Annotated in this window: 32 protein-coding genes, 1 rRNA gene and 2 pseudogenes; 25 read left to right on the forward strand and 10 right to left on the reverse strand. The window is 62.1% G+C overall.

Annotated elements, in window-relative coordinates:
• Nucleotides 1-89 precede the first annotated feature (89 nt).
• From rrf to nrdF, 7 genes are all read left to right on the forward strand, one after another.
• A 5S ribosomal RNA gene (gene rrf / locus BREU_RS10585) occupies nt 90-206 on the forward strand.
• A 625-nt stretch (nt 207-831) separates the two neighbouring features.
• Nucleotides 832-3,387 carry a glycoside hydrolase family 3 C-terminal domain-containing protein gene (locus BREU_RS10590; RefSeq protein WP_044090308.1) on the forward strand — a complete coding sequence of 852 codons (2,556 nt, stop codon included), beginning with the start codon at nt 832-834 and terminating at the stop codon, nt 3,385-3,387.
• Nucleotides 3,380-3,940 carry a GtrA family protein gene (locus tag BREU_RS10595; protein WP_044090307.1) on the forward strand — a complete coding sequence of 187 codons (561 nt, stop codon included), beginning with the start codon at nt 3,380-3,382 and terminating at the stop codon, nt 3,938-3,940. The genes BREU_RS10590 and BREU_RS10595 overlap by 8 nt, the downstream gene beginning before the upstream one ends.
• A gap of 571 nt (nt 3,941-4,511) precedes the next feature.
• Nucleotides 4,512-4,772, forward strand: a complete 261-nt coding sequence (locus BREU_RS10600) for a glutaredoxin family protein (RefSeq protein WP_044090306.1) — start codon at nt 4,512-4,514, stop codon at nt 4,770-4,772.
• 101 nt (nt 4,773-4,873) lie between these two features.
• Nucleotides 4,874-5,410 (forward strand): class Ib ribonucleoside-diphosphate reductase assembly flavoprotein NrdI, encoded by a 537-nt coding sequence (nrdI, locus tag BREU_RS10605; protein ID WP_223847965.1) that lies wholly within the window; start codon nt 4,874-4,876, stop codon nt 5,408-5,410.
• A 214-nt stretch (nt 5,411-5,624) separates the two neighbouring features.
• Nucleotides 5,625-7,817, forward strand: coding sequence for a class 1b ribonucleoside-diphosphate reductase subunit alpha (gene nrdE, locus BREU_RS10610; protein WP_044090305.1), 2,193 nt, complete (start codon nt 5,625-5,627; stop codon nt 7,815-7,817).
• An 11-nt stretch (nt 7,818-7,828) separates the two neighbouring features.
• Nucleotides 7,829-8,821 carry a class 1b ribonucleoside-diphosphate reductase subunit beta gene (gene nrdF, locus BREU_RS10615; RefSeq protein ID WP_044090302.1) on the forward strand — a complete coding sequence of 331 codons (993 nt, stop codon included), beginning with the start codon at nt 7,829-7,831 and terminating at the stop codon, nt 8,819-8,821.
• Nucleotides 8,822-9,196: 375 nt separating this feature from the next.
• Here the strand turns inward: nrdF and BREU_RS10620 are convergent, their stop codons facing one another.
• The 3 genes from BREU_RS10620 to BREU_RS10630 all read right to left on the reverse strand — a co-directional run bounded on the left by BREU_RS10620 (nt 9,197) and on the right by BREU_RS10630 (nt 13,087).
• Complete coding sequence (locus tag BREU_RS10620; RefSeq protein WP_044090301.1) at nt 9,197-10,522, reverse strand: ATP-binding protein; 1,326 nt, start codon at nt 10,520-10,522, stop codon at nt 9,197-9,199.
• Between the two features lie 3 nt (nt 10,523-10,525).
• On the reverse strand, nt 10,526-11,419 hold the full coding sequence (locus BREU_RS10625; protein ID WP_081886695.1) for a LytR/AlgR family response regulator transcription factor: 894 nt from the start codon (nt 11,417-11,419) through the stop codon (nt 10,526-10,528).
• Nucleotides 11,420-11,797: 378 nt separating this feature from the next.
• Nucleotides 11,798-13,087 (reverse strand): glycosyltransferase family 2 protein, encoded by a 1,290-nt coding sequence (locus tag BREU_RS10630; protein WP_044090300.1) that lies wholly within the window; start codon nt 13,085-13,087, stop codon nt 11,798-11,800.
• A gap of 287 nt (nt 13,088-13,374) precedes the next feature.
• Between BREU_RS10630 and BREU_RS10635 the strand changes: the two genes are divergently transcribed.
• Both BREU_RS10635 and BREU_RS10640 read left to right on the forward strand, forming a co-directional pair.
• Nucleotides 13,375-14,502: an ABC transporter ATP-binding protein gene (locus tag BREU_RS10635; protein WP_044090298.1), complete on the forward strand. Its 1,128-nt coding sequence runs from the start codon at nt 13,375-13,377 to the stop codon at nt 14,500-14,502.
• Between the two features lie 316 nt (nt 14,503-14,818).
• Nucleotides 14,819-16,227 (forward strand): annotated as a pseudogene (locus tag BREU_RS10640) (DUF4032 domain-containing protein).
• Between the two features lie 167 nt (nt 16,228-16,394).
• Here BREU_RS10640 and rlmB read toward each other — a convergent pair.
• Nucleotides 16,395-17,384: a 23S rRNA (guanosine(2251)-2'-O)-methyltransferase RlmB gene (rlmB, locus tag BREU_RS10645; RefSeq protein WP_044090295.1), complete on the reverse strand. Its 990-nt coding sequence runs from the start codon at nt 17,382-17,384 to the stop codon at nt 16,395-16,397.
• Nucleotides 17,385-17,549: 165 nt separating this feature from the next.
• Here rlmB and BREU_RS10650 point away from each other — a divergent pair, with 165 nt between their 5' ends.
• The 3 genes from BREU_RS10650 to BREU_RS10660 all read left to right on the forward strand — a co-directional run bounded on the left by BREU_RS10650 (nt 17,550) and on the right by BREU_RS10660 (nt 23,227).
• Complete coding sequence (locus BREU_RS10650; RefSeq protein WP_238567082.1) at nt 17,550-18,848, forward strand: MFS transporter; 1,299 nt, start codon at nt 17,550-17,552, stop codon at nt 18,846-18,848.
• Between the two features lie 169 nt (nt 18,849-19,017).
• Complete coding sequence (locus BREU_RS10655) at nt 19,018-19,836, forward strand: alpha/beta hydrolase (RefSeq protein ID WP_044090293.1); 819 nt, start codon at nt 19,018-19,020, stop codon at nt 19,834-19,836.
• Between the two features lie 397 nt (nt 19,837-20,233).
• The gene (locus BREU_RS10660; RefSeq protein ID WP_044090292.1) at nt 20,234-23,227 is read left to right on the forward strand and encodes a cation-translocating P-type ATPase; all 2,994 of its coding nucleotides are present in this window, start codon (nt 20,234-20,236) and stop codon (nt 23,225-23,227) included.
• Nucleotides 23,228-23,309: 82 nt separating this feature from the next.
• On the opposite strand, the gene BREU_RS12045 is transcribed toward BREU_RS10660, so the two are convergent.
• The 3 genes from BREU_RS12045 to dcd all read right to left on the reverse strand — a co-directional run bounded on the left by BREU_RS12045 (nt 23,310) and on the right by dcd (nt 25,954).
• Nucleotides 23,310-24,551 (reverse strand): FIVAR domain-containing protein, encoded by a 1,242-nt coding sequence (locus BREU_RS12045; RefSeq protein ID WP_238567080.1) that lies wholly within the window; start codon nt 24,549-24,551, stop codon nt 23,310-23,312.
• Entirely contained in the window at nt 24,548-25,270 is a 723-nt protein-coding gene (locus BREU_RS12485; protein WP_044095983.1) for a hypothetical protein, read from the reverse strand. Before BREU_RS12485 ends, BREU_RS12045 begins: the two co-directional genes overlap by 4 nt.
• A gap of 102 nt (nt 25,271-25,372) precedes the next feature.
• Nucleotides 25,373-25,954 carry a dCTP deaminase gene (dcd, locus tag BREU_RS10675; protein ID WP_044090290.1) on the reverse strand — a complete coding sequence of 194 codons (582 nt, stop codon included), beginning with the start codon at nt 25,952-25,954 and terminating at the stop codon, nt 25,373-25,375.
• A 553-nt stretch (nt 25,955-26,507) separates the two neighbouring features.
• On the opposite strand from dcd, the gene BREU_RS10680 reads away from it, so the two are divergent.
• The 5 genes from BREU_RS10680 to BREU_RS10710 all read left to right on the forward strand — a co-directional run bounded on the left by BREU_RS10680 (nt 26,508) and on the right by BREU_RS10710 (nt 33,616).
• A complete protein-coding gene (locus BREU_RS10680; RefSeq protein ID WP_044090289.1) occupies nt 26,508-27,407 on the forward strand; it encodes a hypothetical protein in 900 nt (299 codons plus the stop codon).
• 599 nt (nt 27,408-28,006) lie between these two features.
• Nucleotides 28,007-30,259: a 1,3-beta-galactosyl-N-acetylhexosamine phosphorylase gene (gene gnpA, locus BREU_RS10690; RefSeq protein ID WP_044090287.1), complete on the forward strand. Its 2,253-nt coding sequence runs from the start codon at nt 28,007-28,009 to the stop codon at nt 30,257-30,259.
• 63 nt (nt 30,260-30,322) lie between these two features.
• Nucleotides 30,323-31,135 (forward strand): glucosamine-6-phosphate deaminase, encoded by an 813-nt coding sequence (nagB, locus tag BREU_RS10695; protein ID WP_044090286.1) that lies wholly within the window; start codon nt 30,323-30,325, stop codon nt 31,133-31,135.
• Nucleotides 31,136-31,462: 327 nt separating this feature from the next.
• Nucleotides 31,463-32,254, forward strand: a complete 792-nt coding sequence (locus tag BREU_RS12490; protein WP_269147456.1) for an alpha/beta hydrolase — start codon at nt 31,463-31,465, stop codon at nt 32,252-32,254.
• 534 nt (nt 32,255-32,788) lie between these two features.
• On the forward strand, nt 32,789-33,616 hold the full coding sequence (locus BREU_RS10710) for a sulfite exporter TauE/SafE family protein (protein ID WP_223847963.1): 828 nt from the start codon (nt 32,789-32,791) through the stop codon (nt 33,614-33,616).
• Nucleotides 33,617-34,003: 387 nt separating this feature from the next.
• Here BREU_RS10710 and BREU_RS10715 read toward each other — a convergent pair whose 3' ends face one another.
• Nucleotides 34,004-36,079: a cation:proton antiporter gene (locus tag BREU_RS10715; RefSeq protein WP_044090282.1), complete on the reverse strand. Its 2,076-nt coding sequence runs from the start codon at nt 36,077-36,079 to the stop codon at nt 34,004-34,006.
• Nucleotides 36,080-36,784: 705 nt separating this feature from the next.
• Between BREU_RS10715 and BREU_RS12210 the strand changes: the two are divergent.
• From BREU_RS12210 to BREU_RS10730, 3 genes and pseudogenes are all read left to right on the forward strand, one after another.
• Nucleotides 36,785-36,994, forward strand: a pseudogene (locus BREU_RS12210) (deaminase); the annotation flags it as partial.
• Nucleotides 36,971-37,489, forward strand: coding sequence for a nucleoside deaminase (locus BREU_RS12215; protein ID WP_308810652.1), 519 nt, complete (start codon nt 36,971-36,973; stop codon nt 37,487-37,489). The pseudogene BREU_RS12210 and the gene BREU_RS12215, both read left to right, overlap by 24 nt.
• A 478-nt stretch (nt 37,490-37,967) precedes the next feature.
• Nucleotides 37,968-40,346 (forward strand): alpha-galactosidase, encoded by a 2,379-nt coding sequence (locus tag BREU_RS10730; RefSeq protein ID WP_044090281.1) that lies wholly within the window; start codon nt 37,968-37,970, stop codon nt 40,344-40,346.
• Nucleotides 40,347-40,771: 425 nt separating this feature from the next.
• On the opposite strand, the gene BREU_RS10735 is transcribed toward BREU_RS10730, so the two are convergent.
• The gene (locus tag BREU_RS10735) at nt 40,772-41,986 is read right to left on the reverse strand and encodes an ROK family protein (RefSeq protein ID WP_044090280.1); all 1,215 of its coding nucleotides are present in this window, start codon (nt 41,984-41,986) and stop codon (nt 40,772-40,774) included.
• Between the two features lie 177 nt (nt 41,987-42,163).
• Between BREU_RS10735 and BREU_RS10740 the strand changes: the two genes are divergently transcribed.
• The 5 genes from BREU_RS10740 (at nt 42,164) to ilvA (ending at nt 49,197) form a co-directional block, all read left to right on the forward strand.
• Entirely contained in the window at nt 42,164-43,450 is a 1,287-nt protein-coding gene (locus BREU_RS10740; RefSeq protein ID WP_044090278.1) for an ABC transporter substrate-binding protein, read from the forward strand.
• Between the two features lie 22 nt (nt 43,451-43,472).
• Nucleotides 43,473-44,411: a carbohydrate ABC transporter permease gene (locus BREU_RS10745; protein ID WP_044090276.1), complete on the forward strand. Its 939-nt coding sequence runs from the start codon at nt 43,473-43,475 to the stop codon at nt 44,409-44,411.
• 21 nt (nt 44,412-44,432) lie between these two features.
• On the forward strand, nt 44,433-45,317 hold the full coding sequence (locus BREU_RS10750) for a carbohydrate ABC transporter permease (protein ID WP_033889483.1): 885 nt from the start codon (nt 44,433-44,435) through the stop codon (nt 45,315-45,317).
• A gap of 521 nt (nt 45,318-45,838) precedes the next feature.
• On the forward strand, nt 45,839-47,659 hold the full coding sequence (locus BREU_RS10755) for a glycoside hydrolase family 13 protein (protein WP_044090274.1): 1,821 nt from the start codon (nt 45,839-45,841) through the stop codon (nt 47,657-47,659).
• A 272-nt stretch (nt 47,660-47,931) separates the two neighbouring features.
• Nucleotides 47,932-49,197, forward strand: a complete 1,266-nt coding sequence (gene ilvA, locus BREU_RS10760) for a threonine ammonia-lyase (protein ID WP_044090273.1) — start codon at nt 47,932-47,934, stop codon at nt 49,195-49,197.
• A 141-nt stretch (nt 49,198-49,338) separates the two neighbouring features.
• Here ilvA and BREU_RS10765 read toward each other — a convergent pair whose 3' ends face one another.
• Entirely contained in the window at nt 49,339-50,100 is a 762-nt protein-coding gene (locus BREU_RS10765; protein WP_044090272.1) for a Sir2 family NAD-dependent protein deacetylase, read from the reverse strand.
• Between the last annotated feature and the right edge of the window lie 875 nt (nt 50,101-50,975).

Raw genomic sequence — 50,975 nt, forward strand, 5'->3', positions numbered from 1 at the left:
GAAACAACAGAACATCCTCGCGTCCATCCTCCGGTTCCCAAGCCGCCACAAGCCGGCGGGAACACGATTCCCGACCGAATGATGATTCTTGCGGCGGCCATGGCCCAGGTGAGACGCCCGGTCCCATTCCGAACCCGGAAGCTAAGGCCTGGCACGGCGATGGTACTGCACCCGACAGGGTGTGGGAGAGTAGCACGCCGCCGCATTACACGTTACAAAGCCCCGATACCCACACGGTACCGGGGCTTTCCCATATGTGCCCCGCCCTGCGGTGACATCCCACCGGAGGGGGCCGATGACCGGTCGGCTCCCCTTGCCAGGGGAGCTGCCGGCGCAACCGACTGAGGGGCAGCCGACAGAAGACCCGGGAACCAGCCGGGAGCCCGGTACACGCCGAACACGGCACACAGCGGAAACACCGCACGGAGGCACGCGGACGCCATCCAGAAGACCCTGGCCATAAAACAACACGACCACAGACCATCTATATCTGAAACATACCCGGATATACATCGCTGTATTTGCTGAACTCTCTATAGCAGAGATTCATGCACGATCCCAAGCCTGCAGCAGACCAATCGTGCGCGGGAAATGACAGGTTGTGTAACGTGAACGGCACAGCCCGACGGAACCTGATTCAATCAAACTAGCGGCGAAATGTGTGCGACCTAGGCACTGCATTGATGCGGTGCCGGCAGTGTGGCGCAACAGTTCGTGAGGCGAGCGTACAACGATGCCGATGCGACGGTGCCGGTGTGCAGAAGTCCCGAAGGAAACCGATGGGCAGCCGGAACAGTCGCCGGATAATAGTGCAGTGCAAGGGAGAACGATATGGAACTCGAAGATCTTTCGGTGGCCGAGAAAGCGGCGATGCTCTCCGGCGGCTCCGAATGGGATTCGCGCGGCAACGACCGTGCCGGCATCCCCAGCTTTGTGATGAGCGACGGTCCGCACGGCGTGCGTCGCCAGCTAGGCGAGGGCGACCACCTCGGCTTGGGTGCGTCCAAGCCTGCCACCTGCTTCCCGACCGCGGGTACCGTGGCCAGCTCCTGGGATCCGGAACTCGCCGAGGAAATGGGCGAGGCGCTGGGACGCGAGGCGCATGACCTCGACGTCAACGTGCTGCTCGGCCCAGGTCTGAACATCAAGCGCAACCCGCTGTGCGGCCGTAATTTCGAGTATTATTCTGAGGACCCGATCGTGGCCGGGCGCATGGCCGCCGGACTGATCCGCGGCATCCAGTCCAACGGTGTGAGCGCGTGCCCCAAGCATTTCGCGGTCAACAGCCAGGAGCTGCGCCGCCAGGCATCCAACTCGGTGGTGGACGAGCGCACGATGCGCGAGATCTACCTGACCGCATTCGAAATCGCCGTGCGTGAGGCCGCGCCGATGACCATCATGACCTCCTACAACGAGATCAACGGCGTCTACGCGCACGAGAACAAGCACCTGCTGCAGGACATCCTGCGCGACGAGTGGGGTTTCGACGGGATGGTCGTCTCCGACTGGGGAGGCTCGAACTCCGCCGTGGCCGCAGTCAAGGCCGGCGGCTCCCTTGAAATGCCGTCGCCCGGTTATACCTCCGTGCGCGAGCTGGAAGGCGCGGTGGCCGCCGGCACGCTCTCCGAGGCTGATCTCAACGCCCGCGCCGCGGAGGTGGCCAAGATTGCCCGCCTGACCCGCACGGAAGGCGTCGGGCGTGATGATCTGCTTGCAAACGATATCGCGGCAGCCCACCACAATGTGGCTCGGCGAGTGGCTGAAGGCTCCGCCGTGCTCCTCAAGAACGCTGGCGCAGGCATCGCTGCCGCCGATGCGACTGCCGCCGCCACTGCTCCGGTTCTGCCGCTGAAGCCCGGCACACGGGTCGCTGTGGTTGGCGATATGGCGAAAACCCCACGATTCCAGGGCTCCGGCTCCTCCAAGGTGAACGCCACCCGTGAGGAGAATATCCTGGACGAGCTGCATAACCCCGAAACCGCTGAGCAGACCGGTGTCACTGTGACTGGTTACGCCCAAGGCTATGACCGTCAAGGCGTCGCCAACCAATCGCTCCTCAACGAAGCCACAGCGCTCGCCTCCCAGCCTGACACCGACGCCGTGATCGCCGTGGTCGGCCTAGACGAGCGCAGCGAATCCGAGGGCCTCGACCGCTCCACCATGGCCATTCCGCAGGTGCAGAACGACCTTGTCGCCGCACTGGTGGCCACCGGCAAGCCGGTCGTCGTGGTGCTGGTGGCCGGTTCCCCGGTGGAACTGCCATGGTTCGACGATGTTGCCGCCGTGCTGTACGTTGGCCTTTCCGGCCAGGCCGGTGCCTCCGCCACTGTGCGGGCGCTGACCGGTCAGGTCAATCCTTCCGGCCATTTGGCCGAGACGTGGCCGCTGCAGTACGCCGACTGCCCGTCTGCCGGATGGTATCCGGCGGTTGGCCGCGACGCCGTCTACCGTGAGGGCCCGTTCGTCGGCTATCGCTATTACGAAACCGCAGAAGTGCCGGTGCGCTTCCCGTTCGGATACGGCCTCAGCTACTCCACGTTCACCTACAGCAATCTGACCGCCGACGAAACCGGCGTGCAGTTCACGGTGACCAACGATTCCGATGTGCCTGGCGCCACCGTCGCCCAGCTGTATGTCTCCGGACCGTCCCGCACAGTCGCCGATGCGACCGCGGGATCTGCGGATTCCGCGAAATCCGCAGTTGCGGCGGATGCTCGGCCTGGTGTGCTGCGTCCGGTTCGCGAGCTCAAGGGCTTCGCCAAAATCGAACTCGACGCCCATGAATCCAAGACCGTGCACATCGACTTCGACCGCTACACCTTCCGTCATTTTGATGTGGACGTCAATCGTTGGGCCACTGAATCGGGCATCTGGACGCTTGCAGTGGGTGCGAACGCCGAAGACCTTCCTTTGTCCACGCCGTTCGCCGTCGCCGGCGATGTGGACGCCGCGCCTGCGAACCCGGCCCTCGGACACTACCTGACCGGCGACGTCAAGCACGTCACCGACGCCGAAATGGCCACACTGTTCGGCCATGAGGTCATCGCGCCGGGCAAGCCCACCACCTTCGGCGTCAACGACCCGATTTCCAGCTGGGTCGATTCGCGCGGTTTCGTGGCGCGCACGGTCGCCAAGACACTGATCAGCCGTGAGGCCAAGGTGCGGCAGAAGACCGGTGCCCCCGACCTCAACACCCTGTTCATCCTCAACATGCCGCCGCGCGCCATGAGCAAGATGACTCAGGGCATGGTCGACTCGGCCATGGTCGACGCCATCGTCAGCATCGGCAACGGCCACACCTTCCGCGGTCTCGGCGGCCTGATCGCCGGCTACTTCCGCAACCAATCCGCCAACAAACGCATCGCAAAGGAGCTCAATCATGACTGACGCCAACAAGACCGCCGCCGAGGGCGCAGACGCCAAGAAACTCGGTCCGGTTCGTCAGTGGATTAAGGACCATCCCACGATCTGGGAGTTTATCCTGTTCAACGTGTTGTCGAACATTTCCACGATCTCACGCTTCGTGGTCACATGGATCGGTACCGCCATCTTTGTGAGTGCGTTGGGCCTGACCGCGCCGTTCTACTTCCTCATCTTCAACTACCCGGAGTCCGGCAACGGCCTGGGCGGTTTTCTCACCTTCCTGTGCGCCGAGGTCATCGCGCAGGTGGTGAACTTCTTCGTGCAGATGAAGTGGGTGTTCAAGTCCGACTCCAGCTTCAAGGACGCCGCGTGGAAGTATGCGATTCTCGCCGTCGTGATCGTGGTCGTCAACCTCGTGCTGCCTGGATATGTGACCTCGCTGTGCCAGGGCTGGGGCATGAATGCGGGCGTGGCCGGCACCATCGCCTCCGTGGTCAACACCCTGCTGGCCGTGGTGGTCAGCTACCCGCTGCTCAAGTTCTGGATCATGCCCAAGAACAAGGAGGCTGCCAAGTAATAATCTGATTCTTCGTCGTTTCTTCTTCCCCTTCCCTGAGGTCTGGCCGGAACGCTTGTTCTATGCGTTTCGGCCAGACCTTTTTGTGTATGTAGGCGTAGGACGTTTCGCGAAGCTGTACACAAGGAGAGGTGTTGCTATTTGCTTTCAATGAGGTACATGTGATGCATTGCGGAAAGGCATCCGCCTTCAATGTGGTACCTGATACGCGAAATTGCGATTATCAACGCTGGAATGACGGTGATTGTATTCATGCTTTTATGGATTAGGCACCTCACTGAAGACAGATACCTTTCCGCAAAACCGCGAATGTACCTCATTGAAAGGAGATAGTGACATCATGTAGCGGCTGGGGCGTGAATCGATGTGAGTAAGGCCACAGTGCATGAGGTACTCTCGGACATGCTGTTCTAGCAACGTCGGGCAAATGGCGGAATAACGCCCATAAACACTACATATAGTGTTTGTAGGCGCAACACGCCACTATACATAGTAGCTTGATTGCAAATCACATGGTTGTAATATGGCCTTCGTTTTGTTTTTCACCAGCATTGATTGAAGGGGAGTTGCCATGACCGTCACCGTGTTCACCAAGCCGCATTGCCCGCAGTGCGAAGCCACCAAGCGCCAGTTCACCAAGCTCGGCGTACCATTCGAGGTCGTGGACCTGACGGAGAACCCCTCCACCTTGGAACAGTTGCAGGCCGCCGGATTCCAGCAGGCGCCGGTCGTCATCACCCCGGACAACTCCTGGACCGGATACCGCCCTGATCTGATCCGCGAAGTGGCCAAGCAGGCCGCGGCCGCCGCTCCGGCCCCGGTCGCCGCGTGAATCTGGGTCACATGAACAGCGCGGCTTCGGCTGTGGCGGCAGGCGAGAGCGCTCGCATGGCATGCGGAAGCGGTGAAGCCGACGCGGCGTATGATGCTGACATGGCTCCATCGCAGGTGGGTGATCATGCGGAGCTCCTCCGGCTCCATCAGCGCGACGTTGCCGCTGCGGACGCCAGTGCCGCCAGCCGGCCTGAGTTCGCGGCGCAATCCGGCAAGGTGATTGGCGCGTTGGTCTACTTTTCCTCGGCGTCCGAGAACACTGCACGGTTCGTGGCCGGATGCCGCTTGCAGGATGAAGGCCTCAACGTCTACCGCATCCCGCTCAAGGCCGCCGACCAACCGCTGAACGTCCGCGAACCGTACGTCATCATGGTGCCCACCTACGGCGGAGGAGTGGTGAAGAAAGCTGTGCCGATTCAGGTCAAGCGATTCCTGAACGACCGGGCCAACCGCGAATGGATCCGCGGAGTCATCGCCTCAGGCAACACCAACTTCGGTGAGGCCTATTGCGCCGCCGGAGACATCATCGCCGCCAAATGCCACGTGCCCTTCCTCTACAAATATGAGTTGATGGGCACCCCTGAAGACACCGCGGCCGTGCGTGATGGCCTCGTGCGGTTCTTCACCCATCAGTGATTCCAGCGATTCCCGGCGAATACGGCTGGTAAGACCATCGGAGGCGGCCACCCGACCGGCCTGCTGCATCATTCGCGCGGCCGGCTACGGCTTCCCCGGAGAAGGCAAGAGAACGAATGGATGCGCCTCCGACGTTGCCGCGTCGTACCCATCCACTGAAGCCAGACGCGCCCAACCCCATCCAAGGACCTCAATACCAAGGACTGCAATACCTATGACCGACTTCACCAACACCGAACTGGCGCTCGACAACACATCGCACGCCGCCGAGCCCACCGATCCCGCGCACGACTACCATGCGCTCAACGCGATGCTCAACCTGTATGACTCGAACGGCAAGATCCAGTTCGACAAGGACAAGGCCGCCGAGCGCGCGTACGTGACCAACCATGTTGCCGCCAACACCGTGACCTTCCCTTCCACCGCCGAGCGCCTGAAGTACCTCATCGACAACCAGTACTACAACCCGGCCGTGTTCGCCCAGTACACCGCCGGATTCCTCGACCGCTTCTACGACCACGTGGAATCCGTCGGCTTCGAGTTCGGCACGTTCCTCGGCGCATTCAAGTTCTACACGTCCTACGCGCTCAAGACCTTCGACGGCAAGCGATACCTCGAGGACTTCCCGCAGCGTTGCGCCGCCGTGGCGTTGGAGCTCGCCGCCGGCGACGAGCAGCAGGCCATCGAATACGCCGACGAAATGCTCGCCGGCCGCTTCCAGCCCGCCACCCCGACTTTCCTCAACCTCGGCAAGGCGCAGCGCGGCGAGCCGGTCAGCTGCTTCCTGGTGCGCATCGAAGACAATATGGAATCCATCTCCCGCGGCATCAACGCGGCCCTGCAGCTGTCCAAGCGCGGCGGCGGCGTGGCCCTGCTGCTGAGCAACCTGCGTGAGCTGGGCGCTCCGATCAAGCACATCGAGAACCAGTCCAGCGGCGTGATCCCGGTCATGAAACTGCTGGAGGACTCGTTCTCCTACGCCAACCAGCTGGGTGCCCGGCAGGGCGCCGGCGCGGTGTACCTGAGCGCCCACCACCCGGACATCCTGCGCTTCCTCGACACCAAGCGCGAAAACGCGGACGAGAAGATTCGCATCAAGTCGCTGGCGCTCGGCGTGGTGATTCCGGACATCACCTTCGAACTGGCCAAGCAGAAGGCGCAGATGGCGCTGTTCAGCCCCTATGACGTCGAGCGCGTCTACGGCAAGCCGTTCGCCGACATCGCCATCAGCGAGCATTACGACGAGATGGTGGCCGACGACCGCATCCGCAAGACCTACATCGACGCACGCAAGTTCTTCACCACCATCGCCGAGCTGCAGTTCGAATCCGGTTACCCGTATATCGTGTTCGAGGATACGGTCAACCGCGCCAACCCGATCGAGGGCCGTGTGACCATGTCGAACCTGTGCTCCGAGATCCTGCAGGTGCAGGAGCCCAGCGAATACAACGAGGACCTCACTTACAAGCACGTCGGCCGCGACATCTCCTGCAACCTCGGCTCCCTCAACATCGCCAAGGCGATGGACGGCGGGCTGGCCCATACCGTGGAGACCGCGATCCGCGCGCTCACCTCGGTGGCCGAGCACACGTCGATCAACGCCGTGCCGTCGATCCGCCGCGCGAACGAGGAAGGGCATGCAATCGGCCTCGGCCAGATGAACCTGCATGGGTTCCTGGCCCGCGAAGGCATCATGTACGGCAGTGAAGAGGGCCTCGACTTCACGGACATGTACTTCATGACTGTGGCCTACCACGCCTACCGAGCCTCCCACGCGCTCGCCGTGGAGCATGGCCGCGCGTTCCAGAGCTTCCCGACATCCGATTACGCCAAGCCGGCCGGCCAGGGCAACTATTTCGACAAGTACACCGACGGCCGCCGCTCCCTGGAGCCGCGCACCGCCCGCGTACGCGAGCTGTTCGCCCAGTTCGGCATCGCCATCCCCACAGTGGCCGACTGGCAGGCGCTGCAGGCCGCGATCATCAAGGACGGCATCTACAACCAGAACCTGCAGGCCGTGCCGCCCACCGGCTCGATCTCCTACATCAACCATTCCACGAGCTCGATCCATCCGATCGCCTCCAAGATCGAGATCCGCAAGGAAGGCAAGATCGGCCGCGTGTACTACCCGGCAGCCTACATGACCAACGACAACCTCAAGTACTACAAGGATGCCTACGAGATCGGCTGGAAGGCCATCGTCGACACCTACGCCGAGGCCACCCAGCACGTGGATCAGGGCCTGTCGCTCACCCTGTTCTTCCCCGACACCGCCACCACCCGCGACCTCAACAAGGCCCAGATCTATGCGTGGCGCAAGGGCATCAAAACCCTTTACTACATCCGCATCCGCCAGCAGGCGCTCGAAGGCACCGAAGTGGCCGGCTGCGTCTCCTGCATGCTGTGAAAGGAACAACAATGGCACCAATCTCCATCCCCCGCAAGCCCCTGAAGCTCATCGACCGCGTCTCCGCGATCAACTGGAACCGTCTGGAGGACGAGAAGGACCTTGAGGTCTGGGACCGTCTGACCGGCAACTTCTGGTTGCCCGAAAAGGTCCCCGTCTCCAACGACATCCCCTCCTGGCAGCAGATGAGCGAGGAAGAGCACACGCTCACGATGCGCGTGTTCACCGGCCTGACCCTGCTCGACACCATCCAGGGCACGGTCGGCGCGGTCTCCCTGATCCCGGACGCGCTCACCCCGCATGAGGAGGCCGTGTACACGAACATCGCGTTCATGGAATCCGTGCACGCGAAGTCGTACTCTTCCATCTTCTCCACCCTGTGCTCCACCGAGCAGATCGACGCCGCATTCGACTGGAGCGAGGAGAACGAGTTCCTGCAGAAGAAGGCCGAGATCGTGCTCGACTACTACGAGGGCGACAATCCGTACAAGCGTAAGGTGGCCTCCACCCTGCTCGAATCCTTCCTCTTCTACTCCGGCTTCTACCTGCCGATGTACTTCTCCGCGCACGCCAAGCTCACCAACACCGCCGACGTGATCCGCCTCATCATCCGCGACGAGGCCGTGCACGGCTACTACATCGGCTACAAGTACCAGAAGGGCATCGCCCAGCTTTCCGACGCCGAACGCGCGGACATGCAGGATTACACGTACGACCTGCTCAACGAGCTGTACGACAACGAGGTGGGATACACCGAGTCGCTCTACAGCGGCGTCGGCCTCGTTGAGGACGTGGAGAAGTTCCTGCACTACAACGCGAACAAGGCGCTGATGAACCTCGGCTATCCGGCGCTCTTCCCGGCCGAGATTTGCGACGTGAACCCCGCGATTCTCGCCGCCCTGAGCCCCAACGCCGACGAGAACCACGACTTCTTCTCCGGCTCCGGCTCCTCTTACGTGATGGGCAAGGCCGAGGAGACCGACGACGACGATTGGGACTTCTGATTCGATAGTCGCCAGCAGTAGTGTGCCGGAACACGGTCTGTCGGGGTTGCATGGTTTGCCGGGGTTGCTTGGATTGCCAGTCGTGGAATACGGAAGAGGCTGTATGTTCGCGTCTCAACAGGGCATGCGCGAACATACAGCCTCTGTACGGGTTATTATCGACCGTATGTTCGCGTTGAGATGATGAACTCGCGAACATACAGCCTGTCGGAAGGCCGTAAGGGGCTGTATGTTCGCGGCGGTTTCGTTGAGACGCGAACTTAACGCGGTATCGCTGTGGCTCCAACGCAGTATTACCGGCTGCCACGCTGCATCACTGGCTGCACCGTGGCGCCACCGGCTGCAACGTGCGGTATCACCGGCTGAACTGCGGCCTTACCTCGGTATCAGCGCGGTCAGCACGAACCAGTGGTCCTCGGTCCGGATCGTCACCTCACCGCCGTACTGCGCGACGATGTGACGAATCGACTTCACGCCGAATCCATGCCGTGATGCGTCCCGCTTGGTCGTGCGCAGCGCGCCGGTCGAGTCCTTCTTGAGCGTCGAATCGTAATAATTCTCCACGCGAATCACCATGAACCGACCCTGCCCATACAAAGCCAGTCGAATCAGACGCTGCTGCCGGTCGGGCAGTTTGCTGGTCGCCTCGATGGCGTTGTCCAGCGCGTTGCCGAACAGCGAGGCGATGTCCATCGAGGACATGCCGGCGAGCAGTTTGCCATCAGCCACCGCCGTCAGCGTAATGCCACGATCGGCGCACGTGCGCATCTTGGTGGTCAGGATCACGTCCAGCACCGGGTTCCCGGAGTGCTGCTGGGCGCTCGCCGCCGCCACCGAAGCCTCCAGCTGTTCGAAGCCGGCCGCCGCATGCTCGGGGTCGACTTCCGCCCGCAGCGCCGCGATCTGATGCTTGAGATCGTGCGCGAGCCGTCCGATCGACTCGATGTTCTCCTTGGACGCCAGATATTCCTGATGCTGGCTGGCCAGTTGTGCGTTGATGGAGGCGAGCTCGGCGTTTGCTGCCATGCGCCGCGCCTGCTCCTGCTGCGCGTAGAGGATCGCGCAACCGCAGAAATCCACCAATGTGCGGATGTAGAACACCTCCTGCCCCACGGTTCCGGAGAACGGCGTATTGGTGGAGACGAAGCTCAGGTTACTCATCGCGAACGTCACGATGGTGATGGCCACAGTGCCGAGCAGCAACGGTACCGAGATGTCGGTCGGCCGATCGCTGGCGAAGTTGCCACGCTCCAAGAGCCAGGCGGCGAAGAAGCACAGGGAGTACGTCAGGGCCAGCAGCAGTAGCGAATACCGCTGTTTGGCGGCGGCAGTATCACCCAGATTCAGGAACATGACCAACTGCCAGTGCAGCGACGCCACCAACTCACCCAGCACGAACGCGCGCGCGGTGATGTACAGGCCTTCGCGGTTGCCGGTGCCTGCGCCGAACCGCACGATCGTCCACATGCCGCCGAACGCCAGCAGCATGCCGATGATCCAGAACCATAATGGCATGATGCCGTCAAAGTACTGGATGACGATCATGCCGGCCAGTCCGGCTGCGCCTACCGCCGCCGTCCGTTGCCACGGTACTCGGCGGTAGGTGGCCAGAATATAGACGATGCAGGCCAGCCATTCGCACAGTGCGGTATAGATGCGCGGAATGTCCGGCAGGGCGTTGGTGATGGTGCTGCCATCCATCGGTCAGACTCCGGCTGCAGCGGTGGTGCCGGGGGCGCTCGTCGTGGAAGCTGCTGCAAATCCAGCTGTGTCGCTTGCTGTGACTGTGGCGGCGGTGTCTGTGGTGGCAGCGGTATTCGCGTTGCCCGTGGTGCCCGTGTTGTTCGAGGCGGCCGTGGCGCCGCTGACCGCATTCGAAGTCGCCCCGCCTGATCCCAGATAATTGGCCAGCGCCACCAGAAACGCCTTCTTGCGCGGGCGACTGATGCGCAGCGCCTCGCCGTTCGACATCACGCAATCCTGGCCGTCCACGCCGACCACATGCTGCATATTCACCAGATAACACGAATTCGAGCGGAAGAAGCTCTGCCCGGCCAATCGCTCCTCGAAATCCTTCAACGTGCCGGTCACCGATAGTTTGCCGCCGAGCGTGTGAATGATGATCGTGTGCCGAATCGATTCGAGGTACAGCACATCGGACAGTTCCACCCGCATCTGCTTGCCGCCGGTGTCGATCAGCATCGCATCGTCCGCACGACGACGGACCATGTCGATCGAACGCTTGATCTCCTGGCGGAACGCGAAATAGGGGACCGGTTTGAGCAGATAGGAGAGCGCCTGCACTTCATAGCCGTTGATGGCGTATTGCGGGGCGGCGGTGATGAACACGATCACCACGGAATCGTCGCGCTCGCGAATCTGCCGGGCGGCCGCCATGCCGTCCATATGCTTCATCTCGATGTCCAACAGCAGGATGTCGTACGTGGGCGTGTACTTCTCGACGATCTTCTCGCCGTCGTCGAAAACGGAGATTGTGAACTCCGTGCCGGTTTCGCTATGGTACTGGTTCATATAATCCAGCACTCTCTGGCAGGCGGTGGGATCGTCTTCGACCACCCCAACCCTGATATCGCGCATGACCTTGACCTCCCGTCATGTTCCTCTCCCTGCCATCCTAGCTGTTGGCCTCGGCGGTGCGGTGTGGGCGGCGTAGGCTGCGCGGGGACGGCACCAAAGGAAAAGCCCGGCTGTTTGGGCCGGGCTTTGAAGGAGAGAAGGAAGAAGAAGGGATTCAGTTATGTGTTTGGCCTGTTGCGGCCTGACTCCATATAACCGCGCCAGGTTCAACGCCGCGTGCAAATGGTCTGGGAATTTCGTGTGAACGGCGGCTTTTCAGGTTGGTTCGGGCCTCCCATATTGCCCAAGCCCTATTGCGTATCCCTCTGCACAGCTCGCGCGATATCTCAGCGACTATATCCCGCCAACCGTCCGCTGAGCGGTGAGGCTAGCGCTGTGCTACTGCCGCTCCTCGAAGGTGACGCCGTTGCGGGCGGCGAGGCGCTCGGCCTTGCGCTCTTCGCGTCTCTCCTTGCGTTCCTCGGCATGTTCGATGTGCTGGATGCGCAGCTGGCGCCAATCCTCCCGCATGTCGCGGAACCGCTCGGCAAGCGTCAGCTCGTCGTTCGACTTGGCCTTGCCGGCAGCATCCGCGCCCGCTCCGGTGCCGGCGGCTTCCGGGTTCCTCGCCGGGAGAAGCCATGCAGGCGCGTCGTCCGAGCTCGCGGCCAAGGCGTCCGTGGCACTGGAACCCAGTGCATCCGCGGCATTGTCCGCGAGCTTGGTGATGCCCACCTTCACCAGGCTCAGCAGTTCGCGCAGCGTATCCGGGATCGGTTCGTCGCTTTCGCTGGCGGTCTTGGTCAGTCGGTCGATGTGCCGGCGAATCGCGTCCGCATCTTCGGGGTCGATTTTGAGGCCGGCGATCATCGATTGGCGGATGGTCTCATAGTCGAGATTCGCGAAGAAATTCAGCTGCTGCAGCGTCATGAATCCCTTGAGCTCCGGGAAATGCTCGAGAATATAGTCTTCGCGATCGTCGGCGGCGCGGGTCCAGTCGCGCGTAAGCTTGGGGTCCCAGCTGGAGGTGATCGAACCTTCGCGCATACGGTAGTGGTAGAGCACTTTGGGAATCCGCACCACGCGCGTGGCGGCGCCGATCACATTGCAGATGCGGGAGAGGTCCTCGATTTTACGGCCGACCGGGAACGAGAAATCGTTGTTCTGATAGGTCGATGCCGGGGCGAGGAACGCCCAGAAATACCCGTCGATTTCGGCCTTGACCTGCTTTTTCAGCGCCTCCACCGGTGTGAGCACCTGCACTTCGGTGAAGTCGTTGTGGCGATAGTTGGAGAGCAGCGGCTTGCCGTTCTCTGAAATGGTGTCGAACTGGAACATCACCAGATCGGCGTCGTACTTGCGCATGGCTGCGAGGCAATCCTCGACCAATGTGGGGGCGACAGTGTCGTCGGAATCAGCGAAGTATATATAGTCGCCGGTGGCCTGCGCGATGCCGGCGTTGCGCGCATCCGAAAGGCCGCCGTTTGGTTTATGGATGACGCGTACGCGCGCGTCCGTGGCCGCCCAGGCGTCGCACATGGCGGGGCAGTGGTCGGGCGAGCCGTCGTCGACCAGCAGGATTTCCAGATTGGCATACGTCTGCGATGTGATGCTTGTCACACAATCGTCGAGGAACTGCTCGACCTTGTAGACCGGGATGATGATGCTGACCAGTGGATCGTGTTCCATGATTCTAGGGTAACGCCGGGTCTCGCCGTGCTGTGCCGCGCTGCTTTCACGCGACACGCGGTGCGAAAATTTTCGCATTCCGGGCCTTGTTTTTGTGCATATGCCGTGTATAGTGAAACTTGGCTCAACGAAGAGAACCTTCACTGAACCGGAAAAAGTAAACGCTGAAGCTTGCAGTTTCCGAAAGCAATGTTGTAGTCGGTGGCGACAGGTCGAAGCACAGTAAAGAATAAATCCCTTTACCACGGATCGTGAGGCACGTACCTGCCTCTGAAAGGATTGCAATTATGGCAGAAGTCGTTTTCGACCACGTCACTCGTATCTACCCGGGCAACGACAAGCCCTCTGTGGATGATCTGAATCTTGATATCAAGGATGGCGAGTTCCTCGTCCTCGTCGGCCCCTCTGGCTGCGGTAAGTCTACGACCCTTCGTATGCTCGCCGGCCTGGAAGAGGTCAACAAGGGCCGCATCCTCATCGGTGGCAAGGATGTCACCACGATGCAGCCGAAGGACCGCGACATCGCAATGGTGTTCCAGAACTACGCTCTGTACCCGCACATGACCGTTGCCGACAACATGGGCTTCGCCCTGAAGATCGCCGGCACTCCGAAGGAAGAGATCCGCAAGCGCGTCGAGAAGGCCGCCGAGATCCTCGACCTGACCGAGTACCTCGACCGCAAGCCGAAGGCTCTGTCCGGTGGTCAGCGTCAGCGTGTGGCCATGGGCCGTGCAATCGTTCGTGAGCCGAAGGTCTTCCTCATGGATGAGCCGCTCTCTAACCTCGATGCCAAGCTTCGTGTCCAGACCCGTACCCAGATTGCCGCTCTGCAGCGTCAGCTGGGTGTCACCACCCTGTACGTGACCCACGATCAGACCGAGGCTCTGACGATGGGCGACCGCATCGCCGTCATCAAGCTCGGCATCCTGCAGCAGGTCGGCGCTCCGACCGAGCTGTACGATCGCCCGGCCAACGTCTTCGTCGCCGGCTTCATCGGCTCCCCGTCGATGAACCTGAACACCCACCCGGTGGTCAACGGCAAGGCGAAGATCGGTGAGGACACTGTTGATCTGCCGGCCGAGGCCGTCAACAAGCTGACCGCCGAGGACAACAACCAGATCGTGGTCGGCTTCCGTCCTGAGGACGCCAGCCTGGCCGCCTCCGACGACCCGAACGCCTTCTCCCTGAAGGTCGTCAACGTCGAGGATCTGGGCTCCGATGGCTACATCTACGGCAACATCATCACCGATGGCTCCGCCGCCGAGGCCTCCCAGGTCATGTCCGACCAGAACAAGCTCACCACGATTCGTGTGAACCCGCGTGCGCTTCCGAAGGTCGGTGCGACCGTCAAGATCAAGATCGACCCGGCCAAGATGCACCTGTTCGCTCCGTCGACCGAGCTGCGTCTGAACTGAGCGATCAGTATCAACACTTGGTAAGGCCTTGCGGCTTTGCCAACCATTAAACGAGGTTATTTCTCTTCCTCTCTTATAACCTCGTTGGAAAAGCCCTGCATAGCTGCGGGGCTTTTCTTTTTCTCTGTTAAACCAGAATTGACATAGATCCTTTCCTTGGCTCCCCTTGTCAGGGGAGCTGTCGGCGAAGCCGACTGAGGGGTAGTCCGCAAGCATATGTCAATTCTTGTTTAATAGAGCTTTTCTTATGCCGAACTTGCCGGCATGGGGTGTCATTGCATGGCCTACATCCTGCAGCACACGTAAAATCGAACGCATGGAGTTGAATGCATTGCCCCAGATGGATCCGCGCGCACTGAAGGCCACGTCTGTCAAGCCGAAGACGAACATGCCAATTCAGTGGAACCGCAGGCATTGAAGATCACCGCCGCCAGCTCGAACCCGAAGATGTTCACGCTGCCCTGGCATAAGCCGTTGGCCACATGGCCCGAGGAGCTGCTCGCCAACCTGCCGCGAGGCATCTCCCGCCACGTTGTGCGTTTCGTGCACGTGGGCGACGAAGTCTACGCCATGAAGGAGATCACCCGTCAGGTCGCCGAGCGGGAATACGAGATTCTTCGCCGGTTGCAGAAGCTCGAGCTGCCCACCGTGACCCCGATCGCCGTGGTGACCGGCCGCCATGACAAGAACGGCGAGCCGCTGGAGGCCATTCTGGTGACCCGACATCTGCGATTCTCGCTGCCGTACCGTGCGCTGTTCGCGCGCAATCTGCAGCATGATACTGCGGAGCGACTGATCGATGCTCTTGCGGTGCTGTTGGTGCGACTGCACCTGGCCGGTTTCTATTGGGGCGACGTGTCCCTCTCGAACGTACTGTTTCTGCGTGATGCCGACGCATTCTCCGCATTCCTCGTGGATGCCGAGACCGGTGACCTGCAGGTGCAGCTCACCGATGGCCAGCGTGAATACGATATCGATCTGGCCCGCACGAACATCATCGGCGAACTGATGGACCTTGCCTCCGGACGTCTGCTGCCGAGCGATGTGGACGAGATCGAGGTTGGCAACCGTCTGGTCGATCGGTACCATTCGCTGTGGAGCGCGCTCACCGACACCGATAAGTTCGGGCCGGACGAGATGTGGAAGATCGAGCAGCGTGTCAACAAGCTCAACGAGCTGGGCTTCGACGTGGACGAGCTTGAGATGAAGACCGCTGAGGATGGCAAGCGCGTGCTGGTGCGTCCGCGCGTGGTGGATGCAGGATATGCCAACCGCAAGCTGCTGCGTCTGACCGGTCTGGATGTGCAGGAGAATCAGGCCCGTCGCCTGCTCAATGACCTTGACGCCTACCGCGCGTCCACGTGGCGCGACGGCGAGGACCTCGAGATCGTGGCCACCGATTGGATGCGCGAGGTGTACGAGCCGACCGTGCGCATGATTCCGCCGGAATATCGGACGCAGATCGAGCCGGCGCAGTTCTTCCATGAGGTGCTCGACCACCGTTGGTTCCTCGCCGAGAAGGCCGGCCATGATGTGCCGATGGGTGAGGCCGTGACCAGTTACATCGACAACGTCCTGCCGAACTACAAGCTCGACAAGAAGGCCCTTGACGAGCTCAACGCCGAAGCCGATGCCGGTGTGATTGACGACGAATACACCTACAACGCCGACGACGGCTACAACCCCGATGACGACCCCGACGCGGCTGTATGGGCGAGCCGTTAAGCGGGCAACCCAGTGGGTTGCCCGTAGGCGAGCCCCGAGCGAGGCGGTAGCCGAGTGAGGGTGGGTTGGGCTTGCCGTAGGCAAGTCCGAAATTGCTGGAGCCATTAAGCATGAAGCCCCTCGCATTGAGGGGCTTCACTATAAGCGGTGCATAATTGCGGTTGCGATTACTTCGCGGCTTCGCGGCGGGCGTGTGCCACGGCGTACAGGCTGATGCCGGCAGCCACCGAGGCGTTCAGCGACTCCACCGTTGAGCTGATCGGAATGCCGGCGATGGCGTCGCAAGCCTCACGGACCAGACGGCTCAGGCCGCTGCCCTCGGAGCCAAGCACCACCACAAGCGGATCGGCCTCAAAACCGGTTTCACCGACGAGTTTGTCGCCACCGCCGTCCAGGCCAACCACGTAATAGCCGCGTTCCTTCAGCCCTTCGATGGCCTTGTTCAGGTTCACCACGCGGGCCACCGGCATATGCGCGGCCGCGCCTGCGGACACCTTCCATGCCGCGGCGTTCACCGATGCGGAGCGGCGCTCCGGCAGGATCACACCGTTCGCGCCGAATGCGGCGGCCGAACGGATCACTGCACCGAGGTTCTGCGGATCGGTCACGCCATCCAAAGCGATGAACAGCGGACGCGAAGCGATCCGCATGGCCGCGGAATTCACGGCCTCCATGGCCTTCGCCTTCTTCTCGGCACGCTCCACCAGCTCATGCAACGAGGAGTACTGGTACGGATTCACCTTCAGAATCACGCCCTGATGGTTGCCCGAGCGGGCGATGCGATCCATCTCCAGACGGTCGGCCTCCAGCATGTGCAGACCGTTCATGCCTGCGATCTTCACGATTTCGCGCGTGCGGTCATCGTGCTCGATGCGCGACATGATGTACAGCGTGGAGCTCGGCACGCCCACGCGCAGCGCCTCCAGCACGGAATTGCGGCCGAACACCAGGTCGGAAGTGTCGGCCGACGCGAACTTGTCCACGCGACGGCGGGCCGCCAGACGCGGGTCGGAGCGCATACGACGCTCGGCGATTTGCTTGGCCTTATACGCCTTGTGATACACGCGGTCCTCGGCCTTCGGCGTGGGGCCATAGCCCTTCAACTTATTACGATGCTTTCCACCCGACCCCTTGGTCGGTCCCTTTTTCATAGCCATAGGTGACATTGTCCCAGCACCCCGCGCCAAATGACTGCCCGAGCCCGGCGCGCATGCATCGCGAGTACAGTATCAGAGGTGAGACAAGAGGCGAAGAAGCAACGCGAGATATTTGGACTGTCCCCGCTGTACTGGGGGCTTTGGCTGGCGATTCTGATCCTGTGGATGGGGCGCTTCGTCACGTCATTCCTCTCCATATATCTGGTGTCCGCGCTGCATATCGATGAAGGCGTGGTCGGTGCCGTGGTGGCCATGTACGGCTTCGGCGCGATCATCGGCTGCCTGTTCGGCGGCATGCTGTCCGACCGCTTCGGACGCCAGTCCATGATCATCATCGGTGAGATCGGCGCGGCGGCAGCCTTGCTGGTGGTGTCGGTGCTGGTCGAGCCGGTGTCGTTGGGCGCGGCGTTGTTCGTGTATGGCGCGTTCGCTTCGCTGCCGAGCCCGGCAATCGCCGCCTACATCGCCGATGTGGTGCCCGCCGAACGTCAACAGCGCGCGTATGTGCTGCAGTCGTGGGCCATCAACTGTGGGTATGCGATTGGTCCGATTGTGGCCAATCAATTGGTCAAGGTGTCGTATTCGCTGATGTTCTATGTCGAGGCGGCCGTGATGGTAGGCGTCACTGTGCTGCTTATTGCCTTCTTCCGCGAGGTCAGGCATCTGGGAATCGCTGTGCCGAAACCGTGGGATGGCTCAGGACGCGCTACTGGGGACTCCGCGACCGTTGCCGCTGCCCTGGTCGATGATGCTGCTCTGACCGATGATGCTGCTCTGGACGGTGATGCCGGCGCAGCACCGGCCGCCACCGCCCGGGCCGACGCCAAAGCCTCCATGCTGCGCAACTGGCGTCGCGCCATGACCGACGTGCCTTTCCTCATGTTCTCGGTACTGATGTTCGGATACTTCCTCGTCTATTTCCAGAGCACGTCAGGTCTGCCAATCGCCATGACCGACCTTGGTCTTGACCTTGGCGACTATTCGGTATTGCTCACGATCAACGGCGGTATGCTGTGTCTGCTGCAAGTCCCGGCGATGAAGCTGTTCGCGCGCATGGGCAACTCCCGTGTGCTGATCGCCGGCCTCGCCGTGACCGTAATCGGGTACGCCGTGCAGACCGTGGCCGACTCGTGGGCGGGTTTCGCGCTCGCCGTCATGTTGTGGACGCTGGGAGAGCTGGGCACCTTCCCCATCGCCACCACTACGGTTGCCGCACTGGCTCCGGCTGATGCGCGCGGCACCTATCAGGGTATGTACAACGTGCTGTGGTCGCTCTCGATCGCGCTGGCCCCGCTGGCCGGAGGCTGGATGATCAGCCGCTTCGGCGGGCGCGTATTGTGGATCGCCTGCACCATCGTTTTGATTGCAGTGACCATCGGCCTGCGCCTGACCAAAACCGCGCGCGACCGCGCCATGGCCGCCAGCCTGCGCGATGCTGCCACCACAGCCGCGGATCCGGACTGACGACCCACTGCCGCCGGTGGATGCTTGCGGCAAAGCGATACACATGTCACATGCGCGGCGAAAGGCATCATGCCGCTCCGTCTCCGTACCATCGCGCATTTATCATGGTTCCTGAACACGCGGGCACCAATCGCGTGAGCACTTTGGCGTACGACTTGCAGGGGGTGCAATGCAGTACATCCAGAAGACCATCATCGGCATCGACGGCAGCGAGGCGCAGTTCGTGGGCTATGTGCCGGACGACAGCCCGGATCTCCAGCCGGGCCGAGTCCGCGCGTCAATCCTGATTCTCCCCGGCGGCGGATATGTCATGACCTCCGACCGCGAGGCTGAGCCGGTGGCCCTGCGTTTTCTGGCCAAAGGCTTCAACGTGTTCGTGCTGCGGTATTCGGTGCGGCGCAGCCATTACCCGGTGGCGCTGGTCGAATCGGCCGAGGCCATGCGGTTGATTCGTACGAACGCGGAAGCATGGCACGCCGACCCCGAACGAATCGCCGTGATGGGCTTCTCCGCAGGCGGGCATCTGGCGGCGAACCTCGCCACTACGGCCGGCGATGACGATCTGCACGAACACGGATACGATCCGGACGAGGTGCGCCCGAATGCGCTGATGCTCGCCTATCCGGTAATCACGTCCGGCGAATACGCGCATCGCGGTAGCTTCCAGTACTTGCTGGGCGCGCACGACCATGATCAGGCGCTGCGCGACAAGCTGTCCATCGAGAAGCATATTGACGCCAAGACGCCGCCTGTGTTCGTCTGGCACACGATGAACGACGCCACCGTGCCCGTGGAGAACACGCTGATGCTCATCGCGGCCTGCCGGGCCGCCGACGTGAGCGTCGAGGCGCACCTGTTCCCCGAAGGACGTCACGGGCTTTCCCTGGCCAATGAGGAGACCGCCTACCACGGCAGTGCAGAACACATCGTGCCGGCCGTGCAATGCTGGCCCGAACTGGCCGAAGCCTGGTTGCGGCGACTGTTCTAGTGGTCCGTTCCGATATTTGTTGTGTGGTGCTGGCCCCCTCTGATGGGACGTTGCCGTGAAGCAAACAGCGGAGCTGTTTGTAGGCAGCGTGTGAGCCGGCAGGCGAACCAGTTGGATGCCGCGCGCAGCGCGTCCCTGATTGCAGGACGGGCTGTCAGCGAAGCTGACTGGGGGAGAGAAAAAGCTTAATCCTTCAATTTTTACGATCCTGCCCACTAGGCAAAACACCATTACGCTGTACGCCAAGCGCACCTATCGGTTATGGAATAATAGCAACCGTATGCATCGGCAGCAGTTGCGTCGATGTCCATAACCGCGCAGTCCTGCGATGATCGGGGGAGATAACCCGGTGCGCTCGCAGAACTGATTACTCCGCGGCTATACCAAGGAGAACATCATGGATGATCGCCTTACAGATCAGTCCACACTATCCGCGACCGCAACGAACGAGATCGCGGAATCAGAAGAAGTGCGCGCCCAGCAGGCCCTGCTCGGCGACGCCGATCCCAGCCTGACCAGTGCCGAGGATGTGGCCAAAGCCCTGAATGTCGACCCGAAACAGGGCCTGAGCGAAGAGGAAGCCAGCCGCCGACTGGCCAAATTCGGCCCGAACGAACTCGCCAGCGCTCCGCCCGTACCGAAATGGAAGAAGTTCCTGGCCCAGTTCCAGGATCCGCTGGTGTACCTGCTGCTTGCCGCCACTGTGATTTCGGTGATTGCCTGGTTCATCGAGAAAGCTAACGCCGTACCCGGTGCCGAAGGGGGAGAGGCGCTCCCGTTCGATGCGCTGGTCATCGTGCTGATTCTGATCGTCAACGCCGTGCTCGGCTACATCCAGGAGGCCAAGGCCGAGGCCGCGGTGGAGGCGCTCGCCCAAATGACCGCGCCTCAGACCTCGGTGATGCGCGGCGGCAAGGTGCAGCGCATCAACACCGTCGACGTGGTGCCCGGCGACATCATCGTGCTTGCCGAGGGCGACTCCGTGTCCGCCGACGGCCGCCTGGTGAACGCGGCGAGCCTGCGCATCGCCGAAGCGAGCCTGACCGGCGAATCCGTGCCGGTCGGCAAAAAGCCGGACACACTGGCCGCAGCCAAGGCTTTGGGCGACCGAGCCAACATGGTGTTCAACGGCACGTCCGTCACGCAGGGCACGGGTCGCGCCATCGTGACCGGAACCGGCATGAACACGCAGGTCGGCAAGATCGCCGACATGCTCTCCGCCACGGAAGACGAGAAGACCCCGCTGCAGAAGGAGATGGACTACGTCTCCAAGATCCTGGGCATCGCGGTGTGCATCATCGCCGTCGTGGTGCTGGTGGCGCTCGCCGTGCTGGAAGGATTCCACGATATCCATGACGTGATCGACTCCCTGCTGCTCGCCGTCTCGCTGGCCGTGGCCGCCGTGCCGGAAGGCCTGGCCGCGATTCTGACCGTGGTGCTCGCGCTCGGAGTGCAGCGCATGGCCGCGCACAACGCTATCGTCAAGAAACTGCATTCGGTGGAGACGCTGGGCTCCGCATCCGTGATCTGCTCGGATAAGACCGGCACGCTGACCCGCAACGAGATGACGGTGGAGCGTGTGGTGACGCCGTCCGGCGAGGTGCAGATCACCGGCACCGGCTACTCGCCCGAGGGTCGCATGGTTATGGCCGATGGCTCCGGCTCGGACAGCGAGCAGGCTCGGGTCGTGGCCGATGAGGTAGTGGCCACGCTGCTCGCCGGCACGCTGGCGAACGATGGCGAGCTGCGCCAGGATGCCAACGGACGTTGGGAGACCGTGGGCGACCCGACTGAAGTCTCGCTGATCGTGGCCGCCCGCAAGGTCAAGGCGGACCACAAGGCGAAGCGCTTCACGCGCGTGGGCGAGATTCCGTTCACCTCCGAACGCAAGCGCATGTCCATCATCGCCAAGGACGACACCGACTCCGGCAAGCTCACCGTGTTCGCCAAGGGCGCGCCCGACGTGCTTTTGAGCTACTGCTCCCGCATCCGCGTGGGCAGCCAGGTGCGCAAACTCACCGAAGGCGACCGCCAGTCGATCCTCGCCACTGTCGAACGGCTCTCCTCCGAGGCTTACCGCACGTTGGGCGAAGCCTGCCGTCCGCTGGAGACCAGCAGCCTTGCCGATGTGCCCGGTGTCACGGTGAACGCGGCCGGCCAGGTGGCGGACATCGCCGACCAGGCCGACGCCATCGAAACCGACCTGATCTGGAATGGCATGGTCGGCATCATCGACCCGCCGCGCACCGAAGTCCGCGATTCCGTGGCCGAGGCGCATCGCGCCGGCATCCGCACGGTGATGATCACCGGCGACCATCCGCTCACCGCGGCCCGCATCGCCTCCGACTTGGGCATCATCGCCAAGGACGGCAAAGCGCTGACCGGCGACCAGCTCGACCAGCTGGGCAGCGAGGCCGAACTCGACAAGGCCACCGCAGACGTCTCCGTATACGCGCGAGTGGCACCCGAACATAAATTGAAGATCGTCGAATCCCTGCAACGCCAAGGCAACATCGTGGCCATGACCGGCGACGGCGTCAACGACGCCCCCGCCGTCAAGTCTGCGGACATCGGCGTGGCCATGGGCATCACCGGCACCGAGGTCACCAAGCAGAGCGCCAAGATGATCCTCGCGGACGACAACTTCTCCACCATCGTGGCCGCCGTGCGCGAAGGCCGCGTGATCTTCGACAACATCCGCAAGTTCCTGCGCTACCTGCTGAGCTCGAACGTGGGCGAGGTGTTCACCGTGTTCCTCGGCGTGGTGTTGGCCGGCTTCCTCGGCATCCGCCAGCCGGAGACCGTGGGCGTCACCGTGCCGCTGCTCGCCACGCAGCTGCTGTGGATCAACCTCTTGACCGATGCCGCGCCCGCGCTCGCGATGGGCGTCGACCCGCAGACCGATGACGTGATGGGTCGCAAGCCCCGCCGCGTCACTGACCGCGTGATCGACGCCTCGATGTGGGGCGACATTGTCTACATCGGCATCATCATGGCCATCGTTACGCTGATTGGCATGGACATGCATCTGTCCGGAGGCCTGTTCACCGACCGTTCGGTGGAGGCCGTCGGCCATGAGGCGCAGATGGTCGAGGCGCGCACGATGGGCTTCACGATCCTCGTGTTCGCCCAGCTGTTCAACGCGCTCGCCTCCCGCTCCCACCTGCAGTCCGCGTTCGTCGGTCTCTTCTCCAACAAGTGGCTGTGGGGCGCGATCGGGCTTTCGATCGTGTTGCAGCTTGTGGTGATTTACGTGCCGTTCCTGAACTCGGCGTTCGGCACCACGCCTCTGAGCGCATTGGCATGGCTGGAATGCATCGGATTGGCGGCCATCGTGCTGGTGGCTTCCGAGCTGCGCAAGGCCGTGCTGCGCGCCATGGCCAGGAAGTAATAGCTGGAAGCAAGAACGGCCGGCCGCCCCCTAATGAGGGGGCGGCCGGCCGTTACTACGGCTCAATGGTCGAGAGCTCAGTTCAGTTGGTCGATCCGGAAGTGGAACTGTCGCCGCCGTCCGTGGACTGATCGCCTCCGTTGGACTGGTCGTTGCCATTCTGTTGTTGCTGTTGTTGTTGCTGTTGGGCTTCTTCCTCGGCCTGCTTCTTCGCTTCTTCGTCCGCCTTGGCCTTGGCTTCTGCATCTGCCTTCTGCTTGGCCTGCATCGAGGCGTTCACATCGGATTCCGCCTTCTGCAAGGCGGAGATGGCATTGTCGATATCGGCGTCGGACGGATTCGAGCTGTTCATCACGTTGTTCGCGGTGGTGATCGCCGTCTGCAGGGCGGTGCGGGTATTCTCATCCGCGACGTTGCCGGCGGAACCGGTCAACGTGGCCTGTGCCTGGGAAACAGCCGAGCTGAGCTTGCTCTTCTTGGCATCGACGTCAGCTGTCTTTTGCGAGGCGGTCACGGCTTTGATGGCGCTGTTGATGGCATCCGTCTGGTCGGTCACCGTGTCGACGTTCCCCTGCATGTCCTTGACCTGCTGCTTGAGCTGGTCTGCGGACAGGTTGGAATCGCAGCTGGCAGTGTCTGCGGGGTTCTGCCCCTTCTCCACGGCGGCGTTCAGCGTATCGATGGTCGTGCTGTCAGCCACCTTGCCTTTGGCTGTTTGAGAGGTGCTCTGCCCCTTGGTCACGGCGCTTTCCAGCTTCTTCTTGGCTGCGTCGTACTGCTTGGCGACCACCTTGCATTCGGTCAGCGCGGCTGTCTGACTGACCTTGCTGCTGTTGGATCGCCACAGGAACAGGCCGCCGCCGATCAATGCGACTACTGCCACCACGATTGCCGCGGTGATCGCGATCTTGCGCGTATCCTTCTTGTCGGCGCCGCCGTTATGCTGCCCTCGGCCATTACCGTCGCCGGAGTCGGCATCATCCTCATCTTCGAACTGCTCGAATGGGGAGATGGCAGGCGGGAGCGGCTGCGCCGGCTCTTCCGTGCCGGCGAGACGGGCGGGCGGATTGGTCACCGGTTGGAACACCTGTGTCGCCTCTTCGTCGGCGGGAATCTCGCCGTTCGCCGCGTTTGCGGCCGATTCGGTGGCCAGCGGTATGGCCGGAGGCTGGGCCAGCGGCGAGTACGCCTGCGTGGCCTGATCCTGAGAAGGCGCTGTCGGGCTCCCCAGTGGAGGAAGCGCCGCATTCGGCGTTGAGACAACCGTCGGTGGCTGAGTCGGCTGGAACAGCTGCGTGGCTTCTTCACTGGCTTCAGAGCTCACGGGCTGTTGGAGCGGTTGTGTCGGCGGGTGTACGGCATCGCTTGCGTGGGCTGGCCGTACGGCGACTGCTGAGCCGGCTGGATTGGCTGAGCCGACGCTTCGGCCGGGGCTACGGGGGCTACCGGGCGGAAACTCTGCGTGGCCTGATCCCAGACGTACTGTTGTTGTCCGGCGGCAGGGACGATTGGTTGTGATTCGACTGCCGGCTGTGCGATTGGCTGGACCGGTTCTGCGATTGGCTGGGTCGGAGGCGCCGGGGCGGGCGTCGGCTGCGGTGTTGCGGGAAATGGCTGGAATGCCTGTGTCGCCTCGGAGAGCGGAGGCTGAGGTTGCGCTTGCTGTGCCGGCTGCGTCGGCTGCGCGGGTTGCGCGGATTGTACCGGTCGGGCGACCGGAACCGTGCCCCATGCCGGCGCATCGGCCGAGCTCGAATAATTGGATGGTGCCGGAGACGTCGGTGCCGGCATCGCCTGGGTGGGCTGTACATTGCCTGCAACGCCTGTGCCGGTCGCGGCGGCACCTGTTGCAGCGGCACCATAATCGGGCCACTGCAGGGAAGGCCATGCCGTCGGCTCCTGATCAGCGGGATCCTTTGCAGCGGATCCCTGCGGTTGCTGCTGTGCAGAAGCTCCCTGTCCCGGCAGGGGAGGCACTACCGGCTTGATTGGTTCCTGATGCTGCTGGAAGTCAAATTGAAAACCGCCATCACTGTTGGTCATTGCATCTCCTTGGCGTACATGAGTGCTCCGGCATTGATGCCGAAGCGCCAGCCAACCGGTCGAGCCGATGTTCCACACATCAGCGGCCGGTCGGTATACGGATTAGTCGTCGATATGAGCTCGGTAGAAGTTCACGTATGAGCGGCTCGGTGTCGGGCCGCGCTGGCCCTGATAATGTGAGCCGGTACCTGCAGAGCCGTACGGATGCTCGGCCGGCGAGCTCAACTGGAAGAAGCACATCTGGCCGATCTTCATGCCAGGCCACAGTTTGACCGGCAGCGTGGAGACGTTCGACAGCTCAAGCGTGATGTGTCCCTCGAAGCCAGGGTCGATGAAACCCGCGGTCGAATGGGTCAGGATGCCCAGACGTCCGAGCGAGCTCTTGCCCTCAAGTCGGGCGGCTATAGTCGGGTCCAGCTTCACATATTCCCAAGTGGATCCCAATGCGAACTCGCCGGGATGCAGAATCCAGGGCTCATCGGGGCCAACCTCGAACTGTTCGGTGAGCGCCCCCTGATTCTCGGCAGGGTCGACATAGGTGTAGGCATGGTTATTGAAGAGGCGGAAATACCGATCCAGCCTGACATCGATGGAAGCGGGCTGCACCATTTCGGGAGTCCACGGTTCGAGCGAAATATGACCAGCGGACTGTGCGGCGATGATATCGCGGTCGGACAGCAGCATAGAGAAACTCCTTGAATGACAATACTGCGGTCAAGTTTAGCGCCCAGTGCGGAAACACAGCATGCGGTAGTCGCGGGAGGGCGTGCGCGCAGGATACGAGATTCTCAGGTTATTCCCAGAAAACATCAGCATTAGACACAGAAACCAGTGGTTATATAAGAAATGTCAGCGGAAAGCTGATCAGGAACAGCAGCAGTTCCCGATAATTGAACCCCTTTCTTCTTCTCTCTCCTTTCTCTCCCCGGCGCCAACCCGCCGGGGTTCTTTTTTGCGCGGGCGTCGCCGATGCTTGCAGTTGCGGATACTCGCACTGAGATCCCTCAGTGCACGAAATTCTCGAGAATTGCCCATCTCCCGAGAATTTGCGTCGCTGGGAGTCGGTCAGTGCACGTAATTCTCGAACATTGGGTTGTTTTCGAGAATTTGCGTCGCTGCTGCGAAACGGGGATCGTCTATAACGCCTTCCGCCGGTCTCGCGTTCATCCCATGGGATGACGACCGTCTCGGCCCTACGGCGATATACTGGCAATCAGCCGGACGAGAGGGAACTCTTATGGGGAAGAACAACGAGGAATACGACTTTTTCGACGGTGCGGAGTATGAGGACGCTCCCCGGTCCCGGAGCGCGCGCGGCGGTCGCCAAGGTTCGCGCCTTTCAGGCAGACGCGCGGCGCGACTGAGAGTAGACAGTCCTGCATCGAAGGTGCTGCGGCGTTTGGCGCTGGTGACGGGTCTCCTTGCTGTTGCGGCGGGTGCGGCATCCGCCGCACATGAAATCGCGCCCTATGCCATTCCTTTCCTCGTCGATATGCCCGGCCGGTACATTGCGGTCGCCGCCGCGGTGCTCATAGGGCTCACCCTGATGTTCGTGATCGGTGCTCGTGCCACCATGCCGCGCAGCTCGACGCACGGAGGCGTCGGCGGAGGCGGCATCGTATGCATGGTGCTGGCCTGTGCGTGTCTGGTGGTCGGTGTGGCCGTGGGCGTACTGTTCCCGGACGGTTTGATTCTGCCGGATAACGACAAAGCCCCAGTGGAGAGTACTCAGCAGATGGAACAGGGCATCGAACAGGCGGCCGGCACGTGCGCGGCCGGCTGGCAGGGTATGGATACCGGTGGCTTGCCCGGTGTCTCCACGGTGCAGATGTGCGCAGAGCCGCGTATGGCGTTCGTTTCGTTCGAGTCCGAGACGATGGCCGCAGTGGGCAAGGCCCCGATCAAGGTGAAGATCGCCGAGCTGCTGGCACAGTATTCGAATAACGAGAAGGCTCAGGGCGATTGGCGACTGCTGGTCGGCAAGCGTTGGATGGTGTTCGCCGAGGCCGACAACATCACCAAGCTGCAGCAGCAGTGGGGCGGAGATATCGAGAACATCACTGCCGACGATGGCGCTGCTGATACCGATGCTACTGATGATGCCGGCTCCGGTGCGAACGCCGATGCTGGTCAGTGATCGGCGATTGCCTAGCGGTCCGTTTCACAATTGTCGTGTGGTGCTGGCCCCCTCTGATGGACGTTGCCGTGAAGCAAACAGCGGAGCTGTTTGTAGGCAACGTGCGAGCCGACAGGCGAGCCAGCAGGATGCGCGCGCAGCGCGTCCGAAATTGCGGGGACGTTGCCGTGAAGCAGACAGCGGAGCTGTTTGTAGGCAACGTGCGAGCCGACAGGCGAGCCAGCAGGATGCGCGCGCAGCGCGTCCGAAATTGCGGGACCGTTGCCGTGAAGCAGACAGCGGAGCTGTTTGTAGGCAACGTGCGAGCCGACAGGCGAGCCGGTCAACCGCGCGCGAAGCGCATCCACAATTGCAGGACGAGCTGGCCCGGCGAAGCGGGACTGAGGGGTAGTGAATTAATCAACGAACTTACGGCGAGGCATATTAGCGTTTGATCGCCTGTATCCCTGAGTCCCACGTCAATCCGACGTGCGCTGTTCGCCGTCGCCAGTGCAGTGGGGCGCGCGGCTGTCGTACGCTTCCGGACGACCGGAGCGCATGATAGAATTCATTTTGTTAACAATATTAACAACCTATCTGAAATACAGAGAGGAGCGCTCATGAGCACTGGGCGTTTTACGATTCCCAGCGAAGAGAACTTCGCCGAGAAAACCAAGGAGCTCGCTGAGCTGTGGGGCGCCGACGCCATCCGCAACTCTGACGGCACACACCTGGACGAAGCCGTTCAGGCACTTGGCAAGAAGATTTACAGCGCATACTTCCCGACCCGCGCGCACAACGAGTGGATCACGCTGCACATGGACGAGACGCCGCAGGTCTACCTGCTGACCGACCGTGTGCTGGCCGAATCCGATGCCGTGGATGTGCCGCTGATGGACGGGTTCTTCGCCGAACAGCTGACGCCCAACCGTGACGCCGACCCGCACAAGTACTGGGAAGTGGTCGACCGCACCACCGGAGATGTGGTCGCCCCCGAACACTGGACGCTGGACGCCGATGCCGACACCGTGCACGTGACGGGCGTTACCCCGATGCATGAGTACACGGTCTCCTTCATGGCCTACATCATCTGGGATCCTGTCGAGATGTATAACCACCTCACCAACAACTGGGGTGACAAGGAGCACGAGATCCCGTTTGACATCTACCATCCGGCCACCCGCAAGTTCGTGTTCGACACCTTCGAGCAGTGGCTCAAGGACAACCCGCAGGTGGATGTGGTGCGCTTCACCACGTTCTTCTACCAGTTCACCCTGCTCTTCGATCCGAAGCATCGCGAAAAGGTGGTGGACTGGTTCGGTTGCTCCTGCACGGTCTCCCCGCAGGCGCTCGACGATTTCGAGAAGCAGTACGGCTACCGTCTGCGCCCCGAGGACTTCGTGGACGGCGGTGCCTACAACTCCGCATGGCGCGTGCCCCGCAAGGCGCAGCGCGACTGGATCGACTTCCTTTCCGGCTTCGTGCGCGAGAACGTCAAGAAGCTCGCCGACATGTCCCACGCGGCCGGCAAGGAAGCGATGATGTTCCTCGGCGATCAGTGGATCGGCACCGAGCCCTACAAGGAGGGCTTCGGCGATCTGGGCCTGGATGCTGTGGTCGGCTCCATCGGCGACGGCACCACCACCCGCATGATCGCGGACATCCCCGGCGTGAAGTACACCGAAGGCCGCTTCCTGCCGTACTTCTTCCCGGACACCTTCTACGAGGGCAACGACCCGAGCATCGAAGGCCTCGACAACTGGCGCAAGGCCCGCCGCGCCATCCTGCGCTCGCCGATCTCCCGCATGGGATACGGCGGCTACCTGTCCCTCGCGGCCAAGTTCCCGAAGTTCGTGGACACCGTGACGCACATCGCCAACGAATTCCGCGACATTCACGACCGCACTGATGGCAAGGCAGCCGAAGGTGAGCTCAACGTGGCCATCCTCAACTCCTGGGGCAAGATGCGCTCCTGGATGGCCTTCACTGTGGCCCACGCGCTGCCGAACAAGCAGACCTACTCGTACTACGGCATCCTCGAATCCCTCTCCGGCATGCGCGTCAACGTGCACTTCATCAGCTTCGACGATGTGCTCGAGCACGGCGTGGACCCGGACATCGACGTGATCATCAACGGCGGTCCGGTCGATACCGCATTCACCGGCGGCGACGTATGGGCCAATCCGAAGCTCACCGAGACCCTGCGCGCCTGGGTGCGCGGCGGCGGCGCCTTCGTGGGCGTCGGTGAGCCGAGCTCCCTGCCACGCTTCCAGGCCGGACGCTTCTTCCAGCTCGCGGACGTGCTCGGCGTGGATGAGGAGCGCTTCCAGACCCTGTCCATCGACAAGTATTTCCCGCCGGTCACCCCGGACCACTTCATCACCGAAGACGTGCATGTCGATCCCGAAGCCCGCAAGGCTTGGGAGGAAGCCGGCTACCGCATCCCGCTGTCGGGCTGCGGCGGCGGTCAGGGCAAAGCACCGCTCGGCGGCATCGACTTCGGCGAGCCGGTGGCCAACACCTACCCGATCAACGAGGACGTGACGCTGCTGCGCGCCGACAACGGCCAGGTACAGCTCGCCGTCAACGAATACGGCAAGGGCCGTGGCGTGTACGTGTCCGGGCTTCCGTACTCGGCGGCGAACGCGCGCCTGCTCGAACGCATCCTGTTCTACGCCTCCCACAACGAGGACAAGTATGCGGCATGGAGCTCGTCCAACCCCGAATGCGAGGTCGCGCACTTCCCCGAACGGGGCATCTACTGCGTGATCAACAACACCGAGGAGCCGCAGACCACGACGGTCACGCTGGCGGACGGCAGCACCGAGACCTTCGACCTCGAAGGCAGCGGCATCGCCTGGCGCAACGCCTGATCGGGCTTATTGCCGAACATCTGTAACCATCACCACAACAATGGAGATATCTAAGGAACAGTTATGACTGAAGTCATCATTGTCAAGAACCAGGAAGAAGCCGGCCAGATCTACGGCCGTGCCGTCGCGGACCTCATCAAGGCCAAGCCGGACGCGGTGCTTGGCCTGGCCACGGGTTCCAGCCCGCTGGCCGCCTATCAGGCGCTCGCCAAGATCGTCAAGGACGAATCCATCGACGTATCGCAGGTGCGTGGCTTCGCGCTGGACGAGTACCTCGGCCTGCCGCTCGAGCACCCGCAGTCCTACCATTCCACCATCCACCGCACGGTGGTGGAGCCGCTCGGTCTCGACCCGGAGAAGGTGCACGTGCCCGGTGACATCCTCAACGGCGCTCCGCTTGAGGACGGCGACAAGATCGCGCTGGCCGGCCCGGCCTACGATCGTGCGATCGAAGCCGCCGGCGGCATCGACGTACAGATCCTCGGCATCGGCACCGACGGCCACATCGGCTTCAACGAGCCGGGCTCGTCGCTCGCCTCCGGCACGCGCGTCAAGACCCTGGCCGAGCAGACGCGCATCGACAACGCCCGCTTCTTCGACGACGACATCAACCAGGTGCCGACCCACTGCATCACGCAGGGCATCGGCACGGTGCTCAAGGCCCGTCATCTGGTGCTGCTGGCGTTCGGTTCCGGCAAGGCCGAGGCCATCGAGGAGACGGTGGAGGGCGGCGTGTCCGCGTTCTGCCCGGCCTCCGCGCTGCAGCTGCACCCGCACGCCACCATCATCATCGATGAGGAAGCCGCCAGCCGCCTGCGCCACAAGGACTACTACCGTTACGCCTTCGCGCACAAGCCTGCCTGGCAGGGTATCTGATCGGTACGCCTGCGTGGCCGACAGACCGCCTCGCTGAGGCGTCGCGGAGCTGATTCGCCCCATACTGCCCGAATGTGACACACATCATGGTCACATTCGGGCATAGTCATATTGAGACCATTTACCATAAAACACATGAGCAACGAAGCCAACTCCCGCATTCCATTGGTCGGTGGCGAATCCGGTGAAGTCCCCGGCCATTATGGCGACCCGCTGACCGTGAGCCATGCCGCCACAGCGCGCGGTGGATTCGGCCAGCACCTGACCCATCCGCTGTTCCTGTTGCTGCACGGCTGGGGGTCGAACGAGCAGGAGATGGCGGACATCATGCGGCTGATCGCGCCATACAACGACTACGTCGCGCTGCGCGGGCCGCTGACCTTGGCGCCGGCGCAGGAGGAACGCGAGGTCGGCGGCGACAGCGGTTCGACGTCTACGCGACAGGCCGGTGGCGCGGAATCGGCGGCTGAGGAGGCCTCGGCGGTTGCGGCGGATACGAGCTCGGCGGAATCGCCAGCTGAGGAGGCCTCGGCGGGCTCGGCATGCACGTCCTCCGACGCAAAAGCTCAATCGCCTCAAGCCCGCGCGAATCATACGGTTTGGCACACCGGCGGATGGACGGCTGCGACGGGCGAGCCCGGCAACTATGCGTGGCTGCACGGGGCGATGCCCGTAGGCGAGGATCGTGACTACGATGCGTACGCCGCGGCCTGCGCGGTCGACGACTGGGTATCTGCGAACATCCCCGCCGACCGCGACATCGTGCCGCTTGGCTTTTCCCAAGGCGGCCTCGTCGCCGTGCACCTGCTGCGCATCAATCCCGAACGGTACCGCGCGGTCATCAGCTTGTCCGGCTTCAACGCGCCCGGCCAAGTGCCCGGCACCGCGCCCGCCGACGACCGGCTCGCCGACTACGACATCCCCGTGTTCTACACCTACGGCAAGAACGACGGTGTCGTGCCGAAATACGAACTGTTTGCCACTGCGGCATGGCTCGAGGAGCACACATGGCTCAAAACCAAGAGCTACCACGGCCTCGACCACAATGTGAGCCTTGAGGAGTTCGCCGATCTGCGCCAGTGGCTGCTCGACAACGACATCACCTCGGGCGTGCTGTAGCCTCGGTTGTGCCGTGGCGGGCGGTACGGGTGGGCGGCCGGGCACCGGTGGTGTGGTTGGGTGCGCCGCCGTACGGTACGGAGGCCCGGGGTGCCGGCGGGTGGCACGGGTGGGCGGTGGTTCTGGTGACGCGGTGGCGCTGGGGCGCGGTGGCGCTGGTTGGGCGGTGGTCCGGTGACGCGGTGGTTGGTACGTGCTGGGGCGGCTGGTGGCGCGGTTGGGCGGCGGTTTTCTGGTGACGCGGTGGCTCCGGTGAGGCTTTTGGAGGCTTCTGGAGGCTGTATGTTCGCGTTCCAACCTATACCCCGCGAACATACAGCCGGTTATTGCCGCAAAAACGACTGTAAGTTTGCGCCGCCTTCGTTGGGACGCGAACATACAGCCGGTTCGGCGTTCATTCCGTGCTGTGTCGCACCAATGCTGCGTCGGGTCCCAGGCTGGCTTCCGCGTCGGTGCCGCGAGTCTAGGCTGAATCGATTGCGCCAGACGGACATTGCGCCGCACGTACGTTGCCGCCGGTCATAGACTGGGGCCGTGAGCACAGGGGATAACGCAAGGGGTCTTGCAGACAGCATCGATCAGAATCATCTGGATGAATCGCCGCGCGGGCTGGCGATTATGGCCGTGGTGGGCGTGGCGGTCGGCATACTGTCCGGCATGTTCGGCATCGGCGGCGGTACGGTGATCGTACCGGCGCTGGTCTGGCTCGGCCTCACGCAGCGGCATGCGGCGGCCACCTCGATGATGGCAATCGTGCCCACGGCCGTATCCGGCGTGGTTTCCTATGCCGTGGGCGATGATGTGGATTGGATTGCCGCAGTCATCATTTTCGCCGGCATGTTCGTGGGCGGACAGATCGGGTCGTGGCTGCTGTCTAAACTGCCGGAGCTCGTGCTGCGATGGGCGTTCGTGCTGTTCCTGGTGTTCGTGATCGTGAACCAGGCCATGTCGAACCCCTCGCGTGATTCACGCATCGTGCTGAACGCGGCAACGGTTGCAGGACTAATCGCGTTTGGAGTGATTGCCGGCATCCTGGCCGGACTGCTGGGCATCGGCGGCGGGGCGATCTGTGTGCCGGCGCTGTCGATCATCTTCGGGGCGAGCGATCTCATCGCGCGTGGCACATCGTTGCTCGCCATGTTTCCGAACGCTATCACCACGTCCGTGGCCAATGCGCGTCGGCGTATGGTGCATATCAAAGCCGCTCTGATCATCGGAATCGTCGCCGCGCTGACCGCGCCCTTGGGCACGTGGATTGCCGAAGCCGTGACTCCGAGGACCGGTGCGATCCTGTTCACCGTCTACCTGTGTGTGCTGCTAGTGCGTTCGCTGTTCGTGGCGCTCAAAGCCGCCCGTCGCTGACCGAGAGAGCGGCTGCGCGTAGGCGAGGGGAGCGGCTGCGCCGCGACGGTGATGCAAGTTAGATGCCGGAATCGGCATCAACTGGTATGGTCTCGCCTTCGGCGAGGCTGGTTTCTGCGAGCCTACGGACAGTCCACTGGATTGTCCGTTCGTTGGCTCGTAGGATGCAGGTCTAGATGCCGGAATCGGCATCGACCTGCCGAGCCGTTTAGCGTGCAGCCCGGTGGGCTGCGCGTAGGCGAGGGGAGCGGCTGCGCCGCGATGGTGATGCAAGTTAGATGCCGGAATCGGCATCAACTGGTATGGTCTCGCCTTCGGCGAGGCTGGTTTTTGCTGGGCCTGTGAGAGTCCACTGGACTCTCACTGTTCGGCCCAGAGGATGCAGGTCTAGATGCCGGAATCGGCATCGACCTGCATCACATAAATGTTGCGACGGAGTATTTTGGCTTGAGGACGGCTGATGTCTCCGGCTTCGAGCATGTCTTGGATCACGCGCAGCTCGATGCCGTAGCTTTCGCGCTTGACCTCCTCGACCTGTCCTATGACCGCCGCCGAACCGCTCATGGTCGGTCGGGCCTTGAGCGAGGCCTCGGCCCGTCGATAATCGAGCAGTAGCGCGGAGCAATGCTCGGTGTTGTATGTGTCGCGTCCCATCTCATCAACCAGACGGTCAATCACATGATGGATCACCTCGATCTGCAATGCGCGCGTGCGGGCGAATATCTGGTCCTCGCTCACCAGCGGCGCGGTGTGCCGAATCTTGGATATCGTGCGCTTGGCGACGTTGTTCACGCGACGCTGCAGCATGCGTGCACGGCCGCGGATCTGCGACACCGTATGGCCATCCGCCTCGGAATCCACTGCGGTATGCCGCAGCGTGTTCATGATCTGATCGAGCATGCGCTCGCAAGCTTCCTCGTTCAGCTCCTGTGTGGCGGGATCAGGGTCCGGATGGGCCTTGATTGCATCCAATTGCTGATGGATGAACTGCTTCTCCCAATGCAACGCCTCAATCTGCAATTGCTCCAGACCTTGCGGGTCGGCGGTGCCGATGCGCTGCTTCAGCCTGCTGATGCGCTTGGTGTACAGGTCGATCACCATCAGAATCGCTCGACGGTTCTCGGGCGTGATGCGACCTGTCAGCTCCTCCACAGTAGCGCGCAATACATCCACGGTGATGGGAATCATTTCGGTGGCGGGATCCTTGCCGCGGTTTGGCGCGAGCAACGGCAACAGGAAGTTCGCCAGCAGCAGGGTGAGTACGATGACGCCGGAGGCTATGAACATCAGTTCGTCGCGCATTGGGAAATCGGCGCCGCCCGCGATGGAATACGGGATGGTGAACATCAGTGAGAGCGTGATGGTGCCTTTCGGCCCGCCGAATGTCATCACTGCAGCCGAACGCCAGCGTTCGGGTGTCATACGGCGTCGGTGGCCGGTATACGTGTCGCGCGCGATGCGCAGCATGCCCGCCACCCAGGCGAATCGCAGGACAATCACTATCGCAGTGACCAGCAGGATGATGCCGATCAGCACCAGATTGCTGATGCGCGGGTCGGACCAGCTGGTCATCATGGCGCCCGGCAGCTGCATTCCCAGCAGGATGAATACCGCGCCGTTGAGCGAGAAACTCAGCACTCCCCACACCGACGTCGACACGATGTTTGTGCGTGCCACATTAGGCCCCACGCCGGTGCGGTCGAATCGGATGAACAGGCCGGCCGCCACCACGGCCAGAATGCCGGATACGTGGAATTCCTCGGCTCCCAGATACAACAGGAACGGGAGGAACAGTTCCATGAGGATGCGTGTGGTGGTGGTCTCCCAGCCGAGCGATCGCACTGTCTCGAATACCCAATTGGCGAGCACCGCCACCACGAGGCCGAACGCTGTGCCGCCGATGAACGACACCACAAACTCGCCGGCTGCCTCGCCGACCGCGAACCGGCCGGTGAAGGCCGCGGCCAGTGCGAACTGGAATCCCACGATGCCGGATGCGTCGTTGAACAGTGATTCGCCCTTGAGCACCCCTCGCTGACGCTGTGTCAGTGACGCTTCCTTGCCGAGGGAGCTGACGGCCACTGCGTCCGTCGGCCCCAATGCCGCGCCCAAGGCCAGTGCGGACGCCAGCGAAATCGCCGGCCAGACGGCGTGCAGGATGAAGCCTACAGCCACCATCGTCGCGATCGCCAGGCCAATGGCGAGCGAAAGGCTGAGTTTCAGGGTTTTCAGTAGCGCGGATTTGTCGATTTCGTGCGCTTCGAGATACAGCAGCGGTGCGATGAACAGCACCATGAACAGTTCAGGATTGAGGCGGGCGTTCGGGAAGAACGGCAGATACGCCACAAGCACGCCCAGTGCGATCTGCACCAGAGGCGTGGATACTTTCGGAATGAAGCGACTGGCGAACGAACTGACCACTACGGCCGCGATAATGCACATGATAAGTTCGAATACCGCCATGATTGTCCTTTCTTCCCCGGGGCAAGTATATGGGAACCGTTAGGAAATCCAGTTACATGGCATGGCCCGCCGTTTGTGATAAGCGCATGCCGCGGATTGCGTGGGTGGGGTGTTCTGTTGGTTGGGCCGAGGGTTTGCCTCGTTGAGGGTGTGTGAGCTGGATGATTCGTCGGTTGTACCGAGGTCTTGCCTTGCTGACGGAAGGTGAATGATGCAGAATCGTGGTCTGTCCGAGGTTTCGCTCCGCTGGGGGTGTGTGAGTGATGCATTTCGTCGATTGACTAGTGGTCTTGCCTCGCTGACGGGCTGTGAGTGGTGTGTTTCGTTGGCTGGGCCGTGGTTTTGCCTCGTTGGGGGTGTGTGGGCGGGGTGTTTCGTCGGTTGGGCCGGGGTTTTGCTTCGCTGACGGGTTGTGAGTGGCGCGGAATCGTGGTCTGTGCGAGGTTTTGCCTCGCTGACGGGCTGTGAGTGGGGTGTGTTCCCGGTCGGTCCGAGGTTTCGCTCCGTTGACGGGTTTGTAGCGGGGTGTTCCGTCGGCTGGGCCGTGGTTTCGCCGCGTTGAGGTGGGCGAGTGGGGTGTTTCTGTGGTTGGGCCGAGGTTTCGCCGCGTTGAGGTGGGCGAATACAGGGCGTGAGCGAATACGCAGCGCAGGCCCCGGCGCCGCATGCGTACGCGCATGACTATTTGCTATGTAGACTCGCAGTATGGATCTGAGAGTGGCATATACGCAGGCGATGCGCGAGGCGCTGGCGCTGGCCCGGCAGGCTGCCGAGGCCGGCGACGTGCCGGTCGGCGCGGTGGTGCTGGATGCCGCCGGGCGGATAATCGGCCGAGGCTGCAACACGCGCGAGGCGCATGGCGATCCACTGGCCCATGCCGAGATTCTGGCGATGCGCGAGGCCACGCAGACGCTGGCCAAGGCCGGTTCGGATACGCGCGACGCTGCGGAAGCTGCTGATATGGATGATTCTGATATGGATTTCCGCGGAGTCGGTGCCGCTAAGCCGTATGCCACACATCGGCAGTCGGATTGTATGGCATGCCGAACGGTTTCGGATGATGAGATTGCGGCCGATGGGGCTGCGGCCGAACGCCCGTGCCGCAAGGCACAGTGTCCGCACAGCGAGGCGCACTGCGCCCGCGTCCGCGCTCGCTCCCACTTCTGGAATCTTGCCGACTGCACGTTGGTGGTTACGCTCGAGCCCTGCCCGATGTGTGCAGGCGCCTGCGTCCAAACGCATATCGGTTCGATTGTGTTCGGTGCGTGGGATGCCAAGCTTGGCGCATGCGGTTCGGTATGGGATATTCCGCGCGATCCGCACGTCGGACACGCACCCGAGGTGTACGGCGGCATACTCGAGGCCGACTGCCAAGCCGTGCTCACCGACTTTTTCACCGCCCGTCGCTGACGTTCGACGTTCGGCGGTACTTGGTATGTCTTTCCTCGGGGTACAGGTGTACCCACCGTGTAGGGAAGGCCGCACGGTGTAGGGAACATCCCACCGTGTAGGGAAGCAAAATGGCTTTATTCTGCGGATTTGATCGTAAGGGCACTATTCGGTTCCCTACACCATGGGGAAGTCCCTACACCGTGGGTGGGTTGAACGTGGATTGCGACGGTTGGCGGACGGGTTCGCGGCATCACGTGACTGCGGTATTGCGTGGATTACGGCGGCACAGCACAGAAATACTTGCGTTGTGCAAGAAACACGCGGCGTCAAAGCAACATATTCGCCTGCGCCTACCATCGGAATCAGCGATACAACAGAAAACCGCTCGCTCGTGCTCTTGCTTGATGCGACACAGTCCTGCATATGCCGACTCATGCCGGCGCTGGCTGGGCCCATCACTGCCGAGCCGGCCGACCAGTCAAAGGAGACCCCCATCATGTCCGATTCCCAAGCTCGCACATTCACCGGTGCAGCAGCCGACGGCACCCGACTTACCGCCGTCTACCTTGAACAGCAGGCCGCGCGCGCGGCCGTAGGCCTGGTATTCGCCGGCGATGAACTGCCGCGTATCGTGCACTGGGGCCGCCCTCTCGCCGATCCGGAGACACTGCTCGACTCGTATGATGCGTTGAAGCCGCAGCGCATCTCCGGCGGACTTGACGAAACCGTATGGCCCACCGTGCTGCCAACGCAGGCCGAAAGCTGGATCGGCGAGCCGCGTGTGGTACTGCGCCGCGCCGGCATCGAACTGTTCCCCAAGTTCACCGTAACCAATATCGCCGCTGATGGCGTGCTGCCCGCCACGTTGGACGCCTCGGGCGCTGACCAATATGCCGATGTGACCGGTCACTTCCGCACCACCGGTCCGGTCCAGGTGCCTGGAGTCGTGGTGGATGCCATCGATAAGGAGAGCGGCATCGCCCTCGAATGGCGACTCGAGCTGCTGGACGGCGGCCTCGCCCGCCAGAAGGCCGCGGTCACCAACCTTGGCGTGCCGGCTTCCAATCCTTCGGCTGATTCCTCGGCGGACCCCTCGGCTGATGCCGCCGCAGATGCCACAGCAGATGCCGTCGCCCCGCTTGAGGTCGGCAAAATCGAGCTCGGCTTCCCGGTCCCCGAACTGGCCGGCGAAATCCTCACCACCACCGGTCATCATCTGCATGAGCGCAGTCCGCAGCGCCAGCCGCTGACCGTCGGACGATTCGAGAAGCCCCAGCTCGCCGGCCGCCCCGACTTCGACGCCTCCCTGTTGCTCACCGCCGGCGTGCCCGGCTTCGGCTTCGAGCATGGCGAGGCATATTCCGTGCACGTGGGTTGGAGCGGCAATTCCGTGCTGTCCGTCGAGCGCCTGCCGTACACGCAGGGCGTCATCGGCGGCGGCGAAGTCCTGCTCGGCGGCGAAGTGGCATTGGCTCCTCAGGGCGAAGGTGAGAGCTCGTATGAGACTCCGTGGCTGTTCGGCTCATTCGGCGATGGCCTGAATGAGATCGCCGCACGATTCCACGCCTATGTGCGCTCCCGCCATCCGCGGCTGTTCGCCAAGGGCCGTCCGGTGATCCTCAACACGTGGGAAGCCGTGTACTTCGACCATAACTTCGATACGCTCAAGGCGCTCGCCGACAAGGCCGCAGCATCCGGCGTCGAACGATTCGTGGTGGATGACGGCTGGTTCGGCTCCCGCCGAGACGATACGTCGGGTCTGGGCGATTGGCAGATCTCCCAAGAGGTGTGGCCGGACGGTCCGAAGTCGCTCAAGGCGCTTGCCGACTATGTGCACGGCAAGGGCATGCAGTTCGGCCTGTGGTTCGAGCCGGAAATGGTGAATATCGATTCCGACGTGGTGCGCGCCCACCCGGACTGGATTCTTTCCCCCACCGCGGGCCGACTGCCGATGCAGGGCCGCAGCCAGCAGGTGCTTGATCTCACCAATCCCGACGCATTCGCCTACGTGTTCGGCGCGATGGACTCGCTGGTAGGCGATCTCGGCATCGACTACATCAAGTGGGACCATAACAAGCTCGTCACCGAGGCGGCTTCCCGCCGTACGGGTCGCCCGGCCGTACACGCGCAGACCCTGGCCGTCTATGAGATCTTCAAGGGATTGAAGCAGCGCCACTCCGGACTGGAGATTGAAAGCTGCTCGTCCGGAGGCGCCCGCGTCGACCTCGGCATTCTCGAATACGCCGATCGCATCTGGGTGTCCGACTGCGTCGACCCGGTGGAACGTGCGGACATCCAACGCTACACGTCGTTGCTGGTGCCGCCGGCCATGATGGGCGAGCATGTCGGAGCCAGTCCGGCGCATTCCACGCAGCGCGCCACCAGCCAGGAACTGCGCATGGCCATGGCGTTCTTCGGCCATATGGGCATCGAATGGAACCTGCTGAAGGAGCCGGAGGACGCGCTCGCCAAGTTGGCCGTATGGGTGGCCGAGTTCAAGAAGCACCGTGATTGGTTCGCCATCGACGCCTGCGTGCATGCCGACGCCAACGACCCGGCCGTGCGACTCGACGGCATGGTGATGCCGAGTGGCGACGCCGCCATTTACCGTTTCACCCAGTTGACCACGAGCCAGACCTATCCTGCAGCACCGGTGCGACTGCCCGGACTCGACCCGACTCGTCGCTATCGTGTGAGCCCGCTCGACCCGTGCCTCGACCTCGAAGGCTCCATCAGCAACGGCCAAAGCACGCTTGGCTGGTGGAACGCAGACGGCGTGGTGCTGACCGGCGAGGCCCTGCAGCGCTACGGCATCCGTCCGCCGTCCCTCCACCCCCAGCAGGCAGTCCTGTTCAAGGCCGTGGCGTTAAGCTGACAACCCAGTGGGTTGTCAGTAGCCACGGCCTGAGCGAGGCGGTAGCCGAGCGAGGGTGGGTTGGGTCTTCGCGTAGCGAAGTCCGTGATTGCTGTTCGTGGCGTTAAGCTGACAACCCAGTGCCGAACCGTGAAGCGGACAGCCCAGTGGGCTGTCCGTAGGTGAGGGGAGCGGCTGTGCCGCGACGGAAATTCGGGAGAATTTCGGTCAGTAGCCACGGCCTGAGCGAGGCGGTAGCCGAGCGAGGGTGGGTTGGGTCTTGCCGGTAGGCAAGTCCGTGGTCGCTGTTCGTGGCGGAACGGAGGCATCGATCTTCGGCCGATGTCAGTGTTGTGGTTGGACCGGAAGAAACGGCGAGGCTCCCTCTGATGAGGGAGCCTCGCCGCAGCAGGCGGACTGAGGGAGAGAAGCGCGCCACCAGCTGCCTAGCCGATATGCTGCACGATTACGCGACTGGCGGCTGCCTTGGCCCACAGCTGCCAGTCGTGGTTCACGATGGTGAACCTCACCGGCTGGGTCTGACTGTGCCGGTACAGGCGGATGCCGTCGCGCAGTGAATCGGTGCCCAGCTTGGCTAGGAACGCTGATTCCCCGGCAATCATCACATGCCCTGGCATGGCGATGTTCGCCACCGTGGCCACGAGCGTGCCCAATCGGAAACAGGTGCGATTCACCAGTTGCGTGGCCTGTGGGATACGTGCGCGGGCGTCGCGCACGAACTCCTCGAATGTCACCGCGCGCCCGACAATAGCCGAATACTGCTCCGCGATGGAATCGTCGGTCAAACATTGCGAGCATCCGATATGGCCGCTGGTGCAGCGCGGCCCTTCCGGGTCCACCAGCACATGCCCCACCAATCCATAGCTCTTATCCGGATACGCCACCGGCTCGCCGTGCACAGCCAGCGAATAGCCCACGCCCACGCCGATCGTCACCACGGCGAACATGTCCAGTCCCACGCCGGGGCCGAACCAGGAGGCATCCACCAGCAGCGAGTCGATGTCGTTGAACACGCCGCACGGGAGTCCGGTCGCGGCTTGCACCATGGCGCCAAGATCGATGGGCGCCTCCCAGTGCAGGAATGGCGCGAACGTCACTACGGAATCCTCGATCACATGGCCGCCGACCGCCACGCCGACCGCAGTGGGGGAGGGTAGACCTGCCGCGACTACGTCGTTTGCGCACGCTGCCGTGAGGCGCGCTATTCCGCTGCTGACATACTCGGGTGACTGGTCCTCGCCGATCGGCAGCTCGTGGCGCTGGGATATCACCTCGCCATGCGCGTTCACTGCGGCGGACACTATCGAAGTGCCATGCACCTTGACGCCGACGAACGTGCGCGCATTTGAGCACAGGACAAGCGCCGTCTGCGGACGGCCGCGCCGGTCGGAGCTCTCCTTCGGTGTGAAACGCTCCGGCAGCTTGCCGGTCATGCCGACAGTGGCGCTCGCCGGCAGCTCCTCGATTACGCCCGCGTAGATGAGGTCGCTGGTGATACGGGACAACGCCCCCTGACTCAGCCCCAGCATCTGGGCCAGTGTGGTGCGTGCGATTGGTCCGTACTGGGCCACGGCTGCGGCCACCCGATGCGTATGCTCCGATCCGGAAAACCACTGCGGAATCGCATTGGAATCAGCCATCGCGCCCCTTTGCATAAGAATTAATTGCGTTAATCACAAAATACCGCGTTTTTACTTGCCTGCGCAAGGAGGCTCGCGGTCGCTGGGAATGAAATCGCGCAATCGATACCTTTGACAGTGGAGGAATTGCCATCGGCGCAGGTGCCGTTGGCGGTAGGAAACACTAAGGAGCCAGCAATGCTGTCAGATTCCCATCCAACTCCCAAACCCAGGCGCATAGGCACTCGCGTGGCCGCCGTGGTCTGCGCGCTCGCCGTGGGCTTTGGTCTGGCAGGCTGCGGTTCAAGTACCGCAGGAACCGTCACTCTTGATTTCTTCCAGTTCAAATCCGAGGCTGCAGACACGTTCAAGGCCATGGTGCAGGACTTCGAGAAGCAGAACCCGACCATCAAGGTCAACATCAACAACTCCGCCAACGCGCAGACCGATCTGCGCACACGCTTCGTGAAGAACCGTGTGCCGGACGTCATCACGTTCAACGGTGACATCAGCTTCGGCATGTTCGCCGCGTCCGGCGTGTTCTACGACTTCACCGACGAGCCGATCGTGGACGAGCTCAACCCGGGCATGGTGAACATCGCCAAGAACCTGGTCCAGACCACGGACCCGGCCAAGAAGCGCCTGTACGGCCTGCCGTTCGCCGGCAACGCCTCGGGATACATCTACAACAAGGATCTGTTCAAACAGGTCGGCCTCGATCCGGAGAACCCGCCCACCACCTGGACCGAGTTCACGGACATGCTCAACACATTCAAGGCGGCCGGTATCAATCCGATTCAAGGCACGGTGGCGGACGCGTGGACCACGCAGGCGCCGCTTGCCTCGCTCGCCGGCACGCTCGTCCCTGAAACCAAGTACACCGAGCTGAAACAGGGCAAGACCACCTTCCAGGAACTGTGGAAGACGGCAGTCGAGAAGGAGGCCGAGCTCTTCACCTACTCCACCGCCGACACCGGCGTCACCTACCAGCAGGGCACGCAGAGCTTCGCCCAAGGCAAGGCCGCGATCATCCCGCTCGGCACCTACGCCATCCCGCAGATCCTGCTCATCAATAAAGACATCAACCTCGGCTTCGCGCAGATGCCTGCCTCGGATGATGCCGACGAGCAGATTCTCACCGCCGGCGACGACGTGATGCTTACCATCGGCGCCAACACCAAGCACAAGGACGAGGCGATGAAGCTCGTCGAGTTCATGATGCAGAAGGAACAGCTCGACGCCTACGCTGACGCCCAGTCCGCCATCACCCCGCTCAAGGACACGTACTTCGGCAACGAAGCGCTGGAGACCGTGCGCCCGTTCTTCAAGGAAAACCGTCTGGCCGACTTCTGCGACCACTACATTCCCTCGTCCATCAACATCGGCGGCTATCTGCAGACCATGGTGACCTCCGGAAACACCGACCGTTTCCTGAGCCAGATGCAGACCGAATGGGACAAGGTCCAGGCCAGGACCTTCGAGTGACGAGCAGGAGAGGAGAACAATAATGTCCAACGCAACCATCGGTCAGCCAGCATCGCGCAAGGCCGCCAAGTCGGCCAAGAGGAAGGTGTCCACCTTCTCCAAGCGCAAGGTCGATCCCGCCTACTACTGGATGGCGGTCCCGGCGGCGATCATCTTCGCCTTCTTCCTGTATCTGCCGTTCCTTGACGGTGTGAAGTACTCCTTCACCAACTCCCAGGGCTACGGCGACTACAAGTTCATCGGCTTCAAGAATTATCTCGCCCTGTTCCAGGACAACCGTGTGGGCCACGCCTACCTGTTCACGCTGCTCATCGCCATCGCGATCACGGTGCTCATCAATGTGATCGCGCTGTTCCTGTCGGTGCTGCTGAACTCGAAGATCGCCTTCAAGAACGGCTTCCGCGCCATCTTCTTCGTGCCTTACACCCTCTCCGTGCTGGTCATCGGCTACGTGTTCAAATACATCTTCATGAACCCGCTGCCCGAGCTCGGCAAGGCGCTCGGCATCGAATGGCTGTCCACGTCGCTGCTGACCAGCGAGCAGCTGAGCTGGATTCCGATCGTGTTTCTCGCCGTATGGCAGGGCGTGGCCTACTCCGTGCTCATCTACCTTGCCGGCCTGCAGACCATCGACGATGAGATCTACGAGGCCGCCGCCCTTGACGGCGTCAACCCGTGGCAGAAGTTCTGGAAGATCACCTTCCCGCTCATCGGACCGTTCTTCACCATCAACCTCGTGCTGTCCATGAAGAACGCGCTCGGCACGTTCGATCAGGTCGTGGCCTTGACCGACGGCGGCCCGAACTCCGCCACCGAAACGGTCACTTACCTCATTTGGAAGGGCGGTCTGACCGGTGGCGAGTATGCCTACCAGACCGCGAACGCCGTGCTCTTCTTCATCGTGCTGGCGATTATCGCCTTCATCCAGCTGCGCATCTCCCGCAGCCAGGAACAGATCTGATTTCGGGTAGAGGAAAGACCAATGACTACTGCAACTCTCGCTTCGCCATCCAAGTCCGGCGCTTCCGCCAAGGCCGCGCCCGTCAAGTACCGCAAGGACCGCAACATAAACTGGTGGCTGACCGCCGCCGTGGCCGTGCTGTCGCTGACGATTCTGGTACCGCTGTATTTCACCATCGTCACCGCGCTGAAAACCCCGGCCGAAGCCGGTACGTTCGCCCTGCCCACTTCGTGGCAGTGGGGTAATTTCGCCGACGCCTCCGCCAAGGTGAACTATCCGAAGGCCGCGCTCAACTCCGCAATCATCACGGTCGTGGCCGTGGTGCTCACCCTGCTGACCAACACCTTCGTGGCCTACGCGGTGGCCCGCAACATGGACAAGCGGTTCTTCCGCTTCCTGTACTACTTCTTCATCGCCGCCATGTTCGTGCCGTTCCCGGTGGTCATGCTGCCGATCGCCAAGCAGATGGGCTCGCTGCATCTGGATAACCAGCTTGGCCTGATCATCCTGTACACCGTTCTCGGTCTGGGCACCAACCTGTTCATCGCCACCGGCTTCATTCGCTCGATTCCGGTCTCGCTGGAAGAGGCGGCGCGCATCGATGGTGCGTCCACGTGGCGCATCTTCTGGACCATCATCTTCCCGCTGATGAGCCCGATCAACGCCACCATCGCCATCCTGACCGCGCTGTGGGCTTGGAACGACTTCCTCCTGCCGTTGATCGTGCTTACCGACCAGTCGAACCAGACCATCCCGCTGGCCCAGTACGTGTTCAGCTCGCAGTTCGCCACCAACTACCCGATGGCCTTCTCCAGCTACCTCATGGCGATGGCCCCGATCCTCGTCGTCTACATCTTCGCCCAAAAGTGGGTCGTCGGTGGTGTGATGAGAGGAGCCGTTAAATAAACAGTCCGGTGGACTGTTTATAGGCTCCTCCGAACGGCGGCAGTCGTGAGGCAGGGAATAGTCCGCCGTGAGGCGGTTTGCTGAGTGAAGTAATAGCAGCGCGAGGCGCTGCTATTACTTCACAGCGCCGAGCGAGACGAGTCGATTAAGGCAACAGCCCGCTGGGCTGTTGCCCGACTCGGGCGGTCGATAGACCGCGCACTCGCGAGGTAACACTGAGCCTCGCCTTAGGCGAGTCCGTAATTGCAGGGCGCCGTTAAATAAACAGTCCGGCGGTCTCTCCGTATGCTCCCCTCCTTGAGGGGAGCTGTCAGCGAAGCTGACTGAGGGGAGCCCACTTCGTTGAGGGTTGTCCTCAGCGCAATGCCTCCGTACCGGTACTCCGCATAATTACTTTCCGCCACGCCCGACAAACAGCCCGATGGGAATGAAACCATCGGGCTGTTTCAATATCCGTATAGCCAAACCGGCAACAACGACGTTTGCATTGCTTGCAATGTTTGCATAGAAAGGCACCCATCATGACGGAATTCAACCGACCGACTCTGCCCGATGCCATCCGTACCAACGGCGCGACCCCGAACCCGTGGTGGTCGAACGCAGTGGTCTACCAGATCTACCCGCGCTCCTTCCAGGACACCAACGGCGACGGATTCGGCGACCTCAAGGGCATCACCAGCCGCCTGGACTACCTCGCCGACCTCGGCGTGGACGTGCTGTGGCTCTCCCCGGTCTACAAGTCCCCGCAGGACGATAACGGCTACGACATCTCCGACTACCGGGACATCGACCCCCTGTTCGGCACGCTGGAAGACATGGACGAGCTGCTCGCCGAAGCCCACAAGCGCGGGCTCAAGATCGTGATGGATCTGGTCGTCAACCACACCTCCGACGAGCACGCCTGGTTCGAGGCATCCAAGAGCAAGGACGACCCGCACGCGGACTGGTACTGGTGGCGTCCGGCCCGTCCGGGCCACGAGCCCGGCACGCCGGGCGCGGAGCCGAACCGGTGGGGCTCCTATTTCGGCGGCTCGGCATGGGAATACTGCCCGGAGCGCGGCGAATACTATTTCCACCAGTTCTCGAAGAAGCAGCCGGACCTCAACTGGGAGAACCCGGCCGTGCGTCACGCGGTGTACGACATGATGAACTGGTGGCTCGACCGTGGTGTTGACGGCTTCCGCATGGATGTGATTACGCTGATCTCCAAGCGCACGGACGCCGAGGGTCGTCTGCCGGGCGAATACGGCTCCGAGCTTGAGGATCTGCCTGTGGGCGAGGAGGGGTATTCCAACCCGAACCCGTTCTGCGCGGACGGCCCGCGTCAGGACGAGTTCCTCGCCGAGATGCGCCGTGAGGTGTTCGACGGGCGCGATGGCTTCCTCACGGTGGGCGAGGCGCCGGGCATCACCGCCAAGCGCAACGAGCACATCACCGATCCGGCCAACGGCGAGCTCGACATGCTGTTCCTCTTCGAGCACGTCGATTTCGACTGCGAAGGCGTCAAATGGAAGCCGCTGCCGCTGGATCTGCCGAAGCTCAAGTCCATCATGGCGGGATACCAGACCGCAGTGGCGGACGCGGGCTGGGCGAGCCTGTTCACCGGCAACCATGACCAGCCGCGCGTGGTGTCCCGCTGGGGCGATGATTCCAGTGAGGAGAACCGTGTGCGCTCCGCCAAGGCGCTGGGCCTCATGCTGCACATGCATCGCGGCACCCCGTACGTGTATCAGGGCGAGGAGCTCGGCATGACCGACGCCCACTTCACCCGCCTCGACCAGTATCGCGACCTCGAGTCCCTGAACGCCTATCGCCAGCGCGTCGAGGAAGCCAAGGTGCAGTCGCCGGAATCGATGATGGCCGGCATCGCCGCCCGTAGCCGTGACAACGCCCGTACCCCGATGCAGTGGGACGGCTCCGCCTATGCCGGTTTCACCGCGCCGGATGCGCCCAGCGAGCCGTGGATCGAGGTGAACTCGAACCATGCGGCGATCAACGTGGCCAGCGAATTCGACGACCCGGATTCCGTGTACGCGTTCTACAAGCAGCTCATCGCGCTGCGACACGAGCGCCCGATTATCGCCGCCGGCGATTGGGAGCTGATTGACGCCGCCGACGAGCACGTGTACGCATTCACGCGCAGTCTGGGCAAGGAGCGTCTGCTCGTCGTGGTGAACATGTCCGGACGCACAGTCGATCTGCCGCATGATACCGCCGAGCTGGTCGCCACGGGTGTCGCCGAACCGGACATCATCATCACCAATTACAACGCCAGCCACACGGTCGTCTCCCTCGCCAACGGCGAGCTCGACCCGTGGGAGGCTGTTGTCATCCAGCTGTAGTTCCGCTGCGCTCCTCGGAATATCGAGTCCGGAGGCGCTATCTGTCTTGAATGTGGTACCTCGGTGCTTTTTCGGAAAGCTATCTGCTTTGAGTGTGGTACCCAAACCAGCAAACGCCGAGTATAAACGTTGATCTTGCAGTGTTCGTACTCGATACATTCTTAGTTGGGCACTACATCCAAGACAGATAGCTTTCCGAAAAGCCGCTAATGTACCTCACTCAAGCGAGATAGCCGGCGCCTTTCGGAAGTGGGGTGCTTACAATACCCACTATGGAACAAAAGGAAGTGTTGAAAGCGCTGCAACGCGACCATGCAGCGGAACTCAAGCTCGCCGCCGAGCGACTCAAGGGCACTGCCCGTCATACGGAGATTATTCCCTCACCTGCACTGAGCGAACTGACTGGCCATGAGATTCTTCTCAAGCCTGAAAACCTGCAGGTCACCGGCTCCTTCAAGATTCGCGGCGCCTACAACAAGATCGCCTCGCTCAGCGAAGAGCAGATCGCCCGCGGCATCGTTACCGCATCTGCAGGCAACCATGCGCAGGGCGTGGCGTACGCCGCCCGTGAGCGTGGCGCCAAGGCCACCATCTGCATGCCGACCATCACCCCGCCGCTCAAGGTGGATGCCACCAAGGCCTATGGCGCCGACGTGGTGCTGTACGGCGATGTGTTCGACGAGGCGGCCGCCCACGCCGCCAAACTCGCCGAAACCGAAGGCATGATCTACGTGCCGCCGTTCGACGATTACGAGGTCATCTGCGGTCAGGGCACCATCGGGCTCGAGATCCTCGAGGACGTGCCGAACGTCACCGATGTGGTCGTGCCGCTTGGCGGTGGCGGTCTGGGTGCCGGCGTGGCGCTCGCCATCAAGACGTTCAAGCCGGACGTTCGTGTGATCGGCGCGATTCCGGAGGGGTCGCCGGCGTGGAAGAACTCGTTTGCTGCGGGCCATGTCACCGAGGCGGACCAGGTGGTGACTTCCGCTGAAGGCGTGGCGGTCAAGCATCCGGGTGATTTGCCGTATGCGCTGCTCAACGAATTCCTCGACGATCTGGTCACTGTAACCGAGCGTGACATCAATGAGATGATTCTGCTCATGCTCGAAAAGCACAAGCTCGTGGTCGAGGCTGCTGGAGCGGTTTCGCTCGCCGCGCTTGAGCACTTGAACCTGCGCTCCCGTAAGTTCGCTGCCGCGCAGGGTCCGCATGTGGTGGTGCCGATCATGTCCGGCGGCAATATCGATACGGTGACTATGGGTGCCGTGATTCAGAAGGGTATGATCGCCCGCGGTCGCATCATGAACTTTGAGGTCGAGCTGCCGGATACGCCGGGTCAGCTCGTCAAGGTGGCTACGCTGCTCGCCAAGGAACGCGCCAACGTTATCGCGCTCGACCATGACCAGTTCAAGGCATCCGGCCATTACACCAACGCGGTGTCGCTGGGCGTCACCGTAGAGACCAATGGTCCCGATCATATCGACCGCATTCTGGACGCACTGAAGAAAGCCGGATTCCAGCCCAAGCGCATCTATTAGGCGGTTCGTGCCTGTTAATCGGTAGCGCGTATTGAAAGGGCTCGTTGCAATGTCATCATTGCAACGAGCCCTTTGATCGTTCATGGCTGCCTTACCGAATGCATGCGATGGCCTTCCGGATTCCGCCGCTCAGTCGCGGCCTCAGCCCTCGGCCTCCGCCGCGATGGTCTCGTCGACCAGCTTGGGCAGGGCCACGGCGATGTCCTCGTGGATGAGGCGCGTCGCGAGGCGGTCGTACTGCGTGGAGCCCATGTTCATGATGGTGATGGGCACGCCGGCCTGAGCTGCGACCGGCACGATGCTGGCGGCCGGGTACACCTCAAGCGTCGAGCCGATCACCCACAGCTCGTCGGCCTTGGTCGCGCGGTCATATGACTTCTCCATCGCACCGTCCGGCAGCGCCTCGCCGAAATACACCACGTCGGTCTTGATGATGCCGTTGCAGGGCATGTCGCCACGGTACTTGAGCTTGCGGTGGCAGTGCGGGTCCGGTTCCTCATCCAGTCGCGCCATGATGTCGGCGGTATCGTACTGCTGGTGGCATTTCATGCAGTGCGAGGTGCCGATGGTGCCATGCAGGTTGACGATGAGGTCGGGCGAGTTGCCGGCCTTCTCGTGCAGCGCGTCGAAGTTCTGCGTGGCGAGCAGCGTGAGCAGCCCGGCCTTCTCCAGTTTGACCAGAGCCTTATGGGCCGCGCCCGGCTGCGCGTTCCACACGGGCGATTCCTTCTGCCAGCGCCAGGAGTATTCGCGGTCCTCCTTGTTGTTCAGGAACAGGTCGATGTCATAGACGCTGGTCTGCTCGGGGTGCTTGGTCCACACCCCGTCAGGCCCGCGGAAGTCAGGAATGCCGGCCGACGTGGAGATGCCGGCCCCGGTCAGTACAGCGATTTTCTTACTCATACCTACAGGTATACCCGCCCTCGATGAACAGCGGTTGACGGGATTGCGTAGGCTTCTTCCAGCCGTGTAAGGCCCGGGGCGTGAAACGGTACGATCAGCATTGGTTGCAAGCTGTATCGCAACGAGGCGGTCGATATGCGCCAGAGTTGTTCAATGGGGTTCATGGCGCCTCTGAAACGTCGCAGACAAAACAACGATTTGAAAATGGGGCATCGACGCGGATGCAGTGGATATTGCAATGGGCGCAGAGGACGGGACGCCGGCATCAATCCGCGGATATGCGCGCAGCTTGCCGGCTCCGCGAATGTGCAGGCATCAGGCGCGCTGCGTACGGATGGTGCGTTGCGCCTGCGCGTTAGAGGCTGGTGGATTGACGGTGAATTGATGGTGGGGAAGCGCGACACGCGCGCCGAATGGTGGATGTTGCCGTTTTGAGAACTATGCGCTGGGTTATTCTGGCGGTAGCAGGGCTCGGGGACCGTTTGGGGGGCCTTGTGCGACACGCCGAGGGAAGCGCGCTGTGGAGCCGTTTCCTTGGGGTTTTGCGCGCCTCGGTTTGCGTTTGTTCTTGTGTTCGTGTAAGTTATTCACCTGTTGCCGCTCAGCGTGGCGGGCTTCCTTCCTGGTGTTGGTTGGCCGCCTGCTGGTGTGGTGGTGGTTTGAGAACTCAAGAGCGTGTTTGTACTACTTTTTAGAGTTCGTTTTTTGATTGCCAGTCTGTTCCGAGCCTGTCGGGGTTTTCCTGGTGGGTCCTTGGTTGGTTGATTCGGGACAGGGTTTTTCGTGCGTACCTCTTTTCCTTATAAAGGGGTGACGTCAATTTTGTTTTTGGAGTCATCTTTCGGTATGTTTTTCCATGAAGTTTTTTTGTGGAG

The organism is Bifidobacterium reuteri DSM 23975 (assembly GCF_000741695.1).
Lineage (GTDB): Bacteria > Actinomycetota > Actinomycetes > Actinomycetales > Bifidobacteriaceae > Bifidobacterium > Bifidobacterium reuteri.

What these genes read in the sequence shown, in the direction of transcription:
- nagB (WP_044090286.1), top strand. Translation starts at nt 30,323, where the DNA reads ATGACTGAAGTCATCATTGTCAAGAACCAGGAAGAAGCCGGCCAGATC.
- BREU_RS12485 (WP_044095983.1), bottom strand. Translation starts at nt 25,270, where the DNA reads ATGACCAACAGTGATGGCGGTTTTCAATTTGACTTCCAGCAGCATCAG.
- BREU_RS10620 (WP_044090301.1), bottom strand. Translation starts at nt 10,522, where the DNA reads ATGGATGGCAGCACCATCACCAACGCCCTGCCGGACATTCCGCGCATC.
- BREU_RS10625 (WP_081886695.1), bottom strand. Translation starts at nt 11,419, where the DNA reads ATGCGCGATATCAGGGTTGGGGTGGTCGAAGACGATCCCACCGCCTGC.
- BREU_RS10630 (WP_044090300.1), bottom strand. Translation starts at nt 13,087, where the DNA reads ATGGAACACGATCCACTGGTCAGCATCATCATCCCGGTCTACAAGGTC.
- BREU_RS10655 (WP_044090293.1), top strand. Translation starts at nt 19,018, where the DNA reads ATGCAGTACATCCAGAAGACCATCATCGGCATCGACGGCAGCGAGGCG.
- nrdE (WP_044090305.1), top strand. Translation starts at nt 5,625, where the DNA reads ATGACCGACTTCACCAACACCGAACTGGCGCTCGACAACACATCGCAC.
- BREU_RS10590 (WP_044090308.1), top strand. Translation starts at nt 832, where the DNA reads ATGGAACTCGAAGATCTTTCGGTGGCCGAGAAAGCGGCGATGCTCTCC.
- BREU_RS10595 (WP_044090307.1), top strand. Translation starts at nt 3,380, where the DNA reads ATGACTGACGCCAACAAGACCGCCGCCGAGGGCGCAGACGCCAAGAAA.
- BREU_RS10600 (WP_044090306.1), top strand. Translation starts at nt 4,512, where the DNA reads ATGACCGTCACCGTGTTCACCAAGCCGCATTGCCCGCAGTGCGAAGCC.
- nrdF (WP_044090302.1), top strand. Translation starts at nt 7,829, where the DNA reads ATGGCACCAATCTCCATCCCCCGCAAGCCCCTGAAGCTCATCGACCGC.
- nrdI (WP_223847965.1), top strand. Translation starts at nt 4,874, where the DNA reads ATGGCTCCATCGCAGGTGGGTGATCATGCGGAGCTCCTCCGGCTCCAT.
- BREU_RS10730 (WP_044090281.1), top strand. Translation starts at nt 37,968, where the DNA reads ATGTCCGATTCCCAAGCTCGCACATTCACCGGTGCAGCAGCCGACGGC.
- BREU_RS10735 (WP_044090280.1), bottom strand. Translation starts at nt 41,986, where the DNA reads ATGGCTGATTCCAATGCGATTCCGCAGTGGTTTTCCGGATCGGAGCAT.
- rlmB (WP_044090295.1), bottom strand. Translation starts at nt 17,384, where the DNA reads ATGGCTATGAAAAAGGGACCGACCAAGGGGTCGGGTGGAAAGCATCGT.
- BREU_RS10715 (WP_044090282.1), bottom strand. Translation starts at nt 36,079, where the DNA reads ATGGCGGTATTCGAACTTATCATGTGCATTATCGCGGCCGTAGTGGTC.
- BREU_RS10650 (WP_238567082.1), top strand. Translation starts at nt 17,550, where the DNA reads ATGGGGCGCTTCGTCACGTCATTCCTCTCCATATATCTGGTGTCCGCG.
- BREU_RS10680 (WP_044090289.1), top strand. Translation starts at nt 26,508, where the DNA reads ATGGGGAAGAACAACGAGGAATACGACTTTTTCGACGGTGCGGAGTAT.
- BREU_RS12490 (WP_269147456.1), top strand. Translation starts at nt 31,463, where the DNA reads ATGCGGCTGATCGCGCCATACAACGACTACGTCGCGCTGCGCGGGCCG.
- BREU_RS10740 (WP_044090278.1), top strand. Translation starts at nt 42,164, where the DNA reads ATGCTGTCAGATTCCCATCCAACTCCCAAACCCAGGCGCATAGGCACT.
- BREU_RS10745 (WP_044090276.1), top strand. Translation starts at nt 43,473, where the DNA reads ATGTCCAACGCAACCATCGGTCAGCCAGCATCGCGCAAGGCCGCCAAG.
- BREU_RS10660 (WP_044090292.1), top strand. Translation starts at nt 20,234, where the DNA reads ATGGATGATCGCCTTACAGATCAGTCCACACTATCCGCGACCGCAACG.
- BREU_RS12215 (WP_308810652.1), top strand. Translation starts at nt 36,971, where the DNA reads ATGCGCGAGGCCACGCAGACGCTGGCCAAGGCCGGTTCGGATACGCGC.
- BREU_RS10755 (WP_044090274.1), top strand. Translation starts at nt 45,839, where the DNA reads ATGACGGAATTCAACCGACCGACTCTGCCCGATGCCATCCGTACCAAC.
- BREU_RS10750 (WP_033889483.1), top strand. Translation starts at nt 44,433, where the DNA reads ATGACTACTGCAACTCTCGCTTCGCCATCCAAGTCCGGCGCTTCCGCC.
- BREU_RS10765 (WP_044090272.1), bottom strand. Translation starts at nt 50,100, where the DNA reads ATGAGTAAGAAAATCGCTGTACTGACCGGGGCCGGCATCTCCACGTCG.
- dcd (WP_044090290.1), bottom strand. Translation starts at nt 25,954, where the DNA reads ATGCTGCTGTCCGACCGCGATATCATCGCCGCACAGTCCGCTGGTCAT.
- BREU_RS10635 (WP_044090298.1), top strand. Translation starts at nt 13,375, where the DNA reads ATGGCAGAAGTCGTTTTCGACCACGTCACTCGTATCTACCCGGGCAAC.
- ilvA (WP_044090273.1), top strand. Translation starts at nt 47,932, where the DNA reads ATGGAACAAAAGGAAGTGTTGAAAGCGCTGCAACGCGACCATGCAGCG.
- gnpA (WP_044090287.1), top strand. Translation starts at nt 28,007, where the DNA reads ATGAGCACTGGGCGTTTTACGATTCCCAGCGAAGAGAACTTCGCCGAG.